This window comes from Pseudomonas sp. 05N433 (assembly GCF_056396925.1).
Genome location: NZ_JBFTML010000032.1, coordinates 56,391 through 112,183 on the forward strand (window position 1 = coordinate 56,391; position 55,793 = coordinate 112,183).

Sequence of the window (55,793 nt, forward strand, 5' to 3'; positions counted from 1 at the left end):
GAAGTCCCAGCGCAGCCGCAACGGCAAGTTAATCGCCAATATCTGGTGCTGCACCATGGTGCGCAACGCCACCAGCCCGACACTGGCCACCATGATGATGCCCATGCCCCACAACACGCGACTTTCCTGCGCAGCCGCTTCACCGCCTGCCTGCCAGGTCGAGAGCAGGTCCACGACCTGCCCGAGGAAGGAAAACAGCCAGGCTTCGTAAATCGACACACCGGCACTGAGCAGCGCAAACACCAGAATGTAACCGCGGGCACCCCGCGTACAGGCCCACAGGAAGCGAGCCAGGCCGTCGGGTGGCGGTGGTACCTCGTCAGGAGGAAAAGGGTCGAGCCTTCGTTCAAACGCACGAAGCATGGTGTTCTCCAAAACGATCAAGTTGAGGAGATTCTGCCATTGAACGGTTGCTTTGAGGGGGTTGCGAAGTTAGAGGTATGGCGCTTAGGCAGGTCGCTCTGAGGATTGGGCTGCCGGGGGCGGCCTCTTATACGCTGCCAGAGATCCGCTCGGCAGGGATAAATTTGTCGGTATCGAAGGGGGCTGGCCAAGACCGGACGTTCATCGAAGCACCGCTTTCAGCTGTGGATTCAACCGGCCAAAACAGACATCCCGTTACAACCCCTCTTGGGCAGCAGCTGCCTCTGCATGGGCATCGAGGCAGCTATCCATACTTACGACCTAAGCTTGGAGCAGGTTGTAGATCTTGACGTCCGGATCGACGTCAGCCTCGTAGTCCACCCCTTCGATCCCGAAACCGAAGAGACGCAGGAACTCCGCCTTGTAACCGACAAAATCAGTAAGTTCATAAAGGTTGTCATTGCTGACCTGATCCCATAGTTGCTTGACCCGATCCTGGACTTCGGGAGCCAGCTCCTTGTAGTCCGCGCGCAGGCGACCCTCTTGATCCATAACTGGAGAATGGCCGTACAAGCTGTCTTTGTAGAGCGCGTAGACCTGCTCGACGCATCCCTCGTGTGTGCCCTGCTCCTTCATGACTTTGAACAACAATGACAGATACAGCGGCATGATCGGGATAGCTGAACTTGCCTGGGTAACCACCGCTTTCAATACCGAGACCCGCGCGTCGCCTCCCAGAACAGCCAACCGTTCACGGATACCAAGGACTTTCTGATCCAGGTCCTTCTTGGCCGCACCAATGGAGCCGTTCCAGTAGATGTCATGAGTCAGCTTTTCGCCCAGATAAGTGAACGCGGTCGTTTTCGCCCCATCAGCCAGAACACCCGCTTCGTGCAAGGCATCGATCCACATCTGCCAATCTTCGCCGCCCATCACGGCCACCGTGCCATCGATTTCGCTTTGGATCGCGGGTTGTAGCGTGGTGTCCTTGACCACTTCCTTATCAGTATCCAGGCCCCGCAAGGTCACGGCCTTGTCGAGCGGCTTGAGGGTAGAACTGAGTACTTCACCCGTCTTGGGGTGTGTCCGGCGCGGTGCGGCAAGACTGTAAACAACCAGGTCGACCTTCCCGAAGTCGCGCTTGATAACGTCGATAGTCTTCTGTTTGATCTCATCGGAAAAAGCATCGCCGTTGATGCTCTTGGCGTAGAGGCCGTCGGACTCGGCAAACGTGTGAAAGGCCGCTGTGTTGTACCAGCCGGCGGTGCCGAGCTTGCCCTCATCGCCTTCACGTTCGAAAAACACACCGAGAGTGCTGGCGCCACAACCAAAAGCTGCCGTTATACGCGCAGCAAGTCCGTATCCGGTCGATGCACCAATCACCAGTACGTTCTTTGGCCCCCCGGTGATCAATCCTTTCGTAGTAACGTAATCGATCTGATTCTTGACGTTGGCTTCGCAGCCAGTGGGGTGGGTAGTCACACAGACAAAGCCGCGAACGCGCGGTTTAATGATCATAAAAGATCTCCCTCTTCCAGGATGAGAGCCAACCTTGGCTACGAAGTTATAGACGCCTGGATAGCTGGAACGTCACGATGAAGGATCTGCAGCGATTGGTACCTCGCCAAGCAATGCTTGAACAAATCCTTCCTACTGGTCATATAGCATTGGCGACCTAGAGCCTGGCAAGAGACTGCAACGGTCTAGTCTCGACCGTTGGGTGGTCAGACGTCCGTCTGTTCCGCCATTTCCAGGGCGTCATCGACCTCGATCCCCAAGTATCTAACGGTACATTCAAGCTTCGTACGGCCAAGCAGGAGTTGCACTGCTCTCAGGTTCTTCGTCCTGCGATAGATTAGCGATACCTTAGTTCTCCGTAGCGTGTGGTTACCGTACATGGTTGGAATGTCCTGCATCGGCAGCCTCTCTACGAAAGTCGTTAGGTTCAGCGGTTGTTACGGAGTGCCCATTGGCTCGCGCAAATGGACGGAATCCGTGTGTCAGTCCGCACTTGGCCGTTTTTGACTATCTATCGCCACCGGCAGCTTTGGGTCGAAAACAGTCAGTTCAATCAAGAATGGGACGAAGGAAACTGCGCTCGTAGCTCAGGATGAATTTTTGCTCGGTAGCCTGCGTCACCAATTGAACGCACTCAGGATCTACTCCGGCCTCCCTACGGTACTGCTCATAATCTGCCAGGCTGGAAAAGCTGAATATACAGTAAGCGATATTGTTGGCGCCTTCGGCTGGTAGAAAGTAGCCGTGGTGGTTCCCTCCCATACGGTTCACCACACGAATCCAATGGCGAGAATAGCTTTCGAAAGCCGGGATCTGGTAGGGATCGATTACATACCTGACGTGGCAAGTGATCACTGGATCATTCCTTTGAAAATGGGGAAAACACTATTCTACACATGCCATAAGCTGAGTCGTCGATGGCAGCATTGGGTCGATAACTGCCACTTGCATCTCTCATAGTGTGCACACGAAGATTCTCGACCAACCAAAACGGTTTCACACCGAATCAAGGACGATGCATGAAACAAGTCGAAATTCATCAGATCACGCACCTGCCGCCACAGATTCTAGCCTTGGAAAAAGAGGCAGTTGGAGAGGGTTTCAGGTTTCTCACTCGGCTGATTGCCGAATGGCACTCCGGAGCGAATCGCTTCGATGCACCCGGAGAATGTCTTATGGCGGCGTATTTCACCCAGCAACTGATAGGTATCGGAGGCCTTTCAGTTGATCCATATGGCGAGACTAATACGGCAAGGCTGCGACGGGTTTACGTAGCAGCTTCTTCAAGGGGGCAACACGTGGGTCAAACGCTAGTAAAAGCGCTGGTCGCACATGCCACTCTTCGCTTTCAGAACGTACGTCTTTCCACCGATACGTCTGAAGGAGACGCGTTTTACCTGCACTGCGGTTTCATGCGAACAGAGGATGTCCATGCTACTCATATCATGCTGCTAGGCGACGCCTGATTCAGGCAGCTATCGGCCGATTCTGTTGAAAAAGTCGGCCATGGTTTGCGTATCAGAAAAGTACGCGTCCGAGATTGAAATCTTTACTTTTTGCAGTGGCTTCCGGACTCAGATTTCACGTAGCAGCGTGCAAAAAAGGTGTTTTCACCAGTCAATGATCAGGCACCTATAGTAGTTATACGCTTGCAAGGAATCGCAATGATCACCGTCTATGGAATTGACTACAATTTAAATGCCAAAAAAGCACAGATGTCCGATGTGCTACATAATTGCATGACTACCGTTCTTGGGTTACCCGAAGACAAGCGTGCTCACCGTTTCGTCCCGCTAGATAAAACTAATTTCTATTACCCCGGCGGCAGATCTGAAAAATACACAGTAATCGAAATAAGCATGATTTCTGGGCGAACGGAAGAAACAAAAAAGAAGCTCATRAAGCAAATATTTACAGACTTTGAGCGAAACTTGGCTATAAATCCGGTTGACGTTGAAATCACAATATTTGAGCAACCAAGTCATTGCTGGGGATTCCGAGGGATCACAGGCGATGAGGCAACCTTGAGTTACAGGGTTAACGTATAACAAGCGGTTCAAGCCGTTCGCTTCGCTCTCTGGGACCGCGTACCGCGGTTCCTTGATTTATTTTCTCGACTCAAATCATCCACTTTTTGGCCGGTTTAGGTCTTCCGGGAACGGCTGCTATTCAATCGGCCAAAAGCGAACACTTGGGCACGCGCGACCATATCCGCTACCGGGAAACTCCCATTTCCCCGGCCGCTCGGCCATCAACCAAAGCCTGGATCTCTGCGAAGACACCCGAAGCAAGGCTGGCCGGGACGCCCCAATAATCAAATATCCCGCCCTCATCTCTGTTTTGGCCGCAAGTGACGAAAACGCCAGTTCCAAAATGCCGCTTCAGACGCATCGCCAACCAGCCCACGAATCCGCTGTTGTCTACGTTTTCAGGGAAATGGAAACGGAAGACGCCGAACAGTTCTCGCTCGATGTCGTCGCAAGGGACCAGTTGACTCCATACCTTGTCGTCTCGAACGAGCGCCAGTGCGTCGGGATATGCCGCACCAGGAAACGATGACAAGGGAAACTCCAAAAACGTATATGTGCCAGGAAAGAACCGGACGCGCGCCTGAGAGGTCACGTGCAGCAGTCGGCGCTCGGTATCCGCTGCCGTTTCATGCGATATGTTCACCAATTCATAATCTCCGCTCTACGAAGCGCAAGGCGCTATTACTTTGATTGACCAGAGGCATGATGAACAGCAAGATCTTGAAGATAAATGCTCAAGATTTAATAACATTGACAACTAAAGGTTGTAGATATGGACAAGCTGAAAAGCATGGCAGCGTTCGTGGCGGCAGCCGAATCAGACTCGTTCTCGGCAGCCGCTGCCTTGTTAGGCGTGACCCCGCAATTGATTGCCAAACAGGTCGGCAATCTGGAATCTGAGCTAGGCCTCAAATTGATCACGCGAACCACTCGCCGTCAAAGCTTGACTGCCGTGGGCAGGGAATATTACTCACGCTGCAAAGCCATTCTGAGCGACGTTGATGACGCCGATGCTCTGGCCTTGGCAGCGAACTCAACACCGCGAGGAAAAATAAGGATCAGTGCGCCGTATAATTATGGCTCTCATCGACTGATCCCGTTCCTCACCCAATACCTGACGCGTTACCCCGAAACGGAAATCGAGTTGGAGTTGACGGACAGGTTCGTGAATGTCGTGGAAGAAGGCTACGAAGTCGTCTTCCGGCTGGGAAAACCTCAGCTGGCCGACAGTGCAGCTCTGGTTCAACGCGGTTTGAAACCTTTCAGGATGTTAGCCTGCGCATCCCCCGCTTATCTCTCGCGCAAAGGGGTCCCGCTCCATCCTGAGCAGCTCGTGGACCATGACTGTCTGGGCTACCTGTTTTCCGATCGAATGACAGACAAGCTCTGGCGATTCACTAAAGATATGCAGACGTTCACGATCCCCATTGCGAGTCGACTGAAAGTAAACAACACCATGGCCAAGGTGAACGCCGCATTGTCGGGTTTCGGTATTACGCTCTGCGTCGAGGACGTGCTGACGCCCTACGTGCGACGAGGTGAGTTGGTCGTACTTTTTGAGAACTTCGAAGGCCCCATCTACCCTGTCAACCTGATCTACCCCGCCGACCGTCGCCCTTCAGCAAAGCTCCGACACTTCGTGGATGAGGTCATCCAAAGCTTGGGTTGACCGCAGCAAGAGCTGATTGCACACAGCTTGAGCAAGCGTGCCAGTCGATGGATGGCGAGCACTGCGTGATCATGGATGTGGAACCCACACCGGCTCATCGAACCCCAGAAGTCGAGAGCACCAAGACGATGATCGATCGGGTCGAAGTGCAGTTCGACATCAAGCCAGAGCGCCTCATTGGCRACACCGCTTACGGTACTGCGCCGATGCTGGCCTGGATGGTGGAGAAAAAAGACATCGAGCCGCATATGCCGGTGTGGGACAAAACTGAGCGCAAGAACGACAGCTTTTCGAGTAACGATTTCCACTGGAATGAAGAGGCCGAGGAATACCGCTGCCCGGCCGGCAACGTATTACGCAGCGAATGGCGAGTCTTCAAGACGAGCGTTCGCACGTCACCAAAGCCAACACCATCATCTTCCGATCCAGGCAGACCGACTGCGCGACATGCCTGCTGAAAGCCAAGTGCTGTCCGAACACCTCGATTCGCAAGATTGCTCGCAGCGTCCATGAAGCCGCTCGTGATGTGGCTAGGCGCATTGCAGCAACGCCGGAGTACGTGCGCTCTCACCATGAGCGCAAGAAGGTCGAAATGCTGTTTGCCCGCTTCAAGCGCATCCTGAAACTGGATCGCCTGCGACTACGGGGCATGAGTGGTGCGGCCGACGAATTCACGCTGGCCGTCGCAGTGCAGAACCGGCTATCGATCCTGCACGCAATGATGGCAATATGACTCATCTTGGAGAAAGTAACATTCGGCGCGAGGCGAAGCCGGATGTCATGCGCATAGGGATAAGGAATATGGTTTCGATTCAGGTGGATGGTGAGGACAAGACCGCAAAGATCAGCGACTGGGCGATTCGCTGGAGCGACAAGTACGAAGCCCTGGAACTGACCTGTCACTTCCCCTCCAAGAAAAAATACACCCGTGCGCTCAGTAACTGCCAAGTTTCGCCCACCCGCGAGTTGACCAATGTATTGCTGCACAAGCCCGGCAGCACGATCGTCACGCCCATTGCCAAAGCTACGATTTACGGCGAGCGATATGCCGTCGTGCACTACCCGGGCGCCGAAAAGCCCTATGTCTACAAGATGGACGGTATCGGCTTTACCGCCCCGACATCGATGAAGGAAACGCCGGTCTTCCGCTATTTCACTCTCGTGGCGAATGCCCGACAGGATCACGCTGAGTCGAAAACTGATCGTGAAATTGCCGACAATGTGGTGCGCCAGCTCGGAAAACTGCCCGCCATCGCTGGCACTGCCCTGCAAGCCTATTGTACGGGGCGAAACGGCACGCTGGCGCCGGGTCAGGGGCTCATCTATCCGTTCGGGCTTAACGAGAGTCAGCTTCAGGCGGTCGAGCGGGCGTTCAGCGCGCAAATCAGCGTGATCGAAGGCCCGCCAGGGACCGGCAAGACCCAGACGATCCTCAACATCCTCGCCAATATTCTGTTACGTGGGCAGACGGTAGCGGTGCTGTCCAACAACAATGCTGCCGTGGAAAACGTCTACGAAAAGCTGGAGAAATACGGCCTGGGCTACTTGGTCRCCAAGCTTGGCAACCAGGACAAACGTGAGGCCTTCTTTGCCGATCTGCCTGCTTGGCCATCAAACGCGCCCGAGCCGGCACCATCCCTAGATGAAATCCAGGCCTTGCTGACCCGCTTGAAGCAGCACCTGCAAGACCACAACAGGGCGGCACAACTGCAAATCGAGCTGGACGAGCTGGTCATCGAGCGGCGCTACCTGCAGCAGTGGCAGGCAGAAAGCGATGTACAGGCCACAGTCTCGCTCGACAAGTACGGCCTGACACCGCGCAAGACTGCGGACCTCATGGCCTACCTGGCGTACCTCGGCGAGCAGCGCATTCATCTCAAAGACCGTATCGAGCTTCTGTTCAAATTCAGAATCTTTCGCACCAAGCCATTCACCGAGGGCGAGGCGCGCATGGCCGTTTTCCATGCACTGCAGATGCATTACTACGACAAGTCGCTACGGGACAAGGAAGCGGAGCTGCGGGCGTGCCGTGAATCGTTGGCACGCGCGAATTTCACGGCCCTGCTGAAAGAACTGACAACAGCATCGATGCACCATCTCAAGCAGCATCTGCAACTTCAGGTACCGCCGTCGGACAGCTTTGATGTCAAAACTTACCGCAGGCATTTCGATGTCTTCTTGCAGCGCTTCCCTATCCTGGGCAGCGGCACGCACTCCATCGTCAATTCGATCGCGCCGGGAGCGGTCCTCGACTACGTGATCATCGACGAAGCCTCTTTGCAGGACATCGTGCCGGGCATCCTGCCACTGGGCTGCGCAAAGAACCTGATCGTCGTCGGAGACAACCGCCAGTTGCCGCATATCCCTGTGGCACTGGGGCTTCAAGCGCCCGCCGAAGTCTACGATTGCGAGCACTACAGCCTGCTGGATTCGTGCATTGCCGTGTTTCAGGACACGCTGCCCAGAACCCTGCTGAAAGAACATTACCGCTGCCACCCCAGGATCATCCAGTTCTGCAACCAGCAGTTCTACGACAACGCACTGGTGCCGATGACCGAGGACAAGGGCGAAGCCCCCCTGCGCCTGGTGGTGACAGCCAAGGGCAACCACGCCAGGAAGAACACCAACCTTCGGGAATTGGACTCCCTGCTGAAGGTGCTTGGGGACGAGGGGCCGCCCGTCGGTATGGACGGCGAAGGCCGCGGTTACATCGCCCCGTTCCGGGCGCAAGTCAACCTTTCCGACACGCACTTGCCGACGGATTTCGTCAAGGACACCGTGCACAAGTTTCAGGGGCGCGAATGCGACGAGATCGTCTTCTCCACCGTGCTGGACAAGAAGCGCTACAACCAGGCGCGAACACGCCTGGATTTCGTCGACGACCCACGCATGATCAACGTGGCAGTTTCGCGGGCCAAACATCGCTTCACCCTGGTGACTGGCGACGAGGTGTTCACTGACAACAATGGCCACATCGCCGCGCTGATTCGCTACATCAGCTATTACGCGCAGGACGATCAGATCGTACGCGCGCCGGTGGTGTCGGCATTCGACTTGCTGTACCGCGAGTACGACCAGTCTCTGGCACGCTTGGACGCCCGCCTGCGGCCCGAGGATTCACGCTACAAGTCCGAGCAGATCGTGGCACAGTTGCTGCGTGAAGCGCTGTCAGCCCCGGCGTGCCAGGCATTGAAGTACCACACACAGATCCAGCTGGATAAGCTTGCATCGCCGGGTAGCCTCGACTGGACGGAGCCCCAGCGGGCGTTCATGAGGCGCGCCAGTTGCGATTTCGTGATCTATTTCAAAGTGGGTAAAAAACCGATAGGGGTGATCGAGGTTGATGGCGGGTACCATGACCGACCCGTGCAGGCAGCTCGGGACGCCATGAAAAATGAGATTTTGGCTAGAAGTGGCATTCCTRTTCTGCGGCTGCGGACAGTTGAGAGTGACATTGAGCGGAGAGTTGGCGACTTTATCGGGCAGTGGGCTAGTCCTACGCATGGCGCATAAGCACTGGGTCAGAGGTCGTCAGTCGTTGATGGTAGCAATCGACCCGAAGCTGCCTGTAGCCAAGCCGCAAGCTAGCCGATCGAAGGGTTACCGAAAGTATTCGCGACTCCTGTGGGAGCGGGCTTACCGGAGTGCCGCACCACCGCGAACACGGGCGAAGCCCTTGCCATCCAACACGATGCCAGAGACAGCATTTTGCATGTAAGGATCAGGCTTGGTCAGTAATCGCTTCAGGGATCGGGTCGAAAGCAGCCGCTGGCGAGGGACCGCTTTCGACCCGGGCTGTGTAAAAACGTTTTAGAGCAGGTTTGAAGGTTCGAATCGGAACGAAAACCGCGTTCCTACGCAAATTTCAGGACCACTGATCTGCCAATCACGGTCAGATTTTACGTAGCGACACAGACTTCAAAACGAGGCCTGCGTTTTTACACAGCCTGGACCCATAGCGGACACTCCAGCAGCCAGTCAGATGTGTCTACGAGACCAGAGGGCCATTCAACTTACTGGAAATTGTCTGCCCCCGACCTAGGCAACCTCATTGCGCACTTGACGGCAACTCTTATCCGGTATGGCGTGGCTTACAACCTCCTAACATCAGGCATTAGGTACTTTAAGGTCGAACAACAGCTCATCGGTTGCGCGATCAAAATGGTCGGTAAGGAAATCCAGCAATACACGCACGCGGGGAATCCGGTAACGATTGCCGTGTAATACCGCGTAGACGCCGGCCTCTCGGACACAAAAGTCAGGTAACAGGACCTTCAGTCGTCCAGCACGGATATCGGCTGCCGCATCCCAAATGGTCTTGCGTGCGATGCCATGTCCAGCCAACGCCCATGCGCGCGCGAGGGCGCCGTCGTTGGTTTCCCATGCCTGGCTCATGGGAACGGTGTGGTTCCATTCCTGACCATCCACCACAAAGTGAAAGGTGTTCAATGGACCTGCAGACGTCACCAGCACGATGAACTTGTGGCTAGGCAAGTCAGTAGGGGTTTGGGGTTCACCGTATCGCGCCAGATAATCAGGCGAAGCGCACAGTACTCGCCAGTTGGGAGCCAACTGCCTGGCGATCATCGAGCTGTCATGGGGCTGTCCAAACCGGATTGCCAGATCGACATCGTCCTGCACCAGATTTGACACCGAGTCCGACAACGTCAGTGCGACGTACAGTTCCGGGTGCAATGTACTGAATGTCTCAAGCCAGTCATTTAAAAGATTGCGGCCAAAATCGGCGGATGCGGATATCCGGACCTTGCCACGCACCTCTGTTTGACTGGCTTGAAGCCCAGCTTCCGCCTCATCGATAGCCCGCAATGCGACCCAGCATTGCTGCAAATAAAACCGACCTTCTTCCGTGAGGCGCAACTGGCGCGTTGTGCGATCAAACAACTTGGTGCGCAGCGCCGCCTCAAGCTTGATAAGTCGCGCGCTGGCCGCGGCCGGCGACAGCGCCAGTTTGCGCCCTGCGGCAGACAAGCTGCCGAGTGCTGCCGCTTCGACAAACAAACGCATGTCGCCCAATCGGTCAGTAGCCATATTCAATTCAAATTTGATGGTTCATCAAATGGTAGACCAATTATCAAATCCGTAGCAATTCATCACACTCACGTCTCCCATTCCTCTGAGCACAGGTCATGACCAGCAAATCGCAATTTGAAAATGGCTCTTTCACGACATCGGGCAATACCGAATACCTCACTACTGGGCGTCTCCCATTGGCGGCCCTGTTGGCGCTGACAATGGGGAGCTTTATCGCCACCGCCAACGAAACGGTGCCAGCAGGACTTTTGCCGCAAATCGCCGAGGCATTTGGTGTGTCGCAAGCGTGGGCTGGTCAGATGGTGACCCTATGTGCGCTGGGCTCAGGGTTAGCGGCTATTCCATTGACTCTCGCGTTGCAGGGCTGGCGTCGGCGCTTGGTGCTATTACTGGCTGTCGGGGTGTTTTGCGCCTGTAATGCGGTGACCGCCCTGTCGCCCTGGTTTTCATTGACGCTGGCTGCCCGCTTCGTGGTGGGTATCGCAACCGGTCTGGCCTGGAGCCTGCTGGCCGGCTATGCCAGACGATTGGTCGCCCCACAGCAGCACGGTCGCGCAATGGCGCTGGCCATGCTCGGCATCCCTTTGGCACTTGCCCTAGGCGTACCGCTAGGTGCCTGGCTCGGCAAGCTGCTGGGATGGCGTTGTGTGTTCGGGACTCTCTCAGGACTCAGCCTTTTGCTGATGGCCTGGATATATCTGAAAGTGCCTGATTATCCCGGACAACGCTCCGATCGACGCTTGCCGCTACGCAGGGTCCTGCAAACCCCGGGCGTGCGGCCCGTGCTGGCGGTGGTCATGCTCTGGATCCTGGCTCACTACACCCTCTATACCTATATTGCTGCGTTCCTGGCTTCTGTTGGATTGGCCGATCAGATAGATCGGGGCCTCCTTTCATTCGGTATTGCGGCCTTGTTCGGTCTATGGATGATCGGCACGCTGATTGATGACAGGCTTCGGAGTCTGGTACTGCTCAGCCTGACAGCATTCATCCTGGTTTCGTTTGCCCTGGGCCTGGGTGACCTGCCCGTCAGTGCGATCTATATCGGCATCGTCCTGTGGGGGATGAGCTTCGGTGGTGCGCCAACCTTATTGCAAACCTCCTTGGCTGATGTTGCCAGTGACGGCGCTGATATTGCGCAATCAATGTTGGTGACCGTCTTCAATCTGGCGTTTGCAGGAAGTGGTGTGATCGGCGGCATTTTCCTGGAAACATGGGGGGCAGGTGCTATTCCCTGGGTAGCGCTGGCATTGTTGCTACCAGCGCTGTTGATTGTTTCGATAGCCAAGGGGCATGCTTTCAGGCGTTAACTACTGCCGAGGAGTTGAGGATTTATCAACCCTAAGAGGGTGGGCAGAGGTGATCATTGAGGCTTCATTTGATTTGGCCTTGATACACCCTTGGTTTAAGGGCGATCCCTTCAATGAGCCTCCGTAGTTGTGCTCGCGATCRCCCTCGTGATGAGCAAGTGACCGATCTCTACCTATAAACGCGGTCAGCTGCTGGTCGATTTCTATCCGCGAAAGGCTGTTTCTGGTGGCTTTCTGCCTATCACGACTGACGGAGATCGACCCGTTTTCTGCCTTTCAGCATAGGCAGCTATGGCTCAGCATCAAACCGCACAAATCTTCTAAACGTTCTTTTCAAAAGCGCGGTAATTTAGTCGCCCGCACAGTTCAAAGCTGAACCATACCTCTGGAGCCTTCCGTGGATAAACGCAACTGGATTGAGCTGTCCCAGGATGCCGATACCGGGATTGAATCGATTCGTGCCCATTTTCAGGGGCATGCCTACGATCCGCACTGGCATGACAGTTTTCTGGTGGGGGTCACCGAACAGGGGGTGCAGCAGTTCAATTGCCGACGCGTTCGCCATCTTAGTACGCCGGGCAAGGTATTCATGCTGGAGCCGGGGGAAATCCACGATGGGCATGCGCCGACCGAGGAAGGGTTTACCTATTCCATGCTCTACCTCGATCCGCACTGGCTTGAACGGGAGTTGCATGCGTTGTTCGAGCACGCGCCAGCCGATAGTCAGCCGGGCTTTGCCGACACCCTGAGCCAGGATCCGGGCCTGGCCACTGCCATTTATCAAGCCTTCCACGTGCTCCATGAGGGTGACTTGCGCATCGTGCGCCAGAGCGCCATCGATACCTTGTTGGGGGCGCTCACTTGCCACCTTGATTGGCGCAAGCGGCAGGCCTTTGATCCGCGTCTGCCGTTGGTGGCCCAGGTTGCGCGTGACTATCTGCATGCCCATGTCTACGAGGACATCGGGTTGGATGATCTGGCTCAAGCCTGTGGTGTTGATCGCTTTCGCTTGACGCGGGCCTTCAAGGCAGCCTTTGGGCTGGCGCCTCATGCTTATCTGATCCAGCTGCGTCTGGCCAAGGCGCGGCAGCTACTGGCGCGGGGCGAGTCGCCGGCGCAGGTGGCCAGTGCTCTCGGGTTCTCYGATCAAAGCCATATGGGGCGCTGGTTCCGCCGTGCCTACCAGCTCACGCCAGCGGACTACCGCAAGCGCTGCTCAAACCTTCCAGACTGAATCCCGCTGACCCGCGACCATGGCCTCCTATCTGATCAAGGAGTCCATGCCATGTCTTTTTCGCTGTTCCTTTCTGCGCCTTCGATGTGTCCTCAGGGAGTCTGAGCCATGGAATCGTTGTTGCCTTTCCTGCTGTTTGCGTTCGTTGCCTCGATCACCCCGGGGCCGACCAATATTCTGGTGCTGAGCCACAGTTCGCGGTGGGGGCTAGGTGCCACGCTACCCCTCATTTTTGGCGCATGCGTGGCGGCGGCGCTGATTGTGTTTGCCGTCGGGCTCGGCGTGGGCGAGACGCTGCTGCGGTTTCCGCGAGTGCAGCAGGCGATGGCCTGGGCCGGGGTGTTCTGGTTGAGTTGGCTGGCCTGGCAGATCTTTCAAAGCGCGCCGCCGTCCCTGAACCCGACTACCCCGCGCGACGAGGGCCTGAGTGTGTTCGGTGCCGCCACCCTGCAATTGCTCAACCCCAAAGTCTGGATGATGGCGGTGGCGGTGGTGAGCGTGTTTGCCGGTGGCGGCGACAAGACCATGCGGCTGGTGTTGTTGTCGCTGGTGTTCCTGTTGGTCTCTTTGCCGTGCATGACTCTGTGGGCGTTGCTCGGCGTGGGTAGTGCTCGGTTTTTTGGTTCGCCACAGGCGTTCAAACGCGTGAACCATGCACTGGCTTTTTTGCTGCTGGTGTCGGCCTGGTTGACCGTGCTGGTGTAGGTCGAACATGCCTGGGCAGGGCGCTTTAATCAGCAGCCAGACCCCGCCAAGCTTAGGGTGATGATGAAGGCCTGTATGGAGAAATAGGCAGGCAGAATGCGTATTACCAGGCCGACTATAGTCTCGATTGTCCAGTAACGTTCTGGTTCTGACCGTTTAACTTGCTCTAAATCATTCTTACACAGCTTCGGCCGATTTCTGCCGTTCGTTAAGGGCAGAAATCGACCAGTAGCAATCGCATTCGACAGGTGAACGTCTGAGCGCCTCGCTCAGATATGCAGCCAAGCCAGCGAACCCAGCATGACGCCAACACCCGCGGCCCCAAACGAGAGCCGCTTGAGCCATTCCTTACGCGTCAGCAAGGTAATGGCCGCCAGTGAAATTGCTATTTGAATCGCTGTCATTGCCTGGGCCCAGCGGTGATGCTGATGCAACGCCTGCTCTGACTTCTCGTCCCACTCCCTTGCCCGTTGTTCGAATGCTTCAGCCTTCTTGCGCGCCTCCTCCTTCTGTTCCCCGTACCGCCGCGCCTCAGCAACATAATGGGCGGAGTCCAGCCCTGGGAGATGGCTTGCCAGATCCGACAGGTTCTGCCGGCTGGACTTGGCCTGGTAATAATTCCACTCGTTGGCGGCTTCGGTTTTCTGGATAGCGGCGTTGTTTTTGTCCATGGCCGCCTCATTCTCCGTTGAGCCGGCCTGATAGCTCATCAGAGCGCCGACGGTCGCCATGATGGCTGTCATCACCGCAATCTTGCTGGCAAAGCTGTCGCCTTGTGCATGCGCATGATGGGTGGTGTGCTCAATGTGTTGCTCGTGTGGGCTGGGGACTTCGAACTCTTCAGGCATGGGTGTCGATCTTGGAGGTGTTAGTGGAGATGGACAGCATTATGAATTGTCCCTGATTCTTTGGACACAATTGACTGGCAGCCAGTGGTCCAAAGTGTGTAAAAAGCCACTGATCTCGATAACGCTGTGCAAGACTCTTATTTCGATGGACGTTGAGGTCACAAACGACCTTAGCTCTTAGTACATCTCACCCGTGACGATCACCGTCCACAGGACTCGCGAGGAAGCACATGATCGATGGTTCCGCCGTTTTGACAGTCTTTTTGGTCTACTTGGCCGGCGTCGTTATCCCCGGGCCAAATTTCGTTGCGGTGGTCCATAAAGCGGTGGCTGCTACGCGGTCAGAAGCTCTGGCTTTGGTCGCGGGCATCGTACTGGTCAACTTGTTCTGGTCCACCTGTGCAATTGCAGGTCTCGGGGTTGTATTTGCTGCGCTCCCTTGGGCTGCGCTTGTTGTAAAGGTTCTGGGCGCCGCCTACCTGATGTGGTTCGGATTCCGACTGCTGATCAACGCAGGGAAGAATGCGCTTGGCCCGCTAAATGATGCCATCGCCGGCAGTTGCCGGCAGTCCTTCATTCAGGGTGTGGTTACCAATATTGGCAACCCCAAGTCCATGGCTTTCTATGCCGCTGTCTTTTCAGCCGCAGCCCCCGCCCACGTTTCGCCAGGCACGTTTTTGTCGATGCTGGCAGTTGTCGTGGTGGTTTCAATGACCTGGTATGGAATGGTCGCAATCGCTCTTTCGCAATCCAAGATCGCTGCCGGGTACCAAGGGAGGAAAAAAGCAATTGATCGACTGTGCGGTGGGTTGATTTTGTCTTTGGGGATTCGCCAACTGGTTTAGCAATCCTCTCCTTTATCCGAGAAGAAGGAGACACACTTCGCGATGTCTTCCCCGCTCCCCTCCCCGGCTGCGTACAGTTCTTCTCGATGGGTCAGGGCCTGGAGCCCGCGTCCATTTCGCAGGCCCGCGTCAGTGCTTGCGTATCGATATACTCCCGGATGTTCGTCAGCTTTCCATTTCGCACGGTAATGGCGAAGACCCAATCGTCCTCCCACGTTTTATTCGTGGCTTTGATTCTCCCCTTGGCGAAGCCGACGACCAGAACCCGGTCACCCTGCGCCACGTATTCGTGGAACTCCATGACAGAGGTTTCCGTCTTTTCGGAAGCCTTCTGAAGCAGATCTTCCAATCCCGCGTGCCCGCGATGCGTGCCAGCCAGCGGCCAGTCCTCGCCCGGAATGATCCATTCAATATCTTCGGAAGTCAGCGCCGTTAGACCTCGCCTATCGCTGCGGCCCATTGCAGTAAAGAAGTCCTTAACAACCTGAACATTCTTTTGTGTGTTCATCAAAATCTCTCCGCTTCTCTCGCATCTGCTCGCGTCCGTTCTAATCAGATACCTTGTGGACCTGCCGGTGAGGGGCGTGGTGTCGGAGACTCAGCCGATATCGACTTTCAAGGCGATGTCCCAAGTGCCGGCGCCGTTTTTCGCCAGGCCGATCATCATCAGGCCGAGCGCCTCGAGCGTCTGGGCCATGTGCAGGCCACCAACATCTAACGGACGCAGCCCGAGACTTTCGATGAACGTCGAGACGCGTGCCTTGGTCTGCGGATCGTCGGCGGCGATGAACGCATCGAGGGGGCCTCCCTTGGCAAGGACGTGGCCGAAAAGGGTGTTGAATGCCTTCACGACATGCGCGCTGGCGGGGGCGATCCTGGCGATCTCCTGCGCACCAGAACTGCCGGCGGGAGAGACGAGACCCGTGAGGTCCGGCGAGGCCGTGTTGGTGATGTCGATGATCACCTTGCCGTCGAGCGCGTCCCCGTAATCGGCCACCACCGAGGCCGCACCGGTGTAAGGCACGGCGAGGATGACGATGTCGCCGGCGGGCGCGGCCCCATAGGTTCCTGTGGTCGCTCCCGCTGCGAGCTTGTCGACCAGCGCCTGCGCCTTGGCGGGGTCGCGGCTGACCACCTCGACGGTGTGTCCAGCTTTGACGGCACGACCGGCGATGGCCGCAGCCATGCCTCCTGAACCGATGATGCTGATAGTGCTCATGTGTAATCTCCAAATGAGTTGGGGTATTGCCCGCAATCTCTGAACGGGCTTCCCCCGGTTGGTATCCCGTGTTGTGCCGGGCTCGTTGCGACCCGGCGAACAGCCTCAGCTCACTCAGGCGGCAGGGAAGTAATGGCCATTGTCCATATCGGCAAACAGGCCCGGCTGCATTGGTGTCCAGCCGAGCATCCGGCGCGTGATATCGCTCGACGCCGGGGTATCCAGCGTCACCAAGTTCGCGAGGAAGCCGAAGAAACCCGGCCCCATCATTACGTCCGCAGGAATGGGCACGACGGGAAGGTTCAGACGGCTGCCAATGGCCTGCGCGATCTCGCGGTACGGGATAGCCCCTTCGGCAACCGCATGCCAGGATCTGCCAGCGGGCCCCTTCTCCAGCGCCAGGCGGAACAGGGTAGCGAGGTCGCGGGCATGCACTGCCGCCCACCGGTTGGAGCCGTCGCCGGGGAAGCCAACGACGCCCTTTTCCTTTGCTTGCCCGATGAGGACCTGAAGGAAACCGGCCTTGTCGGTTGAGCTGTGCATGATTTCAGAAATGCGCACGACCGAAGACCGTACGCCCCGCTCTGCGAGACCGATTACAGTCAGCTCCACGATGTTACGAACCCGCAGGGAGCCCTTATATTGATCGCCAGCCGGAGAAAGAGCCGGATCTTCCTCGGTCGCCGGTCGGCTCTGGAGCGGCCCAGGAACCGGCCAACCCTCGTTAGTCGGCGAACCGATGCTGCCCGACACGACCAGCGGCTTTCCCGTTCCAGCCAGTGCATCACCGTATGCGAGCATGATCTGGACCTCCGCTGCGGCAACAGCGTCGATCCCGCCGACCGGAAGCAGGTCTTGTCGGTGCGCGACGTGGATTACGCCGTCGGCGGCTGCAGCCGCCTCCTTGAGCCCCTCGAGATCATCGAGATCACCGCGACGCACCTTTGCGCCGAGCGCAGTGATCGCCTCCGCCGCGCTGTCTGACCGGGCCAAAGCGGTGACCTCGTGACCGGCAGCGATGAGGTCGGAGATGATGTATGGACCGGAATGGCCGGTCCCGCCAGTTACGAAAACGCGCATGTTGGTGATCCTTGTAAGTGGGATAAAAAATGGTGCTGCGGGTGCGGTCAGCCGAGAAGGCTGACGCCGATTGAGAAGTGCGTGTGCTTGACGGAGTGGGCAATGAGGCCCAGCGAAAGCAGGCAGGCGTGCTCCAACGTTCGCGCCATGAGTAACGGCCCGGTGTCCATCGGGCGTAATCCGAGGCTCTCGATGAATGCCGAGACGCGTGCCTTCGCCTGCGCGTCGTCTCCAGCGATGAACACGTCCAACGGGTGGCCCTCGACAGGAGCGGCAGCCAGGACGTGGGAGAAATGGGTGTTGAACGCCTTGATGACTTCGGCGTCGGCTGGGGCTGCTTTGGCGATTTCCTGCGCGCCGAAACTATTCTCAGGAGTCACAAAGCTTGTGAAGTCGGGGGCGACGGGGTTGGTGATGTCGACAAGAAGCTTGCCTGCCAACTCTTCGCCGTACTGCTTCACCACGTCGAGAACGACTGAATAGGGAACCGCCAGAATGACAATATCCCCGGCCGGCGCGGCGCCGAACGTTCCTGTCGTCGCGCCGGCTCCGATCTGCTCGGCCAGCGCCCGCGCCTTGATGGCGTCACGACTCATCACCTCGACGGTGTGTCCGGCTTGGGCGGCAAGGCCGCCGATCGCTGCGGCCATGCCACCTGAGCCGATGATGCTGATAGTGCTCATGCGCAGTTTCCTTGCAGGTATGGGGGTTGATCATTCCATGGCTGCTGGTGCGATCCGGCGAACTCATTCAACGTGCGATCCATGCTGGTCGTTTTACTTGCAAATAGCAAGTGATCTATGGAATTTTACTTGCGACATGCAAGCGATGCTAAGATCCAGCCATGAAGACAACTCTTAAAGAAGACTTTCGATCCCATTGCGCGGTGAACTACGGCGTGGAGATTTTCGGCGACCGGTGGTCGCTCTTGATCATTCGCGACATCGTTTTTGTTGGAAAGAAGACGTATGGCCAGTTTCTGAAATCGGAAGAGGGAATCGCGACCAATGTTCTTGCTTCCCGACTTGCCTTTCTTGAGGAGCAAGGCGTTCTCTCGAAGGCGCCCAGCCCCGACGACAGACGCAAGGACTTTTACACGTTGACCGAGAAGGGCCTGGACCTCATTCCCATCGTGATCAACATTGTGCTCTGGAGCGCGAAGCATGATTCGAAGTCGTACGTGCGGCGCCACGAGGACTTAGTTGCTCGATTAAGTCAAAACCCCATGCAGGTGAGCGAGGAAGTGAAGGCGCTGGTCCGCAATGGCGGGTGCCTCTTTCCTGAGAGCGGGGGATGAACAAAGCGGCGAACGCGCCCTGTCACGGCGCGCAAATGAGTTGGTATCGGTTCCGATGACTCAGGTCCGAGGGCTCGCGACCATTTCCGAGGCCCGCGACAATGCTTGCGTGTCGACGTACTCCCGGATGTTCGTCAGCTTGCCATTGCGAACAGTGATGGCGAAGACAAAATGGTCCTCAAACGTCCTGTTCGTGGCTTTGACTTTCCAAGTTGTGGCCAGGACCGCATCAACATTTACGATCGCGATTCATCAGCCGAACTTGACCAAGTCCTTGAAGATCAGTTGACCCCAGCTATTTCCGCGCGCCTGCACAAGCAGTCCACCTTCCGAAAGCCCACCCAGTTTGATCGGCGAGAAACCGAGATTTTCTGCAAGCGCACCCACTTCCGTTGCGGCGCCGTCATCGTCGCTCGCCAGGAACACGACTCTCCTGCCACCCTGTACGGCCGGATCCTGGCCAAGGACGGCAGCGCCCAAATGATTGAAGCCCTTGACCAGTCGTCCACCAGTAAAGGCCTGCGCGACGACTCTGGAAGATGGCTCTCCTCCCAGTTCTTCAGGGGACACGCCGTAGGCATTGGTCACATCGATGATGGTCTTCCCCTTCCAGGTCGGCAACGCCTTAGCGACATCCGGGTGCGACTCGAAACGGACAGCCAGAAAGACGATGTCCGCCTTGACCGCGTCCGCCAGTTTTTTGGGAATGATCTGAGGTCCGATCGCTGCTGCGACGGATGCAAAGCTTTCTGGGGCGCGCGTGGTTGCAACGGCTACTTCGATGCCGTTGCGGGCAAACGCCTTGGCCAGGGCCTGGCCGATATTGCCGAAACCGATGATTGCGTAGCTCATATATTCTCCTCAGGTTTACCACCCCCGGCGGCGCCAAATAGCGGGCCGGGCGTGGCGAGTCAGATTTGCGCCAGGCCGCCGTCGACGGCGACCTCGCTGGCGGTCATGAAGCTGCTGTCCTGCGACGCGAGAAAGGCAGCCACCGCTCCGATCTCCGCTGGATCGGCCATGCGCTGGAGCGGATTCATCGAGGCGAAGACCTTCATGCCCTCCTCGCCTAGCGCGGCCTTCGCGAGTTCGGTCGCCGTCGGCCCGGGCGACAGCACGTTTACCCGGATGCCAGTGCCCTTCAAGTCCTCCGCCCAGGTCCGCGCGAGGTTGCGCACTGCCGCCTTGCTCGCGCTGTAGACGCTGAATGCCGGGGCGCCCGTGGTGCCGGCGCTCGACCCGGTCAGGATGATCGAACCGCCCTGGCCCATCAGCGGCAGCGCCTTCTGGACCGTGAAGATCGTCCCCTTCACATTGGTTTCGAAGGTTTCGTCAATGTGCTCGGCAGTGAGCTTGCCGAGCGGAAGCGGGCCTCCCGCCCCGGCATTGGCGAAAACGATGTCGAGGGTTCCGCGCTCGGCCTTCACCGCCGCGTAGAGTCGGTCGAGGTCGGCCTCATCGGAGACCGAGCCCTTCACCGCGCGGGCATTGGGCCCAAGTTCGGCCACAGCGGCGTCAAGCGCTTCCTGCCGGCGGCCAAAGATGAAGACGAAGGCGCCCTCCTCGATGAAGCGTTTTGCAGCGGCGAGGCCGATGCCCGTAGCGCCACCGGTGATCACAGCGGTCTTTCCATTCAGTCTGGTCATGTCGTACATCCTTCCTAAGCGTTGTATGGAAGCAGGGAGCCGCTTGCTTGAGAACGACTATGCGGATCTAATAACCTAACGACAAGTATGCACTTTTAGGTAAGTACCCAATATGACCACACCTTCTGAAACCTGCGACCCCGGCTCCGGGCTCAACGCCACGCTGCGCATCATCTCGGGCAAGTGGAAACCGCTGGTCCTGTTTTTCCTGCGCGACGGCCCAAAGCGCTATGGCGAACTCAAGCGTTTGATCCCTGGCGTCAGTGACAAGGTGCTGATCCAGCAATTGAAGGATTTGGAGGCCGATCACGTGCTGGCGCGGACCGACTACAAGGAAGTGCCGCCGCGCGTGGATTACACGCTGACCCCGCTCGGTCGCAGCCTGGCTGACGCGATCATCCCGCTGTGCACCTGGGGAACCGAGAACATGGCGGAAGTGGCAAGCATCTTCGCCAAGCGCGACACGCTGCCCTAGCGGGATGTGGCTCGGCATATTGCAGCGACACCGGAGTACATGCGCTCTCGCCACGAACGCAAGAATCTTGAAATGTTGTTTGCCCACCTCAAGCGCATCTTGAAAGTGGATCGTTTACGACTACGTGGCATGAGTGGCGCGAYCGATGAGTTCACGCTGGCCGCCGCAGTGCAGAACCTGCGCCAGCTGGCCAAACTTTTACCGCAAGGGCCACCGGTCACGGGATAGGTGCGCCTGCACCAAGTAATAAATCTCAAATTGACCCAATCCACTAGATAACAAACCTCAAAGAAGCCGAACAATGAGGTCGTCGGCTATTTAAGCCGCGGTGCCCTAGAACTTTTCTCTTTTTATCGGTCTATGTGGACAGGCACATCTTCGGTAAGCGCGACCTCGCAGGCTTCCCGCAGTCAGATGGCCACACGTCCATTGTCAATCAGAGGTTGTCTTCGCTCATGAAATTCCATGACCCACGGATGGTGCTCTTCGGCCTGTTCGCGTTCGCGGCAATGGGCTCCGCATCAGCAACACAAATGAAGACCTCAACCCCTGTTTTCGCAACTGAAATGGCAGCCGTTCAGGCTCCGGTCGAGGCCGCCGGTAACCCTTGGCCAACCTTGGCCAGTACGGCCGGCAAACAGCCAGGCCCCTTGCTGGCCCATGACGACCGATACTGGCATGACGGCCGTTGGCACGATCGTAGAGACGATTGGCGCCGAGACGAATGGCGTAGAGAACAGTGGCGCAGAGAGCAAGCCCGTCGAGAAGCTGAACGCCATCGTTATTGGGAGCGCCACGATGATCGGCCCATGCGGCACCGCTACGAGGACGATCACCGCTACTATCGTCGCTAGTCTGGGAATAGAGTCGATGACGCCTTGGGAATGGCGGAACAGACGGAAGTCTGACAATTGATGTGACGCGACGGTCGAAGCTGGACCGTCGCCGACCCGCCAGAAGACACTCAGAAACTCATCCGTGTACCAGATAGGCTCCCAACGGAACCCGATGCCGTAGCTTCTTGCATTTGCCCGGTGGGGGCTGATGCCCGGGCGGGCGATCAGGAAACCAGATTCGGCATTTACCCGGAGGCGGCCAATGGCCGCGGGGAATCTCAACTCCATCGTACGCGGGCGCTGGCTCGGCGGAAGCCGATTGCAACTCTCCTTCGGGCATTGCGCGAGCGAAGTTGCCAGCATCGCGCCCAGTATCCGGAGCGGTTTGTTCAGCAGCGGCCATTTCTGCTTCGCGGAGCCTTTGGGCCTCCTCTTCAAGCCCCTTCTGTACTGCGACCTGGTCCTCTTTGGCGTTGGGTGAGGTGCTCGATGCGGTGGCCTGCTGCGCCGCCTGGATCAATTGGAAGTTGCGGTTGCGTAACGCTACGTTGCTACCAACTCTCATGTTCGAGCGCACCGCCAACGTTTCAGCCTGTTGGTACTGCCCCTGCTGAAGACGCAACACACCGAGATAATGCAGCGTCGCGGGATTGTTCGGCTGGATATGCAGAGCACGCTCCAGCGTGGCAGCGGCTTGGTCCAACTGGCCATCTCCATACTGCCGCGATGCGGTTTCGATCAGGGTGGTTGATGCGCTGTTGCTTTGCGAGGGCGCCCTTCGCTCGGCAGCAACCGAACAAAGCGACGTGACGGCGCAGAACGCCAGGAGGAGGCTCGGCAGAGAAATCTTGGTTGGCATCAGGGGGCGGACTCAGCTGATCTCGGACGGCACTGTCGTAAAACAGGCCACCAGCACTGCTCGGCATCTGCGACACAGGGCCCCCATTGACCTGGCCTGTACCCTGAAGTTCCCGCCGCAACGGCCATTGCGGACGGAGTGGAATTCGCAGGCCGCCGCACCGGTATCAATTTTTACCTGAAATTTTAAGCTGGTATCATTCAAGCGAGCTGCAGCAGTTCCCGCACCACGAGTTTACAAACTTGCTTCTTTGTAGGATGACTGAAGAAACTCTGCTATCAGCGATGTGATCTGCTGCTGAATCACCCCACGTGAGCGACCGCCGTCGCCATCCAGGCAAATGATGCCATCGCCTGGTACATCGTCTTCGAGCAGTTTCTGCGCGCCAGGTTTGCACATCGACAAGAAGCTGAAATGGCTTGCGTCGCTGATTTCGACGTAACGGCTTGTCGCCGCAGGCAAGCGTTTGGCCAGGTTGGCAGACTCCAACTCAGCAGGAAGCTCGCGCGACGGTACACCGGCAGCGATCACCAGCGTTGGTACCGGCAGCGCCGCCAGGCTTTCATCGGTCAGGCCCCGTGAAAGGCCCAGGTCCAATGTGACCACAGCAGAGACGCGTTTATCGCGCAAATCGGCGGCCAACGCGGTCTTTGATTTTGAGGTGCTTGAAGGGTTTATCGTTTCGTAGACGGTGCAACTCGCTAACTGCGGGTGGGCTTTGCAGTCAAGGGCGAAGCGGTCTGGATCGAAACGAGCACCGGCGATCTCCAGGGCGGTCCAGCCGCCGAGTGAATGGCCCACTGCTGCAATTCGGTCATTGGCGACCAAGCCGAATTTTTCTGGTTGASTCGTGACCGCATCTATGGCTCGGCGTAAATCAACCGGGCGCTGCCATAACTGCGCCGCAGCTTGAGGGCTACGGTCATGAGTGGTGGTGCCAGGGTGATTGATTGCCGCGACGATGTACCCCCTATGAGCCAGAGCACTGGCAAGCCAGATCTGGTTGCTCCAGTTCCCCCTGTACCCGTGGGAGAGCACCAGCAATGGATGCTTGCCAGCAGCGGGTGGCGCGTTACGAACGGCAGAAGCACCGACAAACACCGCATCATCGCCGATCAATTGCGTGGCGGCGCTAGTTGCACTGGGGTACCAAACGACCATCTCCAGTGAGCGGTCACTGTGTGAGTCCGCCAGTGTGGAAGATTGGAAGCCGACAGGGTTCTCGTCAGCGAGTGCGAGAGTAGTCAGGCAGGTCAACAACAGGGCGCCAAAAGCTATTTTCAATGTCGTTTCTTCCTTGATTGGACAAGTGCACAGCAACCTGAATCCGCCGTCAGGCGCGTCCACCTTCGTACGGAGTCGAAGCTAACGTGGCTGCATAGTGAGCACGGACATTAAAGCCCACAATCGAATCCACGGGCATAAACTTTCGCGGTCTTTTAGAGAGAAGGCTGAACGTCCGCTTTCCCGCGGGTCTTGCCTAGTGGAAGGCAGTCACCACCCGCTAAGCATCCTGCAATTTCTCACGCAGAAACTCGATGAACCGTTGGGCTTTCGCCGGTAACAGTCGCGTCTCGGTGAGGGCATAAACCGAGACGGGCGGAGCCTGCCACAGCGGCAAGACTCTGCGCAGCGTGCCATCGGCGAGGTCTACCTGTGGGAGCAGCGCACCGCCGCTCCCACAGGGATGAGTCGCTACATCTCAACCTGCGTACCCAGCTCAATCACACGATTGAGCGGCAAATTGAAGTATTTGAGGTTGCTGTTGGCGTTCTTCAGCAAGAACGCGAACAGGGTCTCGCGCCAACGGGCCATGCCGATACGCTTGGTCGGGACGACCGTCTCGCGGCTGAGGAAATAGGTGGTGCGCATCGGACTGAAATCCAGCTCTTTCAAATGGCACAGGCTCAACGCCAGCGGCACATCGGGCTCCTCTATAAAGCCGAAGTGCAGACTGACCCGGAAGAACCCTTCGCCAAAAGACTCGATCTCGAACCGCTGATCCGCAGGCACCCGCGGGCGGTCTTCAGACACCACGGTGAGCAACACCACCTGCTCGTGCAGCACCTGGTTGTGCAACAGGTTGTGCAACAGCGCATGGGGAACTGCATCGGATCTGGCCGTCAGAAATACCGCGGTACCTTGCACACGATGGGGTGGTTGCGCGCGAATGCTGCTGATGAACAACGGCAGCGGCAGAGCGGTTTCGTCCAGTCGCTCGACAATGATCTTGCGGCCGCGCTTCCAGGTGGTCATCAAAATGAACAGGGCAATACCGGCGATTACCGGGAACGCACCACCCTGGAAGATCTTCGATATGTTGGCGGCGAAGTACAGGCTGTCGACCACGAGAAAACCCAACAGCATCGGAATCGCCAGCCAGCGCGGTGTTTTCCACAGCAGCAGGACCACGGCCGAGGACAGGATGGTCGTGATCAACATGGTCCCCGTCACCGCCACGCCATACGCCGCCGCCAGCGCACTGGACGACTCGAAGCCGATGACCAGCAACACGACGCCGACCATCAGCGCCCAGTTCACGAGGCCGATGTAAATCTGCCCCTGCTCCTGACTGGAGGTGTGCTGGATAAACATACGCGGCACGTAACCCAGCTGAATGGCCTGGCGAGTCAGTGAGAACGCCCCGGAAATCACCGCCTGGGAGGCGATGATGGTGGCCAGTGTCGACAGCGCGACCATCGGCAGCAGCGCCCAGTCGGGTGCCAATAGATAGAATGGGTTGCGTACCGCATCCGGGTTCCCGAGGATCAACGCCCCCTGGCCAAAGTAATTGAGCACCAGGCCAGGCAGCACCAGCATGAACCAGGCACGGGCAATCGGTTTGCGACCGAAATGGCCCATGTCGGCATACAGCGCTTCAGCACCGGTCAATGCCAATACCACGGCGCCCAGAATGGCGATGCCAATGCCCGGATGAACCACGAAGAATCGCACCGCCCAAGCAGGATTGAGCGCTTGCAGCACTTCCGGGCGTTGCAGAATGCCGAATGTACCGAGAATGCCCAACACCACGAACCACAGCACCATGACCGGGCCGAACAGGATGCCGATACGCGCCGTGCCATGTTTCTGGATCAGGAACAGTGCTACCAGAACGATAACGGACAGCGGAACGACCCAATGCCCGATGCCCTCGAACGCAAGTTGCAGACCTTCAACCGCGGATAGCACCGAAATGGCCGGGGTGATCATACTGTCCCCGTAAAACAGTGCCGCGCCAAACAGCCCGAGCAACACCAGGTTCCGGCTCATTTTCGGATAAGGCGCCGAGGCCCGGCGTGCCAGTGCCGTCAAGGCCATGATGCCGCCCTCGCCCTGGTTGTTGGCGCGCAGGATAAACAGCACGTACTTGATCGAGACGACCCAGATCAGCGACCAGAAAATCAACGACAGAATGCCCAGTACACCGTCCTGATTGGCCTGGACGCCATAGTGGCCGGCGAACACTTCCTTGAGGGTGTAAAGCGGGCTGGTACCAATGTCCCCATAAACCACGCCGACCGCGGCGACGAGCAAGCCCACTCCTGATGTTTTGGCGTGGGAGTTTTCATGGGCGGGGATCGCTGTTTCGCTCACGGGTAGCTTCTCTGAGATTGAAGGAAATAAATGGCATGCCACCTTCGAGCAAGAGGGTTTGCGGGGCTACCGGGCAAACATTGGAACTCAGCCTTGAAACCCCACGGCTTGATAATGAGATTAGTCCATGGGTGTCATGCCGTTCGTTCAAGCGACCTGGAGAGTTTGCAGGCCTGTCGACGATCAAAAAAACGCGGCAAGTATCCTCGCAAGGGAAAACACCTACCGTAAAGAAAGCGTAAAAATGTACGGGCAGCAGCGAGCGAATTTCGATCAAGCTTCTTGTGCGCGACCAAAAATAGTCCTTAATTAGAGGCAAGGTTCTTTCCGGGACCTCGCCACATCGCTATATCCTGTGTTTCAACCCGAATCACCTGAATCGAGTGCCAAGGCACCACCAGCATGGAGTTTGCGAATGAGCCAAGGGCCTGTCCATGAGGACGACACCGCTATTGGACCTACCTGTACACCCTCAGAAGGTAGCGAGCAAACCTCCCCGTCCCTTCATGACCTGGGGTTGAGCGATGTCCTTGAGGCACTGCCCGAGGCCATCTACACCACCGATGCCAAGGGTCTGATCACCTTTTACAACCGTGCAGCGGTGGCACTGTGGGGAGTGACCCCGACGCTTGGGGAGAGCACCTTTTGCGGCTCCTGGAAGCTCTATTGGCCTGACGGCACGCCGCTGCCCCACGATGAATGCCCCATGTCCATGGCATTGAAGGAACAACGTCCTGTCAGAGGGATTGAAGCCATCGCCGAGCGTCCGGATGGCACACGCGTTCGTTTTCTGGCGTGCCCCTCGCCGATCTTCGATGCAGAAGGCAGCCTGATAGGCGCCGTTAACATGCTGATCGATCTGACTGACCAGACCGTCGCCGACAAAGCCGCGCTGATCCATGACGCGCTGGTCGAATCGTCCGCCGACGCGATCATCGCCAAAGACCTGAACGGCACGATTACCAACTGGAACGCTGGCGCCCAGCGACTCTTCGGTTACACGGCCGAGGAAGCGGTCGGCCAACCCATTGATATGCTCATCCCCCTGGATCGACGGGATGAGGAACCCGGCATTTTGGCGCGCATCCGTCGAGGCGAGCGCATCGAACACTATGAAACCCTCCGGCGGCGCAAAGACGGCAGCCTGGTCGAGATCTCTCTCGCCGTCTCCCCTATCAGAAATCGGCAAGGCCGTATTGTCGGAGCGGCCAAAATCGCTCGCGATATCACTGAGCGACGACAGGCGGAAGAACAAAAGAGCCTGCTCATCAGAGAGATGGATCACCGGGTGAAAAACCTGTTCACCCTGGCAAACAGCGTGGTCTCACTGAGCGCCCGTTCGGCAACGACCCCCGGTGAACTCGCCTCCGCCGTTTGCGCACGGCTGAACGCATTGGCGCGAGCCCATACCCTGACCATACCGCACGGTTTGAGTAACGAGCAGCCAACGACATTGCATGCCCTCATTCAAACCATTCTCGCGCCTTATGCCGATAGCGGGGATACCAGCCAGTCACGCGCCGTCGTGACCGGCCCTGACATAACGATTGACGGTGCATCAGTCACCAGCTTCGCTTTGCTGTTGCATGAGTTTGCAACCAACGCCGCGAAATATGGGGCGCTCTCTTTGCCTGAAGGGCTTTTGGATATTGCCTGTAGCGAGAGTGAGGAGGTATTCACCGTGGTCTGGAGCGAAAGGAATGGCCCGCTCATTGACCGGGAGCCCGACAGCACCGGGTTCGGCACCCTTCTCGCCAAAGCGACCGTGCATGGCCAGCTTCACGGCGAAATCCGCCGTGACTGGAAGCGCGAGGGGCTGACCATCACCGTAGCGTTTCCCTCTCGTAGCATAAGCGGCCAGTAGAGGGTTGGCTCCAGATGGTGCGAAGCGATTCGCACCTACTTTGCCGTTCCGCCACCAGGTTTATAGAACAGAAACTTCCGGGTCTCGCCCGTCTTGATGTACTGCTTCGCCCAGTCGGGTTTCACCGTTCTGTCGTGGAAATACAAGGCACCGTGGGTGCGGTCCGTCAGTTGCTTGTTGAGTGCCTTGCGCGCGATCTCCTTGGCGATGGCATATTCGTCGTCTTCCTTTACCTGATCCGCACGCCCGTCGCACCACCAGGAAAACTGGCAGGCATGCTTTTCGGAACCTTGCTTGACCACGGCGCACACCGTATCCGGAAAACCTTCGTGACCCAGCCGGTTCATGACCACGCTGGCGACGCCTTCCATGTCGGCAGCAGTCACCCCTTTGGCTTCCCAGTAGATACTGCGTGCAAGGCACGTAATGGCATCCTCCAGCGGCGCCGTGCCCGCCGGATCGACCGCCTGCGCTTCGGAGGGGGTGATGACCTCGGATTTGGGCACCGGAGCTTCGTTACCCTTCTCTGCCGCTTTCTGCTCCAGGACCTGTGCCTTGTCTTCAGCCACTTCCTTTTTTTGCTCCTGATCAGTCGCCCACACCTGGCCGCACAGAAGGATGATTGCGAAGCAGGTGGCTACCCCTTTAAATCGCATGTTCCGATCCTTCTGATTGAAACCGATGTGAACAACGACACGATCGCAGACCTGAGTTGATTGTAGTCGCCGGAATTCATGCCAACAGGCAGGCAGTAAACTGCATTTGGGCGCGAAAAGGCATTGCATAAGGAGGGGTGACATCGCGCATCATGGCAGGGTCCATTCCAGGGAGATTTTCATGCGCAGCCTGTCATCCGTTTTGCATCTTGGCGTGTTGTCATTCGGGTTGGTGTTCAGCGTCATCGCGTCGGCGGCCGATGAACAACAGCTGGTAGAGTCGATCAACGTTTACCGCAGCCAGGTACAGCGCTGTGCCGGACAGGCGTCTTCGGAGTTACCACCGCTGGCCAGCGATCCGCGCCTGGTGCTGTCCGCCAACAGCATCGGCGACCTGCAGCAGGCACTGGCCCGCGCGGCGTACCCGATGGTTAATGTGCAGGCAATCAGCTTGTCCGGCCCGCGTGATGCGCCCGCCGCGATGAAGGCGATTCAGGAGAGCTTCTGCCGGGTGGTGCTGGACCCGCAATTTGTCGATATCGGCGTCAGCCGGGAGGGCCGCGAGTGGCGCATCGTGCTGGCGCGCCCGCTGTTGACGGGGCGCTTGGGCGACTGGCAGGCGGAGGGACAGAAACTCCTTGAAGCGATGAACAGCGCCCGCACGCAAGCGCGCCAGTGCGGTACCCAATCCTTCACCGCCACCACGCCGCTGGTCTGGAACGCCACGCTGGGATCAGCCGCCGAGGGCCACAGCCGGGCCATGGCCAACCAAAACTTTTTCGATCACAAGGACCGCGACGGCCGCACGCCGGGTGATCGGGCTGAACTGGCGGGGTACGCCGGCCAGCAGGTCGGTGAGAACATCGCCGCCGGGCAGGACACAGTGCGCAAGGTGGTCGATGGCTGGCTGGCCAGCCCGGGGCATTGCGCCAACCTGATGAACCCACAATTTCGCGAATTGGGTGCAGCCTATGCGGTGGACCCGAAGAGTGACGCGGGTATTTACTGGACGGCGATGTTTGGCACGCCGTAAAGGCGGCTGCTTGATTGTGCTGCGCTAGCGCATCAAGACACCATCAATGACGTTGCCGTTGCCGCTGTAGCTCGGTCTTCAACCAGAGGTTGGCCGGTTGTATGCCTGCCGGACAGCGCACTTCATAGGCGCGGCCACTCATGCTGCTTTGGGTGGCCGCCAGCTCAATAAAGTCTTCGGCGCTGTTCACCCTGTCCTGTTCTTCAAGGTACTCCAGCTTCTTCTCCAGATGCGCCCGGGCTTGAGGGCCGCCGTATTCGCTTCCGTTGCGCACAAACCGGCATTCACTGTGCTCGACAAAGTCCAGCAAGCTGTTTATTTCCTGAGTGGCTTGAGGTGGGATTTGTGCCTGTGCATTGAACACCACGGCAGTCAGGCCGATACCTGCCGCCGTCAGCCATTGAGTGAGGGGTGCAACAATATGCCCAGTCAGCCTTCGCATGATTATTCCTCAGGAGATCAGAGCGGTGATGGCCGCTCTGGAGCTGGGCGCAGACAGGTCAATCGTCTCGGTCGTCATGGTCGCGGTGCCGACGGCGATCATCACGACGATCATAATCCCGGTCATACCCACGATCATCACGGTAATAATAGCCACGGTCATGGTCGCGACGGTATTCACGGTGATCCCGATCGTACCTGTCTCCCTCTTCCCAGTAAGGAAAGCAACCTCCCAGCAGGAGAGTACTTGCAATGGCCAGGGTCATTATCGCGGTGCGCTTCATTTTAACGTCCTAAAAGGTCAGAACTACGGGGATGAGGTGACGCTAGCGGCGAATCGATCGCAGTGCGTTCAAACCCATAATTACGACCCTCAAGCCGGTCAATGATTCCGTTATCACCGGGCCTTACAGCGTTCTCTGGCTGTTACCGATGGTTTTGGCTTTTTCGATGGCCCACTCCATCGCCGCTTCCATGTCCAGCAGATGCGGCGAGGGGTGCTTGTCCTCGACAATGGCCGAGCCGTCCGGCCAATAGACCCCCATGAACATCTTCAGCGAACCGTCTCTCAATATCTCGGCTTTGACCTCAATCGTGCATCCGTTCGACAGCGTTTCCGAGTGGGTTATATGACGCTCAGTCATGACTGCATTCCTCCCGTCGTTGCTATCAGCGTAACCCATGCAGCGCCGGGCGCGATGACGCTCAGGCGTCTGCCTGCACCACCTCGATCCCCAGTCTTTGATAGTCCTCAAGATTGCCCGAGGCCACGTGACGTTCGGTAATCAGCGTATGCACACGGGCGCAAGGCGCAACCACGAAGGGCTCCACGGCACCCAGTTTGTCCGCGGTGGTCACGGCAATCACGTGGGAGGCGCTGGCGAGCATCGCCTGCTTCACCGGCACTTCATCGAAATGCAGCGAGCTGAGGCCGACTTCCGGATGAATGGCACAGACCCCGGTGAACACCAGGTCGGCCTTGATGCCCTCGATCAATCGCAGGGTTTCATGCCCGCTGGAAGACATCGTCGCAGGGTTGAGCTGACCACCGGCGACGATCACCGTGATGCCTTTGTATTCGGCCAGCGTGATCGCAATCATCGGCGACGCGGTGACGGCCGTGATGACAAGGTCGGAAGGCAGCGAGCGTGCGATCTGCAGCGTGGTGCTCCCGGAATCGAACATCACGATCTGGCCGTCCTTGACCCGGCGCGCGGCGAGCTGCGCCAGCCGGGTTTTCACCTCGTCGGTTTCGCTGACCCGAGTGAAGTAATCCTTGCCCGTGTCCTTGGGACGCGGCAACGCCCCCCCGTGCACCCGCTGCACCAGCCCGGCACTGGCCAGCTCCGACAGGTCCCGGCGAATGGTGTCCTCGGACACGGCAAAATGCTGACTCAGCTCGGAAGCCATGACCTTGCCGTCACGTTCGAGGATCAGCAGGATTTTTTGGCGGCGCAGTTGGGGGAGTTCGGCGGAGGAATGCTCAGCGTGCATGGTTATGCCTGTTTTTGCGTGTTTGTGCGAGACTAGCCAAACACCTCAATGAACACAAGGCGCTCCCACAAGGGATTGTGTTTGATTGATACCCATCACAAGGCACTCACGATGAACTCACGCAACCATTGATGCCCAGGGTCGCGGTGACAGCGCTCGGGCCAGAGCATCGACATCTCGTATCCCGGCACTTCAAGGGGAGGCTCGACCATGGTCAAGGCGTGCGTATCGCGAACCAGGCGCGCTGGCAGCATCGCGACCATGTCGGTGCTCTCCACCACCGACGGGACAAACAGAAAATGGGGGAGCGAAAGCACCACTCGGCGCGTCATGCCCAGCTGGGAAAGCGCCTGATCGGTGACACCCTGAAAGCCTCCGCCATCCCGGGATACGATGACGTGGTCGAGTTCGCAGAACTGCGCGAGTGTCGGTCGCTGTCTCAACAGCGGATGGCCAGTACGCCCCACCAACACATAGCGTTCGGTGAACAATGCACGACGTCGTAAGCCTGGGGGAGCATCCTCAGTGGTATGAAACGCCAGGTCGATTGCCCCCTGCTCCGCTTGTTTGGCCAGTTGTGACGGCATCAGGTCAAACACCGCCAAACGCGTGCCGGGTGCCGCCGAACGCAGCCCGGCCAACGCGGGCAAGATGATGGTCGACTCGCCGTAGTCCGACGCCATGACATTCCACGTCTGCCGTGCCTCGGCCGGGTTGAAAGGGCTGGCGGGCGACACCGCGCGCTCCAGGGCTTCCAGGGCCTGGCGCAACGGCTCGCGCAACTCATCGGCCCGAGCCGTGGGCCGCATGCCCCGTGGCCCTGGCAGTAACAGCGGATCGTTGAAAATATCCCTCAATTTGGCGAGATGAACGCTCACCGAAGGTTGCGACAGATTCAGACGTTGCGCCGCACGGGTCACGTTGTGTTCCGAGAGCAGGACATCAAGCGTCAGCAGCAGGTTGATGTCCAGACGTCGCAGATTATTCATGACAATACCTGGCATATTGGTTATTCATTTCCAATATACCTGGTAAGGCCTGATTCTGCTGGCTTCTGACAACGGAGACTCAGCCCATGAATGTTCTGCTCGTTTACGCCCATCCCGAACCCAAATCGTTAAACGGTTCGCTCAAGGACTTTGCCGTCAAACGCCTGGAAGCTGCCGGCCACCAGGTACAGGTTTCCGACTTGTATGCGATGGACTGGAAAGCCTCGCTGGACGCCGATGACAGTTTCGGCCGGCCTGCCGACGCACGATTCGATCCGTCGCAAGACTCCAAGCGTGCCTTCAAAGAAGGCCGGCAACGACAGGACATCGTTCTCGAACAGGAAAAACTGCTCTGGGCCGATACCGTCATTCTGCAGTTTCCGCTGTGGTGGTTCTCGATGCCGGCGATCCTCAAAGGCTGGGTGGAACGCGTCTATGCCTATGGTTTTGCCTACGGCGTAGGGGAGCATTCCGATGCGCGCTGGGGCGACCGTTACGGGGAAGGCACGCTGGCGGGCAAACGGGCGATGTTGATCGTCACCACCGGTGGCTGGGAATCTCATTACAGCCCACGGGGCATCAACGGGCCGATCGACGATGTGCTATTCCCGATCCAGCACGGCGTACTGTTCTACCCCGGCTTCGACGTGCTGCCACCGTTCGTGATCTATCAGACCAGCCGAATGGATGAGGCGAGATTTTCAGCAACTTGTGAGGCGCTCGGCCAACGGCTGGATGACCTGTGGGAAACCGCGCCGATTGCGTTCCGACCGCAAAATTCAGGGGCGTATGACATTCCGCAACTCACATTGCGTGATGAGATTGCTGCGGATCAGTCGGGCTTTGCGGCTCACATCAAACAGGCAACACACTCGTTGTAGCAGCTGTCGAGCCTGCGAGGCTGCGTTCGGCTGCGAAGCAGTCGTCAAACCAGAACTCGCGGTGTGTCAGGCAGACCGTGTCGGCCGGATTCACGACTGCTGCGCAGCCGAACGCAGCCTCGCAAGCTCGACAGCTGCTACGGCGAATACGAAAAAGCCCGCACAAGGCGGGCTTTGGAAATCGAGTAGGTGGCCAGCGCTGGTCTCTGGCTTACAAGGTTTATCGGGCCTCTCACAGAACAGGATTTTTAGCTTTGGGCTGTTCTGCCTCACACGGCATAAGGGCTGGATCTCAGCGCGGAGATCTTTCTAACCGTGTACCCTTGGGAGCGCGCCCCACGCCTCCTCGCTATCCCTTTGCGCATCAGTCTGCGTCTTCACCTACAACCTCAGAATAGCAAACCATTCGAAGCCTGGGTCGGGGTTTTTAGACTGATTTTTTTCAAGGGAAATGATGGGTAAATGGAAAAATACTAACGCCGCGAGACGGACGTCCATGCCGCCTCCAACACCCGAACTAATTCACCGACATGCTTCCCGTGAGGTTCTGCTGCATGTAGGCCAGGAAGCGCCGCTGAAACAGCATGGTGTGCTCGTGCGCGGCCTGTTCGGCCTCATCCGGATTGCGCGCGGCGATGGCGTCAATCATTTCGTCATGGTCACGCCCCAACCGCGTACTCGTGCTGGCGGCGCTGATGATGTAGTCGAAATGCAGATGCAGCAGTCGCTGCCCCTCTCCCAAAAGCTTCTCGTAATAGCTGATGAAGTAAGGGTTCTTGCCGGCCTCGGCAATGGTCATGTGAAAAGCTTTGTTCATTTCCGACATCGCCTGGAAATCCCCGGTACTGACGGCCTCCAGATAAGCGGCATCGGCGGCGCGGATACGCGCCAGATCCTCGTCAGTACGCTGTAGCGCCGCAAGCCTTGTGACGGCACGCTGAATCAGGTCCAGGGCGGAGATGTAGTTAGGGAACTCTTCGATCTCGAACGGYGTCACCAACGTGGTGCGATTGGGCAGAATCGTCACCAGCCCTTCGCTGATCAGCCTTGCCAGGGCGTCGCGCACAGGCGAACGCGACAAGCCGAACTGCGCCGCCAACGACACTTCATCCAGCGGCGTGCCAGGCTTGAGCTTCAACGTCAGGATCTGTTTGCGCAGCTCCTCGTAAATGTAGCGCCCACCATGGCGCTTGACGCTTGCGTTGGTTTCAGCGGTGTCTTTGCTCATCAGGCAGCTCTCAGCGATACAGGCCGGACGTCTGTCCGGCCCGCAACTTTAGCATCAGCCAAGGCTCGGTTAGAAACCTTCGCCCCAGGTGTCGCTCAACATGAACCCTTCGCGGAGCGGGTCGTCCGGGTCTACACCAATCTGATGCAGACCATACACCCAGGCCCGCCCGGTGATTCTCGGCAACACCGCAGGCCGATCCCCCACCTCGGTCAGGCCCAGCAACTCGACCTTGAATTCACCGCCAATGGTGGAGCGCGAAGTGAGCTGGTCGCCTGGCTGCACCAGACCGCGCGCGCTCAGGGTCGCCAGGTTCGCCGAGCTGCCAGTTCCGCACGGCGAGCGGTCCACCCGGCCGGGCGGCAACGTGGTGCAGGTTTGCCAGGCTTTGTCGTCGAGGCGATGGCGGAACATCACATACGCGACTTCATTCAGCTCTTTGATCAACGGATGGCGGACCACCACCTGCTCGTTGATCAACCGCCGCAAACGCACCCCTTCGCTGGCCAGCGTACGGGCGTTTTCCGGAGCGATGCTCAAGCCGATCTGATCGACATCCACCAGCGCGTAATAGACCCCGCCAAAGGCGATGTCAGCCTTGATCGGGCCATACTCGGCGGTTTCAATGACCACGCCCAAATGCTCGACGAACGAGGGCACCATATCCAGCGAAACGCTGAGACAACGCCCATCCGCACACTGGGCACGCGCCGTGACCAGACCGGCCGGCGTGTCGAGCACCACGGTGGTGGACGGCTCCTGCATCGGCAAAATGCCCAGTTCCAGCAACGCGGTGACCACGCAAATGCAATTGCTGCCGGACATCGGGTGAGCCTTGTCTGCCTGTAATACGATGAACCCGGCCTGCGCCTCCGGCCGGGTGGATGGCAACAGCAGGTTGACGGACATTTGCAGGCAGCCGCGAGGCTCCAGCACCACCAGCCGACGCAGGCTGTCGTCCACTTCGTTGATGTAGTTCATCTTGTCGAGCATGGTCTTGCCGGGGATGTCGAGCACACCACCGGTAATGACTTTGCCGATCTCGCCTTCGCAGTGCACGTCGGCCATTTGCAGGGTTTTCTTCCAGCGCATCTCGGCCTCCTCTATTTGATGTACCAGCCCCAAGGCTGCTGGCTGTCATAACGGGTGATCTGCTTGGTTTCCAGGTAATTGTTCAAGCCCCACTCACCCAGCTCACGGCCGATCCCGCTTTGTTTGTAGCCACCCCAGGGTGCTTCGGTGAAGGTGGGTTGCGAACAGTTGATCCAGACAATACCAGCCTGCAGTCGGCGCGCGACCCGCTCCGCCCGTTGCATATCCGCAGACATCACCGCCGCCGCGAGGCCGAAGCGTGAATCGTTGGCGCTACGCAGCGCCTCGGCCTCATCGTCGAATGGACGCACGCACACTACCGGGCCGAAGATTTCTTCTTTCCAGATCCAGCTCTCTTCGGGCACATCGGCAAAAATCGCCGGCGTCAGGAAGTAGCCTTTTTCGCAGTCGGCCGGACGCGTGCCGCCGTACAACAAGGTTGCACCCTCCTCCTGGCCTTTGGCGATGGCTTGCAGCACTTTGTCGTATTGGCCACGGCTCACCAGCGGCCCGAGCAACACCCCCTCTTTCAAACCATTGCCGATGCTCAAGCTTCGGCTCTGTTCGACCAGGCGCTTGAGCAACGGCTCGTACAGATCCCGCTGGACCAGCACGCGGGACGTCGCGGAGCACACTTCGCCCTGGTTCCAGAAAATCCCGAACATGATCCATTCGACGGCCGCGTCGATGTCGCTGTCATTGAAAATGATGAACGGTGACTTGCCGCCCAATTCCAGGCTGATGTTTTTGATGTCGCGAGCCGCCGACTGCATGATCTTCGTCCCGGTCGGCACACTGCCGGTGAAGGCCAGCTTGTCGATGCCCGGATGCTCACTCAACGGTGCGCCGGCCTCGTTGCCCAGGCCGGTCACGACGTTCAACACACCGGCGGGCAACCCGGCTTGATGGGCAATGTCGGCCAGTTCCAATGCGGTCAGCGGCGTGAGTTCGGAGGGCTTCAACACCATGCAGCAACCCGCCGCCAACGCCGGAGCGACTTTCCAGGCCGCCATCAGCATCGGAAAGTTCCAGGGAATGATCGCGCCCGCGACCCCCATGGGCTCTTTACGGGCGATTGAGCTGAAGCGTTCATCCGCGAGGAAAATCGCTTGCTCCCGATGTCCGTCGAGGTCTTCGGCCAGATCGGCATAGAATTCGAAACAACCGGCCGTGTCGCCGATGTCCCACAGCGCTTCGGGCAAAGGCTTGCCGTTGTCCCGCACCTCAAGCTCGGCCAGGGCTTGCTGACGCTCGCGGATTCCGGCGGCGATCCGGCGCAGCACAATGGCACGCTCAGCCCCGCTCATCTGCGGCCACGGGCCCTCATCAAACGCACGGCGTGCGGCGTTTACCGCCCGGTCGATGTCCGGCGCGGTCGCAGCGGCTACGCGGGTGATTACACACTCATTGCTCGGGTCGATGGTCTCGAAGCTGCCGCCTTTGACGGGGCTGACCCATTGGCCGTCGATGTAAAGCAGGTCGTAGAAATTCATGAAGGGCCTCAATTGAAAGCAAAACGTTTGGCACTGAATGGGCTCAGGTCCTGGGCAGGTTTGCGTCCGGCGACCATATCGGCAATCAGTCGCCCGGTCGTTGCCCCGAGGGTCAGCCCCAGTTGCCCGTGACCGAACGCAAGGAATACGTTTTTGAGCCGATCGCAACCATCGATGATCGGCTTGGTGTCCGGCAGAAACGGGCGATAACCGACGCCATATTCAAGGCCGTCGATGTTCAACTGAGGAAGGATCCTGCGGGCCTTCTCCAGAATGATGTCCGCGCGTTTGTAGTTGGGTTCCGCATTGGGGCCGGCGAACTCGATCGTTCCGCCTATTTGCAAGCCTCGGGTCATCGGTGCGAAGCAAAAACCGCCATCGGCATAAATCACCGAATGACGCACCTCGACACCGGAATGAGGAAGCAGCACTTGATAACCGGCAATGCCCGCCAGAGGCACGCTGCCGCCGATTTGCCCGAAGAATTGTCGTGAGCCGATTCCGGCTGCGATCACCACATGATCGGCAGCGTAACGCGCACCGCTTGTAAGGGTCACGCCGCTGGCACGGTCGGCGACTTCATCAATGCTCTTCACTTCAGCACGCACCCGGGCGCCGCCTTGATCGATGAAGCTTTGCGTCAGAGCCGCAATAAATCCTTTGGTATCACTGACCGCACGCCAATCGGGAAACAGCAAACCGTGGCTGAATTTGCCGGCCAATGCGGGTTCAAGATCGGCAATGGCACCCCGATCCAGAACCTGCGACTTGAAACCCAGCGACCTGCGCAGGTCCATGTGTGGCTCTTCCTGCTCAAGCCCTTCAGCCGTGTCGAACACCTCGATGATCGGACGTTCGCCCATCAAGGTCTTGTCGGCACAGGCATTCAGCAGCGGCGCATAGTCTTCGTAGACATGATGCGTGAGCGTCGCCATTTCATTGGAAATCTCGACGATCCTGGAATGCCGCGCACATGCCACAAACCGCAAAAACCACGGCAGGATTCCCGGCAAGGCGCTGGGTCGCAACGCCAGTGGCCCTTTCTGATCCAGCAACCAGGCCGGAATCTTTTTCAGTATTCCCGGCTTGGACAACGGGATGACTTCACTCACCGCCATTTGCCCGCAGCTCCACTTGGCCGTGCTGTCGCCCGGCGCCTGGGGGTCGATCATCGTGACGCGATAGCCCTCGCGCTGCAGATACAGGGCGCAGCAGACGCCGACGATACCCGCGCCGATGACCACCGCGGTCTGGCGCTCGGCTTGCTGCTGGATGGGTGATTGCATAGGGATCATATACACCGTCTCTCTCTAGGAAGCTGAGCCCGCACCGTCCCACGTGGAGGCCGATGCGGGAAACGTATCAGCCTTGCAGCTTCTCGAACTCCTTGCGGAATTCGGTTTTTTCCTCAGCCGTCAGCGGCAACAACGGCATGCGCGCCACACCCACTTCAAAGCCAGCCAGTTCGCAACCGTATTTGACCTTCTGAATGAACTTGCCGCTTTCCAGATTGGCCATCAACGGGAACAACGAACGCACGATTTGTTGCGCACCGGCCAAGTCACCCGAGGTGTACTTGTTGTAGAACGAAACGATGTGCGGCGACAGGAAATTCGCCGGCGCACAGATCCAGCTGGTAGCGCCCCACAGGAAAAAGTCCAGCGCCTGGTCATCGGAACCGCAGGACAACTGAATCTTGCCCTTGTAGTTTTCACCGATCTCGACGGCGCGCAGCAGGTTGCCCGCACTTTCCTTGATGCCGATTACCCGTTCATGATCCTTGAGCGCATCCAGCACGCTATAACCCACTTCAACATTAGTGCGGATCGGGTAGTTGTAGAGCACGATGTTCACGTCCGGCACGGCATCGAGAATCGCTTCGTAGTGACCGATCAGCTCTTCCTGGGTTGGAATGGCGTAGTACGGCGGCGCAATCAGCAGGTTGCGATAACCAATGTCACGGGCCTGTTTGACCTGCTCGATCACCTCACGGGTACATGAGCCGTTGGCACCGGCGATCAGCATGCCGCGATCGCCGACCACCTCGCGCACGGTCGCCATGACCTGACGACGTTCGTCGTTGGTCAGCGCGTAGTATTCGCCCGTTGAGCCCAGCGGCACGAACCCGCTTACGCCCTGCTTGAGTTGATATTCGATAATCGATGTCAGGACGTCGTAATCAATGGCACCGGATTGATCGATGGGGGTCACCAGGGCCGGCAGGATGCCTTTGAGTTGCTGCATGGGAATGTCTCCAGTGGGTTGAGTTAGTACGCGTAGCGTCTGAGCATCCGGGTTTCGATCACGCCAACCAGTCGGGTCAGGGGGAACGCCACCAGGAAATAAATCACCGCCACCGCCGACAGGAACTCGACCGGGCGCGCGGTGCTGTTGGAAATGTTCTGGCCGACGAACATGAGGTCGGCGATCCCCACCGACGAAATGAGTGCGCTTTCCTTGAACAGGCTGACCACGTTGGACAGCAGCGGCGGGACGGCACGCAACAATGCCTGGGGGAAAATCACGTAGAACACTTTGTTCCACGACGCCACGCCCAGGGCGGTACAGGCATCGTGTTGCTCGCTCGGAATCGACTTGAGCGCGCCACGAAAGGTCTCGCTGGTGATGGCAGTCATGTACAGCGTCAACGCCAGCACCACCGAGACGTAAGGCGGCACCGAGATGCCGAATACGACGGGCAGGCAGAAAAAGATCCAGAACAGTTGAATCAGCAACGGCGTGCCGCGGAACAGCTCGACGTACAGGCCGGTAGGGATTCGGATCAACGGGCTTTTCGAGAGCCGCAACAGACTCAACAGAAACCCGCAGACGCTGCCCAGCACCGCGCAACTGACGGTGAACGCCAGCGTCAGCGCCAGGCCTTTGGCCAACACCTGTCAGTAGGAAAGGACCACCCAGAAATCCAGCTGCATCTTCTTCTCCTCAGCGCGCGAGCGCAGTGTCCTGGCGCCGCTCGAGCCACTGCACCAGCTGCGCGATGGGCAGCGAGAGGGCGAAGTAGATCAGGGCGATCAGCGAGTAAGTTTCGAGTGGGCGATACGCTTCGGTGGCAATGCTTTTGCCGACGTACATCAGGTCTGCGACCGCCACGATGGCCACCAACGCGCTTTGCTGGAGAATCGAAATGCCGTTGGTCATCAGTACTGGCAGCGCGGTGCGCACGGCTTGCGGCAGAATCACGTACAGCGTGCGCTGCCACGGGCGCAGGCCCAGCGCAACACAGGCATCCAGATGTTCGCGTGGCACTGCCTGCACCCCGGCCCGATAGGCTTCGGCGTTGAACGCAGTGAGGTTCAGCCCCAGGGCCAAAACGCCCATGGTGATCGGGTCGATGAACACGTTGAACAGCATCGGCAAGCAGTAGAAGAACCAGACGATCTGCAACAACGCCGGCGTGCAGCGGAAGAACTCGATGAACAACTGGGCGGGCCAGCGGATGAAAAACCAGCGGCTCAGGGTCAGCAGGCACAAGCCGAAACCGAGTATCAGCCCCTCCACATTCGACACCAGCGCCAGCTGCAGGGTGACCTTGAGGCCCTCCCACAGGGCACCGAAGTTTCCAGTCAGAAAATGGAAATCAAATTGATAATTCATGGTCGTACCCCTCAGCCCAGGTGCAGGACTTTTTCGAGGAATTCGCGGGTGCGCGGCTCCTTCGGCTGAGTGAAGATCTGCGCGGGAGGCCCCTGTTCGACAACCTTTCCGTTGGCGCAGAACACCACCCGCGAGGCGATGTTTTTGGCGAAATGCATGTCGTGGGTGACGATGATCATGGCCATCTTCTCCTCGGCCAATTGCATCATCACGTTCTGCACTTCGGTGACCATTTCCGGGTCGAGCGCCGAAGTCACCTCGTCAAACAGCATCAGCTTCGGTTCAAGCATCAAGGCGCGGGCAATAGCGACACGCTGCTTTTGCCCGCCGGAGAGCTGGCTTGGATACGCATTGAGCTTGCTTTCCAGACCCAATCGCGCCAGGAAAATCCGTGCTTTCTCGGTAGCCTGGGCCTTGGACAGCCCGTGAACTTTCATGGGCGCCAGAATCAGGTTGCTCAAGACCGACAGATGCGGGAACAGCGTGTAGTGCTGGAACACCATGCCGACCTGGGTTTGCAAGCGCACATCCAGTGGTTTGCCCTGGTTTCTCGCGTTGCCATCGATGTAAGGCTGGCCCTGGAAGTTGATCGTCCCGCCCTGGATGCTTTCCAGCCCCATCATGACCCGCAGCAACGAACTCTTGCCGCTGCCGCTGGGACCGATGATTACCAGCCGATCGTCGGCACGCATATCCAGGCTCAAATGGTCCATGACCACCAACCCTTCGCCATAGGATTTGTAAACATCGCGCAGCTGGATGAAGTCGCCGCCAGCCGAATCGGGGACGAACGATGCCTGTGGCTGGGCGGCCACCAGTAAAGGAGCTGTCATAGGGGGTCTCCAGGAGAGCGGCGGTTACCGGCCGCTCTCGGGAATCAGCGAAATTACTTGGATGTTTTTTCGTCGGCGTTCGCGAGGATGGAAGCCTTGTCGACCAGGGCGGCGATTTCGCCTGTCTCGCGACGCTGGGTGAGGTAGATGTTCAGCACTTGCAGGTCTGACTGCGACGCGTCACGGTTCAGTCCGAACGCGACGCCCTGCTTGGCCAAGGCCGGGGCCGGCATTATTTCCTTGGTCCAGTCCGGGTTGGCGACGGCGAACAAATGGTTGGTGTCACTGGCATCGACCAGCACGTCGGCGCGGCGGGACATCACCGCCAGTCGAGTCTCGTCCATCCCGGGTAAACGCATGACCGAGCCATTCTTCACCACCGCACTGATCGCCTTGTCGGCGGCCGTGCCGGACATCACTGCAAACGACACGCCCGGCTTGTCGTAGTCGGCGATGGCATTGCCCGCCGTGGCCAGTTTTGGATTGTCTTTATGGGTGAGCAACGAGATCTGGTAGTCGGTCGCCGGGACCGAGAAGCTGACGGCCATGGCCCGTTCCGGGGTCTGGTTCAATGCCATCGCCAGATCCCATTTGCCACCTTGCAGACCCGCAACCAGGTTGTCCCAGTTGGTGTCAACGAACTCCACCTTGACCTTCAGCACCTTCTCGCCGAAGTCCCGACACAAATCCACGAAGTAGCCGCTGTACTGACCGGAACGGGCATCACGCATCACATAGGGCGCCGCCACCGCAGCGCCGCAACGCAGCACGCCGGCYTTTTGCACGCCTTGCCAAAGTGACGGATCAGCGGCCTGCGCTGGAGCCTGGCTCAATAGCGCACCGATGGCGATGGCACAGAGGAGCATGTTGCGGGCGGAGCGAGAGAATAACCGAGCCATTTTGAACCTCACCGTTATGTAGTTGTTCTTGGGCAGAAAGGTACAAGCGTGTAGCAATGTGCGCCATAATGTGTGCAGCGCTGTATGCAGATTAGTTTTGAACGAATTGAGCTGTCAACAGACTTGCCCGGATTTTTTCAGGAAAGTGACTGAGCGGTCGGACGACCGCTCGAAGTGTCGAAACCGTCAGGCGGTTTGCTGTACGGCTTGCAGGAAGTGATCGAGGATCAGGCTTTGGCGGCGGCTTTTGGCGGTCACAATGGCCAGGGGCGCATCGAAATGGAACCGTTGCGGCGCGATGGCTTTCATCATGCCCTTCTCCACCCACGCGGCCGCATAATGGTCGGGGAGGAAGCCGATGTAACTCCCGGTGAGGATCAAAAAAGCGATGCCTTCACGGTCGGTGGCAGTGGCGGCGCAATCGAGCAAGTGGTGCAAACCGATGGCTTCGGCGGTCATGCGAAAACTCGGCACCACGGCATCCACATGGCGCAAATCATCGGTGGACACCGTGTCGGCGCAGGCGAACAACGGATGCTCATGGCTGCAATACAAGTACGACCGCTCTTCATAAAGCAGGTTGTACTCAAGGCCTGAAAGCGGCGTAATCAAAGGGACTACCCCGACATGCAGACGACCGTCCAATACCCCGCGTTCGATCTCGGCCGGCGTGCTCATGCTCAAATTCACCGTCACCCCCTCGCCTTGGCTGCGCAGTGATTTCAAGGCCCGGGTGATGCGCATCTTCGGCTGGGTGACCAAATTATTGATGATCCCGATATTCAAGTCCCCCCGCAGTTGGCTGTGCAACTGGTTCACCTCGGTTCGAAACCCCTCGATGGCCACCAGCACCGCCTCGCTGGAACGAAGCACCTCACGTCCCTCATCCGTCAACGCGAAGCCGGCACGTCCACGCTGGCACAAGCGGACTCCCAGACGTTTTTCCAGATCGGCCATATGCACGCTGATTGCAGAGCGGCTGATCCCGAGCGAGGTTTCCGCCGCCGAGAAACTCCCGCACTGCACCACGGTTTTGAAGAGTCGTAACAATCTGAGGTCAAAGTCACTGACCTGGCTGAGGGGGATTTTCTGACTCATAGGTGAATTTTCCTGAACGTAAACATTTAACGATTCAGATTTATATCACCCATTGGCTCAGGGCATGCTCTGTTAAATCCGGTCATCGATTGCTCTTGTAGCAGCTGCTACGGGAGTGCGTCGTGGCAGCTCAAAGGCATAAACACTTGCAGGCGCTACATCGGTAATTTGTATTCAAATGCCAGCTTTATAATATTTTACCGATCCAGGGGTGATCCCTAGTCTTGACCCAAGAAATGGCAGGCCACAACCGACCTGATTCCAACTTCGATGGGTATAGAGATGACCACTGAAAAAACAAAAATAGATACGCTGATTGTGGGCGCCGGTCAGGCTGGCGTGGCCATGAGTGAACACCTGAGCAAACTCGGCGTGCCTCACCTCGTACTGGAGCGCAGCCGCATCGCCGAGCGCTGGCGCAGCGGTCGTTGGGATTCGCTGGTGGCCAACGGCCCGGCCTGGCACGATCGGTTTCCGGGCCTTGAGTTCGACGATCTCAGCCCCGACAGCTTTGCCCCGAAAGAACGGGTGGCGGATTATTTCGAAGCCTACGCGAAGAAGTTCAACGCCCCCATCCGCACCGGCGTGGACGTGAAGAAAGTCGAGCGCAATGTCGGTCGTCCGGGCTTCACCATTGAAACCTCCGAAGGCGTGATCGAGGCCAACCGCGTAGTGGCCGCCACCGGACCTTTCCAGCGCCCGGTTATTCCGCCGATCGCGCCGAAAGATCAGCCATTCACCCAGATCCACTCCGCCGAATACCGCAACCCGCAGCAACTGCCAGAGGGCGCTGTGCTGGTGGTGGGCGCCGGCTCGTCCGGGGTGCAGATCGCCGATGAATTACAGAGTGCCGGCAAGCAGGTTTACCTCTCGGTGGGTGCGCACGATCGCCCTCCTCGCGCCTATCGCAACCGTGATTTCTGCTGGTGGCTGGGCGTGCTCGGCGAGTGGGATCAGGCAGCGATGAAACCCGGCCGGGAACACGTGACCATCGCGGTGAGCGGCGCGCATGGTGGCCGTACGGTGGACTTCCGTGGGCTGGCCCATCGCGGAATGACGCTGGTGGGTCTGACCCAATCGTTCAATGGCAGCGTGGCGACGTTCCAGCCCAACCTTGCCGACAACCTGGCACGCGGCGATGAGAACTATCTGGCGCTGCTCAATGCCGCCGACGCCTACGTCGAGCGCAATGGCCTGGACCTGCCGGAAGAACCTGAGGCGCGGCATACCTTCCCGGATCCGGATTGCGTCACTAACCCGATTCTTGAACTCGACCTGGCCAAGGCTGGCGTGACGTCGATCATCTGGGCCACCGGGTTTGCCACGGATTACAGCTGGCTGAAGGTCAACGCGTTCGACGACAACGGCAAGCCGCAGCATCAGCGCGGAGTGTCGAGCGAGCCTGGGGTGTATTTCCTCGGCCTGCCATGGCAATCGCGTCGCGGCTCTTCGTTCATCTGGGGTGTTTGGCACGACGCCAAGTACGTGGCTGATCAGATCRCCATTCAGCGCTCATACCACGACTACCGCGATGCCCTGCAACGCGAAGCTGAAACCGCCCCCGTCGCGCATAAAACCACCGTCAGCGCTTAACGAATAGTTCTTCAGGAGCCTCAGATGTCCACGCCAACCCATACCCGTATTCGCATGTTCAACACCAAGGAAACCTACCCGAACCAGAGCCTGGATAATGACCTGTGCCAGGCCGTGCGGGCCGGCAACACCGTTTATGTTCGCGGCCAGGTCGGCACCGATTTCGAAGGCAACCTGGTGGGCCTCGGCGACCCGCGTGCGCAAACCGAGCAAGCCATGCGCAACGTCAAACAGTTGCTGGAGGAAGCTGGCAGCGACCTCAGCCACATTGTCAAAACCACCACTTACCTGATCGACCCGCGTTACCGCGAGCCGGTTTATCGGGAAGTGGGCAAGTGGCTCAAAGGGGTGTTTCCGATTTCCACCGGGTTGGTGGTGTCGGCACTGGGGCAGCCGCAGTGGCTGATGGAGATTGATGTGATTGCGGTGATTCCTGAGTAAGCAGGTAGACCGAGTCGCGGCTTTCGCGAGCAAGCTTCGCTCCTACAGTAGATCGCTGTTTCATGAACGACCCTGATCATCTGTAGGAGCGAAGCTTGCTCGCGAAGACGCCCGCACAGACAACAACTTTGCCAAGGCCAACCAAGGAGCAAAACCATGACCTTCTCCATCGCCGCCCGTTGCCCCGAAACCGGTCAGTTCGGCATTGCAATCAGTTCCTCAAGCATCGCCGTCGGCGCCCGCTGCCCCTGGCTATTGCCCGGTGTCGGCGCGGTCTCCACACAAAATATCACCCTGCCATCCCTCGGCCCGGAAACCCTCGCCCTCATGGAACAAGGCCTCGCACCTGCCGAGGCTCTGGACAAGGCATTGACCCGCAACGGCTACAGCCAATACCGACAAATCACGGCGATTGACCACCTCGGTCGCACCGCGCATTTCAGCGGCTCAGAAACCCTGGGCAACCACAACGCCGTGTCGGGCGAGCAATGCGTGGCCGCCGGCAACATGCTCGCGGACCGAGCCGTGATCCAGGCCATGGTCGAGGCGTACGAACATGGCGAGGGCCAACTGACCGATCGCTTGCTCACCGCGATGAAAGCGGCGGTGGTCGCAGGCGGTGAAGCCGGGCCGGTGCATTCGGCTGCCGTTGTAGTGGTCGGCGAACTGACCTGGCCGATCATCAACCTGCGGGTCGATTGGGCTGATGAAGATCCGATAGGCAAATTGCAGCAGTTGTGGGACGCCTATCGCCCACAGGTCAAGGACTACATCGACCGCGCCCTCGCCCCCGACAAATCCCCTGGCTACGGTGTTGCCGGAGACGACCGATGAGCAACAGCCGCGATTTGCTTGAAGCCTTGGTGGCGTTCGACACCACCAGCCGCGAATCAAATCTGCAGCTGATCGAGTTCGTCCGCGACTACCTCGCCCGCTTCGAGGTGCCTTGCGAATTGATCTACAACGACGAGCGCAGCAAGGCCAATCTGTTCGCCACCATTGGCCCGGCGGATCAGCCGGGCATCGTGTTGTCGGGGCACACCGATGTGGTGCCCGTCGACGGCCAGCCGTGGACCGTCGCGCCATTCCAGCTCACCGAACGCGACGGCAACCTGTACGGTCGCGGCACCGCGGACATGAAAGGCTACATCGCCTGTGTACTCGCCCTGGTGCCGTCACTGGTGAAGGCCTCGTTGCGACTGCCGGTGCACATCGCGCTGTCCTACGATGAGGAAGTCGGCTGTCTCGGCGTTCGTTCGCTTTTGAAAGCCCTCGAACAGCGCCCGGTCAAACCGATGCTCTGCATCATTGGCGAACCCACCGAACTCAAACCGGTGCTGGGCCACAAGGGCAAGCTGGCGATGCGCTGCGACATTCATGGCGAAGCCTGCCATTCGGCGTACGCGCCGCTCGGGGTCAATGCGATTGAATACGCCGCCGAACTGATCGGCGAACTGGGGCGGATTGGCCACAGGCTCAAGGCACCGGAGCATCACGACACCCGTTTCGATCCGCCGTTCAGCACCGTGCAAACCGGCGTCATCTCCGGCGGAAAAGCCTTGAACATCGTCCCCGCCGATTGCCGCTTTGACTTTGAAATCCGCGCCCTGCCCTCACAAGACCCTGGCCTCGTTGCGCAGGAATTGCAGACCTACGCCGAGCAACAAGTGCTACCGCGCATGCGCGCCGTGAGTGATCAGAGTGAAATCCGCTTCAGTGAATTGTCGGCCTATCCCGGTTTGGCGACCGATGCGCACAGCGAAGCCGCTGAGCTGATCACGGCATTTTCCGGTTCTGGGGAGTTCGGTACGGTGGCGTTTGGCACCGAGGGCGGTCTGTTTGACGCGGCGGGAATTGCGACAGTGGTGTGCGGTCCGGGCAGCATGGATCAGGGTCATAAGCCGGACGAATTTGTCAGCCTCGAACAATTGAACGGCTGCGATGAAATGCTGCAACGGATGCTGTTATCAATCAGCCGCTGATGGTTGGCCCGACGCTCAGGTATACAGTCGGGCCAGTTCTTCCTGGCAGTAATCCACGAACAGCTGCACCGGTTTGGTCAGCTGCGACCTTCTCAACCATGCCGCCGACAGACCCGAACCGGTCACGGTCTCGGCCAGCGGTATGCACACGACTTTCTGCCCGTCATAGGTGTATTCGGAAAACGGTTTGGTGACCAGAATCGAAAAGCCAAAACCGCGCCCGACCATCCCCCGCACCATCTCAATCGAAGGTGAGCTGAACACAATGTGCGGCGTCAGCCCGCGCTCTTCAAAAATGCTCACGAAGTAGGTCCGGCTCGGCACCACGTCCAGCAATATCATCGGCTCCAGCACCAGGTCATTCAGCGACACTTTCGCCTGTTGCGCGAAGCGGTGATCCGCCGGCAGCAAGGCGTAGGGCTGCTGCGGCGGCATCAGCGGCACTGTCTCAATCGTGCTGTCCAGATCGTGTTCGAACAGCATCGCCAGGTCGATGCTGCCGGCGGTCAGTGCCTGCACCAGTTCCTGCTGTTCGCCATCGCGAATGCGGATCTCCACACCTGGCCAACGCTCCTTGAAACCAGCGATCAAACGCGGCAGGTACAGCGGCGCCACCGTTTCAAAACAGCCAATATCGATCTGCCCCGCGACCACGTCGTTGTCAGCCAGCGCGTTCTGCTCAAACTCATGCGCGACCCGCAGCAGCTCCAGCGCCTTGCGATAAAACCGCGACCCGCTCGGCGTCAGCGAAACACCCTGGGCGTGATGCCGGATAAACAGCTGCACGCCAAAACTTTCTTCAAGGTGCTTGATCGCCGTCGACACCGACGGCTGCGCGATATAAAGCTTGCGCGAAGCCTCCGCCACGCTGCCGCAGTCGGCGGTGGTGACGAAATACTTGAGCTGTCGCAGGTTGTAAGCGGCCATGGGGACCTCCAGACACAACACATCAAAATCAAAAAACTTCCGCGGAACACAATTACTGTAAGAGCTGGCGAAGCCTGCGGGATCAGTCGACGCACAACTCTGTGGCGAGGGGGCTTGCCCCCGTTGGGTCGCGAAGCGGCTCCAAAACCTGCAACCATGGTGTATCAGGTGCACCGCATGCAGCGGTTTTACGACTGCTTCGCAGCCGAGCGGGGGGAAGCCCCCTCGCCACAGGTAACAAAACCAGGCATTACGGAGTATCCAAGGACGCTCAGGATCAAGCCTGAACATACCCGACACACCAAAACCCCGGGCATATATTTTTTAAGGTTTGAAGCAACAAACATACTAATTTATCTATCCCGACGCATTGCACATCATCGCTCCAACAAGAAAAGCGTCGCTCGCGCGGCGCTCACCGAAGTACGTCCACGTACTCATCCTTGCCTTGGAGTTCACCATGTCCACCGCAGCAACACCCTCCGCTCCGCTCATCGAAAAACACACGATTGGATACGTCCCCCCGGAAGATCGCCACGGAAAGGTAAGAGACCTGTTCACCCTCTGGTTCGGCGGCAACATCGCGCCGCTGCCCATCGTCACCGGCGCCCTCGGCGTGCAGCTGTTCCAACTGAACCTGGTGTGGGGCATCGTCGCCATTCTGGTCGGCCACCTGGTCGGCGGTGTGCTGATGGCCCTGCACTCGGCGCAAGGCCCGCAGATGGGCATTCCACAAATGATCCAGAGCCGCGCCCAGTTCGGCTCCCTCGGCGCCCTGCTGGTGGTGCTGATCGCCGGCATCATGTACATCGGCTTCTTCGCCTCCAACATCGTCCTCGCCGGCAAGTCCCTGCACGGCGTGGTCGACAGCGTGCCGGTGCCAGTGGGCATCGTCATCGGCGCGCTCGGGTCGGGCATCATCGGCATCATCGGCTATCGCTTCATCCACGTGCTCAACCGCATCGGCACCTGGGTGCTGGGCATCGGCATCGTGCTGGGCTTCGGCTACATCCTCACCCACGTACAGACCGCCGACTTCCTCACCCGCGGCAGCTTCAACATCTCCGGTTGGCTGGCCACCGTATCGTTGGCCGCGCTCTGGCAAATCGCCTTTGCCCCCTACGTGTCCGACTACTCGCGCTACCTGCCGGAAGACGTGCCCGTCGCCGCCACGTTCTGGACCACCTACCTCGGCTCGGCACTCGGCTCCAGCCTGTCGTTCATCTTCGGCGCCGTCGCGGTACTCGCCACGCCCGTCGGCATGGACACCATGGACGCGGTCAAACTCGCCACCGGCTCCATCGGCCCATTGATGCTCGTGCTGTTCCTGCTCAGCGTCATCAGCCACAACGCCCTCAACCTCTACGGCGCCGTGCTGTCGCTGATCACCCTGGTACAAACCTTCGCCTACCGCTGGATCCCCACCGCCAAGAGCCGCGCCGTCCTCTCGGTCATCGTCCTCGCCGGCTGCTGCTTCGCCGCCGTCGGCGCCTCCGCCGACTTCATCGGCCACTTCGTCGACATGGTGTTGGTGTTGCTCGTGGTGCTGGTGCCCTGGACCGCGATCAACCTGATCGACTTCTATGCCATTCATAAAGGTCATTACGACATTGATTCGATCTTCCAGGTCGATGGCGGGATCTATGGCCGATACAACCCGCAGGCGTTGTTGGCGTATGCGATAGGGATTGCGGTGCAGATTCCGTTCATGAACACACCGCTGTATGTCGGGCCGATCTCGGCGCACATCAATGGGGCGGATTTGTCCTGGGTGGTGGGGTTGTTGGTGACTTCGCCGTTGTACTGGTGGTTGGCGAATCGTGACACGGCTTACAAGCGTCGGCTGTCTACCGGAAAACTGGCCAACAGTCTGTAACCCTGTAGGAGCCAGGCTTGCCGGCGAAGACATCCTCAAATACGCCGTCGCCGGCAAGCCATTCCTCTGGAGCTGCCGAAGGCTGCGATTTTTTGATCCTGACGTCCGCTACGCTTGCAACGCGTTGCCAGCACTCGCTACGAACGCAACACCCCCATCGCCCGCCGATACTTCTCCACGCGCTCCAGATCGTCCCAGGACGGCTGCGCAATCCGCGACAAGTCGCTGTTCTCTTCCAGATCCGCCAGCTTCACCACCCGCCCGACCGGATTCTGCGCCGCGCGCTCGACGAACGCCTCGTAGGACTCGCCCGGCACCTTGGTCACCGACGCAATCGCCGTCAGCACCGCTTCGCTGAAGCCTTCCTTGCGCAGATCGTCAAGGCTGACGCCGCAGTCCTCGACCACGTCATGCAGCACCGCGACGATGCGCTCTTCCAGCGTGTTCACCCGCAGCATGACTTTCAGCGGATGCAGGATGTAAGGCGCCCCGCCCTTGTCCACCTGCCCTTCATGCGCCGCGGCGGCGATGGCAATGGCGCGTTCCAGTGTCTGACTCATGGGATTCTCCTTGGGTTAAATGCCGTAACGGCGCGGCCAGGATTTTGAAGTCTGCAAAATATGTAGGAATTTGCCCTTTGTGGCGAGGGGGCTTGCCCCCGTTGGGCTGCGAAGCAGCCCCAAACCCTGCTAGCCCGTTTCCTCAGACACACCGCAACGCCCGGTTTTGCGGCGGCTGCGCCACCGAACGGGGGCAAGCCCCCTCGCCACAGTGACCGCGTGTGGTCCTACAGCCCGGTTGCGGCTACCAAAATCACTGCCTAGAGTGGGTCTGTCGCTGAGCGAATTCAGCGATAGGGTTTCGCAGCCCTGCAGAAGATGACACACACCGTTAAATGACAACTGTGGCAAAATTTGCCGCCGTTACGTTTTATGGCGGCTGTGTGTGGGAGACCCTCGGGTCTGCCGGTTTTGTCTCTTCTCCGGTCTGCGAACCCGCACATAGCTGCCACCCATTTGTTTCGCAGCAGAAAGGTGGCACTTCATTTTCCTTTGAAGAGTTCAACCTTATGACTATGAACAAACCGCTCCGCCACTACTCCCCAATGTCCCACTTCGCCACCGACCACCCCGTCCTCCTCATCGACGCCGACGCCCCGATACGCGAACTCCACAGCTGCCTCAGCGAACGCCTCAACGCCGTCCTCAAATACCTCAACCTCATGGCCTGCACCAGCCTCCCCGACTATGCCGAACACGACATCAACACCGTCACCAACATCGCGCGGATCATGGTCCAGGATGTGAGCGATGTGTTTCGGGTGATTGAGCAGCGTGGGTTTGATACGCCCAAGGGTCAGTGACTTAATTTCAGTCGTAGAAAAACCGCATTACTGCGGTTTTTCTGCTTCCTGCTCCGACTCTGACAACAACAATCAGTAAACCTGCACCCGCCACAACTCCCGCGACGAAGAACCCGCCGACATCGGCAGCCGCCCGTGCAGCGTCCGATAGTTATCGATCAGCACCAAATCCCCCTCACTCCATTGATGAGCAATCAGACACTCCGGGTCATAAACCAGCGCATTGACCTGTTCCAGCAACGCCTGCTGAGCCTGCTCGTCATGGTCCTGAACCGACTGGCTCAAGGTCTGCAATGTCGAGTCGGTGCCCTCTTGGTAGCGCAGGATGAGCTCGCCGCTGCGGGGGTGGTGGTCCACCAGGCTGTACATGCGCGGCGAGCCGCCGAAGTAGGTCATTTTGGTGTAGTAGGTGATGTTCACGCCCTGCCATTGTCGGGCGACTTGCTGCCCGACTTTGCGCAGTACGTTGCGGCTGTCGACGATGGTGGTCTGGCCCTCGCCCGGCTGCGGCGCGGTCTTGCAGTACAGCATGAATTTGCTGGCGCAGAATTTCGGGTTGCGTTGAACTTGTGCGTCGCTGTCGGGCAGCATGTTCAGGTCCCAGTGCAACGGAGTTTTTTCCAGCGAGTGCACCACGCCTTGGGGTTTGTCCGCAGGCTTGACCACGTGGACGGCACCGAAGGCCCACTCGTAGAGCGTGCCGAAACGTTCGCAGCTGCGAGCAAAGCTATCCTGGTCGTCGAAGCGGCAGCCCTTGAGGCAGACGAAACCGAAGGTTTCCACCAGGGCTTCCAGCAGGCCGGTGGACAGTCGTTCAAAACCCAGCCCCAACGGGTCTCGCACCACCAGGCCAAACAGCGGAAGTTTTTGCAGTTCGTACTCGAAGCCTTGGGCCTGCGGGTTTTCTGCTTGATGGTAGAGCCATGGCCGCCCCTCATAGGTGACCAGCACATGGTGGTCGAGGTCGACCTGGGCGCGGGCGCGAAGGGTTTGGCCGCCATCCAGGTTGCACACCGGCACGGCATGCCAAGGGCTGTCCGCGCGGGTCAGCCCTTCGGCCAGGCCGAAGGTGAATTTGGGGCCGGCATTGTTGTATTGATGGACCGACAGGCGAATGTCATCGCCAAAGAAACGGTCCACCGCCGCGTTCAATGCGTGCCCGCGATACATCATTTGGTAGGCTTTGAAGTTGATTTGTTGCAGGTACTCGTCCTCGCTCTGCCCTTCTTCGCGGCACAGACGCAGGTCGTTGTAGAGGTGACTGCAGAGGTTGTCATGCGCCCGGCTGAGGGACTCATCGTCGCGGCTCTGCTCGATCAGGTCACCAAGGTTTTTCCACGGTAGACGGGCCTGCTTGATCAGGCTGGCGCGAACCGACTCGGCACTTTGGGCCTGGGGAAACAGGTCTTCCATGCTGACCCACTCAATCGTGTGGGTGGTGCACAGTTCACGCAACGCCCGGTTGTAAGCGGCGCGAACGTCGTCGGCCACGCCGACGATGTCATTGAAGGTCGTGCCGTCGCTGAGGATCGACACCACGCAGCCCGGTGCGTGCAACGCGGCGATGGCTTGGCCGAGTTGGTCGAGGCGCTCGATGGCCATGACCTCGCCGTAGTCCGGCAGCACGCCGAAGGTCTGGTCGCTGGCGTTTGGCGACTTGCAGGGAAAGCCTGGCAAAACCAGACGCACCGGCAGGCCCTGATCGAAGCAGTGCCCCAATCGAAGCGCCAGGTGTGCCCTGCCTTGTGTGTCGAAACAATCATCCGTGCCTTTGAGCAGATAACCGGCCAGCAAATCGCTGACGGCAGCGATCCAGACGTCTCTATGTTCCATAGAACAACTTCCTTGAGGGTGTGTGTATCAATAGGATTTGACGGTGTCGCCATGCTCGGTGAACGCATGCGCAGCCCCGCAGGCTCGCTGCAAAACGCGCAGCAATTCGGCCGGGTGTTCACAGCACAAGTTCGGGGCCTGGGCCTGCAAGTCTGGTGTCAGGCCATAGCCCCAAGTGACTGCCGCCGAATACATGCCTGCAGCACGGGCCGTTTGCAGATCGATCTCCGTGTCACCGACGAACAAGCAGCGTTGCGGATCAACCGACAACCGCCGGGCGGCTTCCCATGCCACCTCCGGTTGCGGTTTGAGCGACCTGCCTGCGCGATGCCCCAGAATTGGCCCGAAAGCATTCTGCGGCAGCAACGTTCTGGAAACCTGCAACGCCATTTCCTCGGCCTTGTTGGTCACGATAGCCAGCGGTAGCTGTAACTGTCGGCAGCCTTCGAGCAATTCCAAGACACCGCTGAATGGACGGGAAAATTGAACCAGGTTGTGCTGATAGAGCGCCACATAGCGCTGGTGCAAGGCGACCGCATCGACTATGCCAAACTGCGCGGCGACCCGCTCGCTCATCGCCGTGGTGCCGCCGCCGATATACCCCCGCACTGTTTCCGAGGTCAGCGCCGGGCAACCATGTTCGAGCAGCACTTGGTTCAAGCACCAGGTGATGTCGGGCAAGGTGTCGACCAGAGTCCCGTCCAAATCGAAGAGTACGGCTTCGACCCGCAACCGAGACGCCATCATTGAGCACTGGCGTAGTGACAAGGACGCCCCTTGCGGAACACCAGGCGGTGATAGCGCTCATCGACATTGCTGCGTTTTTCGAGCGTGACCACACCCCGTCGCTTGATGGCCACCGAATGCCAGGGCGTACGCCACAGGTCACTGGTTGGCACCAACCGGATACCGATCTTCGTCGAGACCGCCAACTGCGGGTGAATCGACAAGCGCAGGCAATGCGGGTAACGCGCCTGCAACAGCGCCCCCCAGGCTTCACTGCGCTGGATCACCCGCTGCGAGGCCGGTTTGGCGACCTTCTTCACCGCGTTGAGGCTCATGCCAGCGAATACTTTCAGTCCCGAGTAATCCTCGGAAAGAAAGCGATGGATGCCGCAGTACATCAACATCATGTGCGGATCATCCTTGAAGCGCTGCTGCAACAAGATCAATGACTGACCGTGCTCGATCATCATCTCTTCACGCATGGCGTCCAGACAATCCAGCTGAGGGTAGGCATCCCGGAGATCGAAATGGGCAAACGTACCGCGGTAGTGCTGCTCGGCGTAGTGCTGGATAGCGTCGGTGTAGGCCTTGACGTCGGAATCGGGAACATGCACCAAGTCAGAGAACACATAGCCATCGGAGCAGATATGAATCAGCGCCCCCGGTGCATAGATCTCCTGGATCTCTGTGCACAGGCGGTTTAACTCATCGATAGCATGATGTTCAGCAAGATCGGGCAGATGACTCAGGGTTTTCTTGCGGCTGGGCGATTTGCCGGGAAAGGCTGGCAAGACCATTTCAATCTTGCGACCGCTCTCGACCGCCTGCATGACCTTGGTCAGATGGGGTTCCA

56 protein-coding genes and 4 pseudogenes (2 of these 60 cut by a window edge) are annotated in these 55,793 nt (G+C 58.6%); 22 read left to right on the forward strand and 38 right to left on the reverse strand.

Annotated features, from left to right (window positions below; all coding sequences use genetic code 11):
• The 4 genes and pseudogenes from AC1DIS_RS17770 to AC1DIS_RS17785 form a co-directional block, all read right to left on the reverse strand.
• Positions 1-363, reverse strand: partial view of an ABC transporter ATP-binding protein gene (locus AC1DIS_RS17770; RefSeq protein WP_477780996.1) — the 5' portion only. The gene continues 1,497 nt to the left of window position 1, outside the view; the window shows 363 of its 1,860 coding nt (coding positions 1-363); its start codon is at positions 361-363; its stop codon lies beyond the left edge, outside the window.
• Positions 364-684: 321 nt separating this feature from the next.
• A complete protein-coding gene (gene fabV / locus AC1DIS_RS17775; protein ID WP_086946197.1) occupies positions 685-1,881 on the reverse strand; it encodes an enoyl-ACP reductase FabV in 1,197 nt (398 codons plus the stop codon).
• A 206-nt stretch (positions 1,882-2,087) separates the two neighbouring features.
• Positions 2,088-2,267: pseudogene (locus AC1DIS_RS17780) on the reverse strand (integrase); the annotation flags it as partial.
• A 163-nt stretch (positions 2,268-2,430) separates the two neighbouring features.
• Positions 2,431-2,736 (reverse strand): NIPSNAP family protein, encoded by a 306-nt coding sequence (locus AC1DIS_RS17785; protein ID WP_477744682.1) that lies wholly within the window; start codon positions 2,734-2,736, stop codon positions 2,431-2,433.
• Between the two features lie 164 nt (positions 2,737-2,900).
• Here AC1DIS_RS17785 and AC1DIS_RS17790 point away from each other — a divergent pair, with 164 nt between their 5' ends.
• Complete coding sequence (locus AC1DIS_RS17790; protein WP_086946194.1) at positions 2,901-3,347, forward strand: GNAT family N-acetyltransferase; 447 nt, start codon at positions 2,901-2,903, stop codon at positions 3,345-3,347.
• A 198-nt stretch (positions 3,348-3,545) separates the two neighbouring features.
• Entirely contained in the window at positions 3,546-3,929 is a 384-nt protein-coding gene (locus AC1DIS_RS17795; protein ID WP_477780997.1) for a tautomerase family protein, read from the forward strand.
• A gap of 166 nt (positions 3,930-4,095) precedes the next feature.
• Here the strand turns inward: AC1DIS_RS17795 and AC1DIS_RS17800 are convergent, their stop codons facing one another.
• On the reverse strand, positions 4,096-4,554 hold the full coding sequence (locus AC1DIS_RS17800) for a DUF6196 family protein (protein WP_230139439.1): 459 nt from the start codon (positions 4,552-4,554) through the stop codon (positions 4,096-4,098).
• Positions 4,555-4,683: 129 nt separating this feature from the next.
• Here AC1DIS_RS17800 and AC1DIS_RS17805 point away from each other — a divergent pair, with 129 nt between their 5' ends.
• The 3 genes and pseudogenes from AC1DIS_RS17805 to AC1DIS_RS17815 all read left to right on the forward strand — a co-directional run bounded on the left by AC1DIS_RS17805 (position 4,684) and on the right by AC1DIS_RS17815 (position 9,093).
• A complete protein-coding gene (locus tag AC1DIS_RS17805) occupies positions 4,684-5,580 on the forward strand; it encodes a LysR family transcriptional regulator (protein WP_018930328.1) in 897 nt (298 codons plus the stop codon).
• A gap of 47 nt (positions 5,581-5,627) precedes the next feature.
• Positions 5,628-6,313: pseudogene (locus tag AC1DIS_RS17810) on the forward strand (transposase); the annotation flags it as partial.
• Positions 6,314-6,381: 68 nt separating this feature from the next.
• Positions 6,382-9,093 carry an AAA domain-containing protein gene (locus tag AC1DIS_RS17815; protein ID WP_477780998.1) on the forward strand — a complete coding sequence of 904 codons (2,712 nt, stop codon included), beginning with the start codon at positions 6,382-6,384 and terminating at the stop codon, positions 9,091-9,093.
• A gap of 594 nt (positions 9,094-9,687) precedes the next feature.
• Here the strand turns inward: AC1DIS_RS17815 and AC1DIS_RS17820 are convergent.
• Complete coding sequence (locus AC1DIS_RS17820; RefSeq protein ID WP_064618400.1) at positions 9,688-10,629, reverse strand: LysR family transcriptional regulator; 942 nt, start codon at positions 10,627-10,629, stop codon at positions 9,688-9,690.
• A 98-nt stretch (positions 10,630-10,727) separates the two neighbouring features.
• Between AC1DIS_RS17820 and AC1DIS_RS17825 the strand changes: the two genes are divergently transcribed.
• The 3 genes from AC1DIS_RS17825 (at position 10,728) to AC1DIS_RS17835 (ending at position 13,881) form a co-directional block, all read left to right on the forward strand.
• Complete coding sequence (locus AC1DIS_RS17825) at positions 10,728-11,942, forward strand: MFS transporter (protein ID WP_477744683.1); 1,215 nt, start codon at positions 10,728-10,730, stop codon at positions 11,940-11,942.
• Between the two features lie 397 nt (positions 11,943-12,339).
• Positions 12,340-13,176, forward strand: a complete 837-nt coding sequence (locus AC1DIS_RS17830) for an AraC family transcriptional regulator (protein ID WP_064618396.1) — start codon at positions 12,340-12,342, stop codon at positions 13,174-13,176.
• 108 nt (positions 13,177-13,284) lie between these two features.
• Complete coding sequence (locus AC1DIS_RS17835; RefSeq protein WP_064618394.1) at positions 13,285-13,881, forward strand: LysE family translocator; 597 nt, start codon at positions 13,285-13,287, stop codon at positions 13,879-13,881.
• Between the two features lie 269 nt (positions 13,882-14,150).
• On the opposite strand, the gene AC1DIS_RS17840 is transcribed toward AC1DIS_RS17835, so the two are convergent.
• Positions 14,151-14,729: a DUF4337 domain-containing protein gene (locus AC1DIS_RS17840; RefSeq protein WP_018930261.1), complete on the reverse strand. Its 579-nt coding sequence runs from the start codon at positions 14,727-14,729 to the stop codon at positions 14,151-14,153.
• A 230-nt stretch (positions 14,730-14,959) separates the two neighbouring features.
• Between AC1DIS_RS17840 and AC1DIS_RS17845 the strand changes: the two genes are divergently transcribed.
• Positions 14,960-15,574 (forward strand): LysE family translocator, encoded by a 615-nt coding sequence (locus AC1DIS_RS17845; RefSeq protein WP_018930260.1) that lies wholly within the window; start codon positions 14,960-14,962, stop codon positions 15,572-15,574.
• Between the two features lie 91 nt (positions 15,575-15,665).
• Here AC1DIS_RS17845 and AC1DIS_RS17850 read toward each other — a convergent pair whose 3' ends face one another.
• The 4 genes from AC1DIS_RS17850 to AC1DIS_RS17865 form a co-directional block, all read right to left on the reverse strand.
• Positions 15,666-16,082, reverse strand: coding sequence for a nuclear transport factor 2 family protein (locus AC1DIS_RS17850; protein WP_477744633.1), 417 nt, complete (start codon positions 16,080-16,082; stop codon positions 15,666-15,668).
• A 90-nt stretch (positions 16,083-16,172) separates the two neighbouring features.
• Positions 16,173-16,793, reverse strand: a complete 621-nt coding sequence (locus tag AC1DIS_RS17855) for an NADPH-dependent F420 reductase (RefSeq protein WP_477744634.1) — start codon at positions 16,791-16,793, stop codon at positions 16,173-16,175.
• A gap of 114 nt (positions 16,794-16,907) precedes the next feature.
• Positions 16,908-17,873 carry an SDR family oxidoreductase gene (locus AC1DIS_RS17860; RefSeq protein WP_018930257.1) on the reverse strand — a complete coding sequence of 322 codons (966 nt, stop codon included), beginning with the start codon at positions 17,871-17,873 and terminating at the stop codon, positions 16,908-16,910.
• Between the two features lie 47 nt (positions 17,874-17,920).
• On the reverse strand, positions 17,921-18,556 hold the full coding sequence (locus AC1DIS_RS17865) for an NADPH-dependent F420 reductase (protein WP_477744635.1): 636 nt from the start codon (positions 18,554-18,556) through the stop codon (positions 17,921-17,923).
• Positions 18,557-18,717: 161 nt separating this feature from the next.
• On the opposite strand from AC1DIS_RS17865, the gene AC1DIS_RS17870 reads away from it, so the two are divergent.
• The gene (locus tag AC1DIS_RS17870; protein WP_018930255.1) at positions 18,718-19,170 is read left to right on the forward strand and encodes a winged helix-turn-helix transcriptional regulator; all 453 of its coding nucleotides are present in this window, start codon (positions 18,718-18,720) and stop codon (positions 19,168-19,170) included.
• Between the two features lie 252 nt (positions 19,171-19,422).
• On the opposite strand, the gene AC1DIS_RS17875 is transcribed toward AC1DIS_RS17870, so the two are convergent.
• On the reverse strand, positions 19,423-20,022 hold the full coding sequence (locus AC1DIS_RS17875; protein WP_064618415.1) for an NADPH-dependent F420 reductase: 600 nt from the start codon (positions 20,020-20,022) through the stop codon (positions 19,423-19,425).
• A gap of 59 nt (positions 20,023-20,081) precedes the next feature.
• Positions 20,082-20,816, reverse strand: a complete 735-nt coding sequence (locus AC1DIS_RS17880; protein WP_018930253.1) for an SDR family NAD(P)-dependent oxidoreductase — start codon at positions 20,814-20,816, stop codon at positions 20,082-20,084.
• 112 nt (positions 20,817-20,928) lie between these two features.
• On the opposite strand from AC1DIS_RS17880, the gene AC1DIS_RS17885 reads away from it, so the two are divergent.
• The 3 genes and pseudogenes from AC1DIS_RS17885 to AC1DIS_RS17895 all read left to right on the forward strand — a co-directional run bounded on the left by AC1DIS_RS17885 (position 20,929) and on the right by AC1DIS_RS17895 (position 22,145).
• On the forward strand, positions 20,929-21,291 hold the full coding sequence (locus tag AC1DIS_RS17885) for a winged helix-turn-helix transcriptional regulator (RefSeq protein WP_477744636.1): 363 nt from the start codon (positions 20,929-20,931) through the stop codon (positions 21,289-21,291).
• Positions 21,292-21,519 (forward strand): annotated as a pseudogene (locus AC1DIS_RS17890) (transposase); the annotation flags it as partial.
• Between the two features lie 227 nt (positions 21,520-21,746).
• Positions 21,747-22,145 (forward strand): hypothetical protein, encoded by a 399-nt coding sequence (locus tag AC1DIS_RS17895; RefSeq protein ID WP_237229551.1) that lies wholly within the window; start codon positions 21,747-21,749, stop codon positions 22,143-22,145.
• A 118-nt stretch (positions 22,146-22,263) separates the two neighbouring features.
• On the opposite strand, the gene AC1DIS_RS17900 is transcribed toward AC1DIS_RS17895, so the two are convergent.
• From AC1DIS_RS17900 to AC1DIS_RS17915, 4 genes and pseudogenes are all read right to left on the reverse strand, one after another.
• Entirely contained in the window at positions 22,264-22,986 is a 723-nt protein-coding gene (locus AC1DIS_RS17900) for a tetratricopeptide repeat protein (protein WP_477744637.1), read from the reverse strand.
• Positions 22,987-23,220: 234 nt separating this feature from the next.
• Complete coding sequence (locus AC1DIS_RS17905) at positions 23,221-24,270, reverse strand: alpha/beta hydrolase family protein (RefSeq protein WP_477780999.1); 1,050 nt, start codon at positions 24,268-24,270, stop codon at positions 23,221-23,223.
• A gap of 220 nt (positions 24,271-24,490) precedes the next feature.
• Positions 24,491-24,661 (reverse strand): annotated as a pseudogene (locus AC1DIS_RS17910) (LysR family transcriptional regulator); the annotation flags it as partial.
• A 20-nt stretch (positions 24,662-24,681) separates the two neighbouring features.
• Positions 24,682-26,583: a potassium transporter Kup gene (locus tag AC1DIS_RS17915; RefSeq protein ID WP_477744639.1), complete on the reverse strand. Its 1,902-nt coding sequence runs from the start codon at positions 26,581-26,583 to the stop codon at positions 24,682-24,684.
• A 517-nt stretch (positions 26,584-27,100) separates the two neighbouring features.
• On the opposite strand from AC1DIS_RS17915, the gene AC1DIS_RS17920 reads away from it, so the two are divergent.
• On the forward strand, positions 27,101-28,447 hold the full coding sequence (locus AC1DIS_RS17920; protein ID WP_177343092.1) for a PAS domain S-box protein: 1,347 nt from the start codon (positions 27,101-27,103) through the stop codon (positions 28,445-28,447).
• A 35-nt stretch (positions 28,448-28,482) separates the two neighbouring features.
• Here the strand turns inward: AC1DIS_RS17920 and AC1DIS_RS17925 are convergent, their stop codons facing one another.
• Positions 28,483-29,103 (reverse strand): cell wall hydrolase, encoded by a 621-nt coding sequence (locus AC1DIS_RS17925; RefSeq protein WP_477744640.1) that lies wholly within the window; start codon positions 29,101-29,103, stop codon positions 28,483-28,485.
• Between the two features lie 181 nt (positions 29,104-29,284).
• Here AC1DIS_RS17925 and AC1DIS_RS17930 point away from each other — a divergent pair, with 181 nt between their 5' ends.
• Positions 29,285-30,136 carry a CAP domain-containing protein gene (locus AC1DIS_RS17930; RefSeq protein ID WP_086946179.1) on the forward strand — a complete coding sequence of 284 codons (852 nt, stop codon included), beginning with the start codon at positions 29,285-29,287 and terminating at the stop codon, positions 30,134-30,136.
• A gap of 43 nt (positions 30,137-30,179) precedes the next feature.
• On the opposite strand, the gene AC1DIS_RS17935 is transcribed toward AC1DIS_RS17930, so the two are convergent.
• The 5 genes from AC1DIS_RS17935 to AC1DIS_RS17955 form a co-directional block, all read right to left on the reverse strand.
• On the reverse strand, positions 30,180-30,578 hold the full coding sequence (locus AC1DIS_RS17935) for a YfeK family protein (RefSeq protein ID WP_064618435.1): 399 nt from the start codon (positions 30,576-30,578) through the stop codon (positions 30,180-30,182).
• A gap of 58 nt (positions 30,579-30,636) precedes the next feature.
• Positions 30,637-30,861 (reverse strand): hypothetical protein, encoded by a 225-nt coding sequence (locus AC1DIS_RS17940; RefSeq protein ID WP_081626573.1) that lies wholly within the window; start codon positions 30,859-30,861, stop codon positions 30,637-30,639.
• Between the two features lie 123 nt (positions 30,862-30,984).
• Positions 30,985-31,221: a hypothetical protein gene (locus tag AC1DIS_RS17945; RefSeq protein ID WP_007942075.1), complete on the reverse strand. Its 237-nt coding sequence runs from the start codon at positions 31,219-31,221 to the stop codon at positions 30,985-30,987.
• Between the two features lie 61 nt (positions 31,222-31,282).
• Complete coding sequence (locus tag AC1DIS_RS17950; RefSeq protein ID WP_477744641.1) at positions 31,283-32,071, reverse strand: DeoR/GlpR family DNA-binding transcription regulator; 789 nt, start codon at positions 32,069-32,071, stop codon at positions 31,283-31,285.
• 95 nt (positions 32,072-32,166) lie between these two features.
• The gene (locus AC1DIS_RS17955) at positions 32,167-33,060 is read right to left on the reverse strand and encodes a LysR family transcriptional regulator (protein ID WP_477744642.1); all 894 of its coding nucleotides are present in this window, start codon (positions 33,058-33,060) and stop codon (positions 32,167-32,169) included.
• An 86-nt stretch (positions 33,061-33,146) separates the two neighbouring features.
• Between AC1DIS_RS17955 and AC1DIS_RS17960 the strand changes: the two genes are divergently transcribed.
• Complete coding sequence (locus AC1DIS_RS17960) at positions 33,147-33,941, forward strand: NAD(P)H-dependent oxidoreductase (protein ID WP_477744643.1); 795 nt, start codon at positions 33,147-33,149, stop codon at positions 33,939-33,941.
• Between the two features lie 517 nt (positions 33,942-34,458).
• Here AC1DIS_RS17960 and AC1DIS_RS17965 read toward each other — a convergent pair.
• The 10 genes from AC1DIS_RS17965 to AC1DIS_RS18010 form a co-directional block, all read right to left on the reverse strand.
• Complete coding sequence (locus AC1DIS_RS17965; protein ID WP_111453429.1) at positions 34,459-35,169, reverse strand: GntR family transcriptional regulator; 711 nt, start codon at positions 35,167-35,169, stop codon at positions 34,459-34,461.
• A gap of 69 nt (positions 35,170-35,238) precedes the next feature.
• Positions 35,239-36,261: a proline racemase family protein gene (locus AC1DIS_RS17970; RefSeq protein ID WP_138867803.1), complete on the reverse strand. Its 1,023-nt coding sequence runs from the start codon at positions 36,259-36,261 to the stop codon at positions 35,239-35,241.
• An 11-nt stretch (positions 36,262-36,272) separates the two neighbouring features.
• Positions 36,273-37,754 (reverse strand): aldehyde dehydrogenase family protein, encoded by a 1,482-nt coding sequence (locus AC1DIS_RS17975; protein WP_111453427.1) that lies wholly within the window; start codon positions 37,752-37,754, stop codon positions 36,273-36,275.
• Positions 37,755-37,762: 8 nt separating this feature from the next.
• A complete protein-coding gene (locus AC1DIS_RS17980; RefSeq protein ID WP_218281479.1) occupies positions 37,763-39,040 on the reverse strand; it encodes an NAD(P)/FAD-dependent oxidoreductase in 1,278 nt (425 codons plus the stop codon).
• Between the two features lie 76 nt (positions 39,041-39,116).
• Positions 39,117-39,998 carry a dihydrodipicolinate synthase family protein gene (locus AC1DIS_RS17985; RefSeq protein ID WP_477744645.1) on the reverse strand — a complete coding sequence of 294 codons (882 nt, stop codon included), beginning with the start codon at positions 39,996-39,998 and terminating at the stop codon, positions 39,117-39,119.
• A 23-nt stretch (positions 39,999-40,021) separates the two neighbouring features.
• Positions 40,022-40,645: an amino acid ABC transporter permease gene (locus AC1DIS_RS17990; protein WP_477744646.1), complete on the reverse strand. Its 624-nt coding sequence runs from the start codon at positions 40,643-40,645 to the stop codon at positions 40,022-40,024.
• Positions 40,646-40,697: 52 nt separating this feature from the next.
• Complete coding sequence (locus AC1DIS_RS17995; RefSeq protein ID WP_111453423.1) at positions 40,698-41,369, reverse strand: amino acid ABC transporter permease; 672 nt, start codon at positions 41,367-41,369, stop codon at positions 40,698-40,700.
• An 11-nt stretch (positions 41,370-41,380) separates the two neighbouring features.
• Entirely contained in the window at positions 41,381-42,202 is an 822-nt protein-coding gene (locus AC1DIS_RS18000) for an amino acid ABC transporter ATP-binding protein (protein WP_111453422.1), read from the reverse strand.
• Between the two features lie 53 nt (positions 42,203-42,255).
• Positions 42,256-43,101 (reverse strand): transporter substrate-binding domain-containing protein, encoded by an 846-nt coding sequence (locus tag AC1DIS_RS18005; RefSeq protein WP_111453421.1) that lies wholly within the window; start codon positions 43,099-43,101, stop codon positions 42,256-42,258.
• A gap of 186 nt (positions 43,102-43,287) precedes the next feature.
• A complete protein-coding gene (locus AC1DIS_RS18010) occupies positions 43,288-44,199 on the reverse strand; it encodes a LysR family transcriptional regulator (protein WP_111453420.1) in 912 nt (303 codons plus the stop codon).
• Between the two features lie 282 nt (positions 44,200-44,481).
• Here AC1DIS_RS18010 and AC1DIS_RS18015 point away from each other — a divergent pair, with 282 nt between their 5' ends.
• The 4 genes from AC1DIS_RS18015 to argE all read left to right on the forward strand — a co-directional run bounded on the left by AC1DIS_RS18015 (position 44,482) and on the right by argE (position 48,215).
• Positions 44,482-45,792 (forward strand): flavin-containing monooxygenase, encoded by a 1,311-nt coding sequence (locus AC1DIS_RS18015; protein ID WP_477781000.1) that lies wholly within the window; start codon positions 44,482-44,484, stop codon positions 45,790-45,792.
• A gap of 24 nt (positions 45,793-45,816) precedes the next feature.
• The gene (locus AC1DIS_RS18020; RefSeq protein ID WP_018930235.1) at positions 45,817-46,233 is read left to right on the forward strand and encodes a RidA family protein; all 417 of its coding nucleotides are present in this window, start codon (positions 45,817-45,819) and stop codon (positions 46,231-46,233) included.
• Positions 46,234-46,389: 156 nt separating this feature from the next.
• On the forward strand, positions 46,390-47,067 hold the full coding sequence (locus AC1DIS_RS18025) for a DUF1028 domain-containing protein (RefSeq protein WP_258612282.1): 678 nt from the start codon (positions 46,390-46,392) through the stop codon (positions 47,065-47,067).
• Positions 47,064-48,215 (forward strand): acetylornithine deacetylase, encoded by a 1,152-nt coding sequence (argE, locus tag AC1DIS_RS18030; protein ID WP_477744647.1) that lies wholly within the window; start codon positions 47,064-47,066, stop codon positions 48,213-48,215. The genes AC1DIS_RS18025 and argE overlap by 4 nt, the downstream gene beginning before the upstream one ends.
• A gap of 15 nt (positions 48,216-48,230) precedes the next feature.
• Here argE and AC1DIS_RS18035 read toward each other — a convergent pair whose 3' ends face one another.
• Positions 48,231-49,142, reverse strand: a complete 912-nt coding sequence (locus AC1DIS_RS18035; protein ID WP_019648652.1) for a LysR family transcriptional regulator — start codon at positions 49,140-49,142, stop codon at positions 48,231-48,233.
• Between the two features lie 460 nt (positions 49,143-49,602).
• On the opposite strand from AC1DIS_RS18035, the gene AC1DIS_RS18040 reads away from it, so the two are divergent.
• Complete coding sequence (locus tag AC1DIS_RS18040) at positions 49,603-51,018, forward strand: purine-cytosine permease family protein (RefSeq protein WP_477744648.1); 1,416 nt, start codon at positions 49,603-49,605, stop codon at positions 51,016-51,018.
• A gap of 137 nt (positions 51,019-51,155) precedes the next feature.
• Here AC1DIS_RS18040 and AC1DIS_RS18045 read toward each other — a convergent pair whose 3' ends face one another.
• Positions 51,156-51,578, reverse strand: coding sequence for an HD domain-containing protein (locus AC1DIS_RS18045; RefSeq protein ID WP_477744649.1), 423 nt, complete (start codon positions 51,576-51,578; stop codon positions 51,156-51,158).
• A 509-nt stretch (positions 51,579-52,087) separates the two neighbouring features.
• Here AC1DIS_RS18045 and AC1DIS_RS18050 point away from each other — a divergent pair.
• Entirely contained in the window at positions 52,088-52,381 is a 294-nt protein-coding gene (locus AC1DIS_RS18050; RefSeq protein ID WP_086946169.1) for a fructose-bisphosphate aldolase, read from the forward strand.
• A gap of 72 nt (positions 52,382-52,453) precedes the next feature.
• On the opposite strand, the gene AC1DIS_RS18055 is transcribed toward AC1DIS_RS18050, so the two are convergent.
• The 3 genes in view from AC1DIS_RS18055 to AC1DIS_RS18065 are tightly spaced (at most 27 nt apart) and all read right to left on the reverse strand, a layout consistent with a single transcriptional unit that may run on beyond the window.
• Entirely contained in the window at positions 52,454-54,214 is a 1,761-nt protein-coding gene (locus AC1DIS_RS18055) for an isocyanide synthase family protein (protein WP_477744650.1), read from the reverse strand.
• A 27-nt stretch (positions 54,215-54,241) separates the two neighbouring features.
• A complete protein-coding gene (locus AC1DIS_RS18060) occupies positions 54,242-54,958 on the reverse strand; it encodes an HAD family hydrolase (protein ID WP_477744656.1) in 717 nt (238 codons plus the stop codon).
• Positions 54,958-55,793 carry the 3' portion of an isocyanide synthase family protein gene (locus AC1DIS_RS18065; protein ID WP_019648646.1) on the reverse strand. 160 nt of this gene lie beyond the right edge of the window, so 836 of the gene's 996 nt are visible here — the last part of the coding sequence; its start codon lies off the right edge, out of view; it ends in the stop codon at positions 54,958-54,960. The genes AC1DIS_RS18060 and AC1DIS_RS18065 overlap by 1 nt, the downstream gene beginning before the upstream one ends.

What these genes read in the sequence shown, in the direction of transcription:
- AC1DIS_RS17995 (WP_111453423.1), bottom strand. Translation starts at nt 41,369, where the DNA reads ATGAATTATCAATTTGATTTCCATTTTCTGACTGGAAACTTCGGTGCC.
- AC1DIS_RS17885 (WP_477744636.1), top strand. Translation starts at nt 20,929, where the DNA reads ATGACCACACCTTCTGAAACCTGCGACCCCGGCTCCGGGCTCAACGCC.
- AC1DIS_RS17820 (WP_064618400.1), bottom strand. Translation starts at nt 10,629, where the DNA reads ATGGCTACTGACCGATTGGGCGACATGCGTTTGTTTGTCGAAGCGGCA.
- AC1DIS_RS18045 (WP_477744649.1), bottom strand. Translation starts at nt 51,578, where the DNA reads ATGAGTCAGACACTGGAACGCGCCATTGCCATCGCCGCCGCGGCGCAT.
- AC1DIS_RS17945 (WP_007942075.1), bottom strand. Translation starts at nt 31,221, where the DNA reads ATGACTGAGCGTCATATAACCCACTCGGAAACGCTGTCGAACGGATGC.
- AC1DIS_RS17955 (WP_477744642.1), bottom strand. Translation starts at nt 33,060, where the DNA reads ATGAATAATCTGCGACGTCTGGACATCAACCTGCTGCTGACGCTTGAT.
- AC1DIS_RS17850 (WP_477744633.1), bottom strand. Translation starts at nt 16,082, where the DNA reads ATGAACACACAAAAGAATGTTCAGGTTGTTAAGGACTTCTTTACTGCA.
- AC1DIS_RS17860 (WP_018930257.1), bottom strand. Translation starts at nt 17,873, where the DNA reads ATGCGCGTTTTCGTAACTGGCGGGACCGGCCATTCCGGTCCATACATC.
- AC1DIS_RS17805 (WP_018930328.1), top strand. Translation starts at nt 4,684, where the DNA reads ATGGACAAGCTGAAAAGCATGGCAGCGTTCGTGGCGGCAGCCGAATCA.
- AC1DIS_RS18025 (WP_258612282.1), top strand. Translation starts at nt 46,390, where the DNA reads ATGACCTTCTCCATCGCCGCCCGTTGCCCCGAAACCGGTCAGTTCGGC.
- AC1DIS_RS18020 (WP_018930235.1), top strand. Translation starts at nt 45,817, where the DNA reads ATGTCCACGCCAACCCATACCCGTATTCGCATGTTCAACACCAAGGAA.
- AC1DIS_RS17980 (WP_218281479.1), bottom strand. Translation starts at nt 39,040, where the DNA reads ATGCAATCACCCATCCAGCAGCAAGCCGAGCGCCAGACCGCGGTGGTC.
- argE (WP_477744647.1), top strand. Translation starts at nt 47,064, where the DNA reads ATGAGCAACAGCCGCGATTTGCTTGAAGCCTTGGTGGCGTTCGACACC.
- AC1DIS_RS17840 (WP_018930261.1), bottom strand. Translation starts at nt 14,729, where the DNA reads ATGCCTGAAGAGTTCGAAGTCCCCAGCCCACACGAGCAACACATTGAG.
- AC1DIS_RS18060 (WP_477744656.1), bottom strand. Translation starts at nt 54,958, where the DNA reads ATGGCGTCTCGGTTGCGGGTCGAAGCCGTACTCTTCGATTTGGACGGG.
- AC1DIS_RS17825 (WP_477744683.1), top strand. Translation starts at nt 10,728, where the DNA reads ATGACCAGCAAATCGCAATTTGAAAATGGCTCTTTCACGACATCGGGC.
- AC1DIS_RS17845 (WP_018930260.1), top strand. Translation starts at nt 14,960, where the DNA reads ATGATCGATGGTTCCGCCGTTTTGACAGTCTTTTTGGTCTACTTGGCC.
- AC1DIS_RS17900 (WP_477744637.1), bottom strand. Translation starts at nt 22,986, where the DNA reads ATGCCAACCAAGATTTCTCTGCCGAGCCTCCTCCTGGCGTTCTGCGCC.
- AC1DIS_RS17835 (WP_064618394.1), top strand. Translation starts at nt 13,285, where the DNA reads ATGGAATCGTTGTTGCCTTTCCTGCTGTTTGCGTTCGTTGCCTCGATC.
- AC1DIS_RS17950 (WP_477744641.1), bottom strand. Translation starts at nt 32,071, where the DNA reads ATGCACGCTGAGCATTCCTCCGCCGAACTCCCCCAACTGCGCCGCCAA.
- AC1DIS_RS17970 (WP_138867803.1), bottom strand. Translation starts at nt 36,261, where the DNA reads ATGCGCTGGAAGAAAACCCTGCAAATGGCCGACGTGCACTGCGAAGGC.
- AC1DIS_RS18035 (WP_019648652.1), bottom strand. Translation starts at nt 49,142, where the DNA reads ATGGCCGCTTACAACCTGCGACAGCTCAAGTATTTCGTCACCACCGCC.
- AC1DIS_RS18055 (WP_477744650.1), bottom strand. Translation starts at nt 54,214, where the DNA reads ATGGAACATAGAGACGTCTGGATCGCTGCCGTCAGCGATTTGCTGGCC.
- fabV (WP_086946197.1), bottom strand. Translation starts at nt 1,881, where the DNA reads ATGATCATTAAACCGCGCGTTCGCGGCTTTGTCTGTGTGACTACCCAC.
- AC1DIS_RS17925 (WP_477744640.1), bottom strand. Translation starts at nt 29,103, where the DNA reads ATGCGATTTAAAGGGGTAGCCACCTGCTTCGCAATCATCCTTCTGTGC.
- AC1DIS_RS18050 (WP_086946169.1), top strand. Translation starts at nt 52,088, where the DNA reads ATGACTATGAACAAACCGCTCCGCCACTACTCCCCAATGTCCCACTTC.
- AC1DIS_RS17865 (WP_477744635.1), bottom strand. Translation starts at nt 18,556, where the DNA reads ATGAGCACTATCAGCATCATCGGCTCAGGTGGCATGGCCGCAGCGATC.
- AC1DIS_RS18010 (WP_111453420.1), bottom strand. Translation starts at nt 44,199, where the DNA reads ATGAGTCAGAAAATCCCCCTCAGCCAGGTCAGTGACTTTGACCTCAGA.
- AC1DIS_RS17790 (WP_086946194.1), top strand. Translation starts at nt 2,901, where the DNA reads ATGAAACAAGTCGAAATTCATCAGATCACGCACCTGCCGCCACAGATT.
- AC1DIS_RS17875 (WP_064618415.1), bottom strand. Translation starts at nt 20,022, where the DNA reads ATGAGCTACGCAATCATCGGTTTCGGCAATATCGGCCAGGCCCTGGCC.
- AC1DIS_RS17930 (WP_086946179.1), top strand. Translation starts at nt 29,285, where the DNA reads ATGCGCAGCCTGTCATCCGTTTTGCATCTTGGCGTGTTGTCATTCGGG.
- AC1DIS_RS17985 (WP_477744645.1), bottom strand. Translation starts at nt 39,998, where the DNA reads ATGCAGCAACTCAAAGGCATCCTGCCGGCCCTGGTGACCCCCATCGAT.
- AC1DIS_RS17940 (WP_081626573.1), bottom strand. Translation starts at nt 30,861, where the DNA reads ATGAAGCGCACCGCGATAATGACCCTGGCCATTGCAAGTACTCTCCTG.
- AC1DIS_RS17880 (WP_018930253.1), bottom strand. Translation starts at nt 20,816, where the DNA reads ATGACCAGACTGAATGGAAAGACCGCTGTGATCACCGGTGGCGCTACG.
- AC1DIS_RS17870 (WP_018930255.1), top strand. Translation starts at nt 18,718, where the DNA reads ATGAAGACAACTCTTAAAGAAGACTTTCGATCCCATTGCGCGGTGAAC.
- AC1DIS_RS17975 (WP_111453427.1), bottom strand. Translation starts at nt 37,754, where the DNA reads ATGAATTTCTACGACCTGCTTTACATCGACGGCCAATGGGTCAGCCCC.
- AC1DIS_RS17935 (WP_064618435.1), bottom strand. Translation starts at nt 30,578, where the DNA reads ATGCGAAGGCTGACTGGGCATATTGTTGCACCCCTCACTCAATGGCTG.
- AC1DIS_RS18040 (WP_477744648.1), top strand. Translation starts at nt 49,603, where the DNA reads ATGTCCACCGCAGCAACACCCTCCGCTCCGCTCATCGAAAAACACACG.
- AC1DIS_RS17855 (WP_477744634.1), bottom strand. Translation starts at nt 16,793, where the DNA reads ATGAGCACTATCAGCATCATCGGTTCAGGAGGCATGGCTGCGGCCATC.
- AC1DIS_RS18000 (WP_111453422.1), bottom strand. Translation starts at nt 42,202, where the DNA reads ATGACAGCTCCTTTACTGGTGGCCGCCCAGCCACAGGCATCGTTCGTC.
- AC1DIS_RS17960 (WP_477744643.1), top strand. Translation starts at nt 33,147, where the DNA reads ATGAATGTTCTGCTCGTTTACGCCCATCCCGAACCCAAATCGTTAAAC.
- AC1DIS_RS17895 (WP_237229551.1), top strand. Translation starts at nt 21,747, where the DNA reads ATGAAATTCCATGACCCACGGATGGTGCTCTTCGGCCTGTTCGCGTTC.